Below are 57,671 nucleotides of genomic sequence, written 5' to 3'. Positions count from 1 at the left end.
ATGAATAGGCGCAGTGCCTTGTACAATTCCGGTAAACATATTTTCTCCTTTTCTAAAAATTTTTCTTAGTATATCAAATTTATGAATTTTCGTCTTTTGTCCCAATATCACGCTGATATTAAAAAATTAATTAAAATCTCTTTACCCATTTTGTTAGCGCAAATCGCACAAAACTCAATGGGATTAGCGGATACCATTATGGCTGGTCGAGTGAGTTCCACTGATATGGCTGCAATTTCTGTTGGCGCGTCTATTTGGATGCCATTAGTGCTTTTTGGTCAAGGCTTATTATTGGCGCTGCCTCCGACCATTTCTTATTTAAACGGTTCAGGTCAACGTCATCGCATTGCCCATCAAGTTCGCCAAGGCATTTGGCTTGTGTTAGGCATGAGTATTCCTTTAGGTTTGCTGATTTATTTCTGTGAAATTCCGCTGCAATATATGCAAATGGAAAGCAAAATGTCAGATTTAGCACGCGATTATTTACATGCGATGTTGTGGGGATTGCCTGCTTATTTGATGCTAATTAATTTTCGTTGTTTAAATGATGGGATTGCCAAAACCAAGCCAGCAATGGTCATTACCTTTTTAGGTTTACTGCTGAATATTCCGCTTAATTACATTTTTATTTATGGAAAATTTGGCATGCCTGCTTTTGGTGCGGTGGGCTGTGGTATTGCGACAGCGATTGTGAACTGGGCAATGTGCTTAATGATGATGTTCTATTCCTACACCAATGCTCAAGAACGCTCACTAAAAGTATTTAGCCAATTAATTGAAATGCCGAATCCCAAAACCCTTAAAAAACTACTGCGCTTAGGGTTGCCCATTGCTATTGCACTTTGTTGTGAAGTGGCGTTATTTGCCCTCACTTCGTTAATGCTTTCTCCGCTAGGCTCAACCATTGTTGCGAGCCATCAAATTACATTGAATACCAGCTCTTTCATTTTCATGTTTCCCCTGTCAATTGGTATGGCAACAACGATTTTAGTCGGACAAGCATTGGGGGCAGGTTCTCCACAAAATGCGAAAAAAATGAGCTATGCCGCATTATTATTAGGGCTAACGGTGACAATCATTACCGCATTAATTACGATTTTCTTCCGTTATGAAATCGCCACTATTTTCGTAACAGACGAAATTGTCATCGCTATGGCGGCAAATTTATTATTATTTGCCGCACTTTATCAATTTTCAGATACTATCCAAATGGTGGTTGGCGGCATTTTACGGGGCTATAAAGATACCAAAGTCATTTTATATATTACCCTTTTCTCTTATTGGGTAATTGGTGTGCCACTTGGTTATACGCTCGGTCGTACAGATTGGCTTGTGCCACACATTGATGCGAAAGGTTTCTGGATTGCCTTTGTGGTCTCACTCACTTTTGCGGCGCTCTTACTTTCTTTAAGAATGAAAAAAATGCAAGCCATGAGTGATAACGCCATTTTACAACGTTTAGAAAAACTCAAATAAGGAACTTTATGCAACTTCCAGCTTTACAATCGGCGACATTAATTCGTCGTTACAAACGCTTTCTTGCGGATATTGAACTTCCAACTGGTGATGTCATGACAATTCATTGCGCCAATACCGGCGCGATGACTGGCTGCGGTGAAAAAGGTGACACAATTTGGTATTCACATTCCGATAGTCAAACTCGTAAATATCCCCATTCTTGGGAACTAACTCAACTTGCGAATGGACAACTTTGCTGTATCAATACGCATCGTTCTAATCAGCTTGTCTTTGAAGCACTGCAAAATAAGCAAATCAAAGAATTAGCAATGTATAACAAAATTTATCCTGAAGTGAAATACGGCGAAGAAAACAGCCGAATTGATTTCTTACTGAAGGGTGAAGGCTTACCCGATTGCTATGTGGAAGTAAAATCCATCACCTTAGTGAAAGGAAATTTAGGTATGTTTCCTGATGCGGTTACTACGCGTGGACAAAAACATGTCCGTGAATTACTCGCAATGAAAAAACAAGGTCATCGTGCAGTAGTACTATTTGCTGGGTTACATAATGGTTTTGATCGTTTCAAAATCGCAGAATATATCGATCCCGAATATGATCGCTTATTGAAAGAAGCAATGGAACAAGGCGTTGAAGCCTATGCTTATGCGGGACAATTTGAAATTTCTAATGGAATTCCTACCGCACTTTCCTTAACAGAATCGGTGCCTTATATAAAATAACATTTTTTGAGAATTATTTTCATTTATCTATTGACAAGCTTATTGATAACAATTATCATCTAATCATTCCAACAACAATATTAGATAATCACTCCAACATTCCCGCCTATTTCCCCACAAATAGGCGTTTTTTTTATTCACAAATCGCCAAGAATCCCTATAATAAAACCTTTCAAAAAACATAATTAGGAAATAATAATGACTGACATTAATACCGTTCTCGCGGAACTAAAGCGCGGTACTGATGAAATCCTTTCAGAAGCGGATTTAATCGAAAAACTGAAAGAAAATCGCCCATTAAAAGTAAAATTAGGCGCCGATCCAACCGCACCAGATATTCATTTAGGACATACCGTTGTATTAAATAAATTACGTCAATTTCAACAACTAGGTCATGAAGTCTATTTCTTAATTGGTGATTTCACTGGAATGGTGGGGGATCCATCAGGTAAAAATGCCACGCGTCCTCCACTCAGCCGTGAAGATGTGTTACGCAATGCAGAAACCTATAAAGAGCAAATTTATAAAATTCTCGATCCACAAAAAACCAAAATCGTCTTCAACTCTGAATGGTTAAGCAAACTTGGTACAGAAGGTATGATTCGTCTTGCAAGCAACTACACCGTTGCGCGTATGCTTGAACGCGACGACTTCAAAAAACGCTTTGGCAGCAACCAACCCATTGCCATCCATGAATTTATTTATCCATTGCTACAAGGCTACGATTCTGTTGCATTAGATGCAGATGTGGAACTAGGCGGTACAGACCAAAAATTCAACTTACTTGTTGGTCGTGAATTACAAAAATCAGCAGGCAAAAAACCACAGGTCGCGATTACACTTCCATTGCTCGTTGGCTTAGATGGCGAGAAAAAAATGTCCAAATCACTTGGCAACTATATCGGCGTAACGGAAGCACCAAGCGATATGTTCGGTAAAGTGATGTCAATTTCTGATGAACTTATGTGGGATTGGTATAACCTTCTTTCATTCCGTCCATTAAGTGAAATTGCACAATTAAAATCGGAAGTAGAAAACGGCAAAAATCCACGTGATGTAAAAATCTTATTAGCAAAAGAATTAATTGCACGTTTCCACAATGAAGAGGCAGCAAACGCTGCAGAACAGGAATTTATTAATCGTTTCCAAAAAGGCGCAATGCCTGATGAAATGCCTGAATTTACGTTCTCTGGCGAAATAGGTTTAGCCACCTTATTAAAAGAAGCTGGTCTTGTGCCTTCGACTTCAGAAGCAATTCGCTCTGCTCAACAAGGCGGTGTAAAAATCAATGGTGAAAAAGTCGATAATGTAAAAGACAATGCACCGAAAGGTACAAATATTTACCAAGTGGGTAAACGAAAATTTGCGCGTGTAACGGTTGAATAAAATAGGTAAAAAAATACCGCACTTTAAAGTGCGGTATTTTTTATTGAAGTTTTTTTAATTATTCTTCGATAGAACGTAATAATTCGTTGATACCCACTTTGCCTAAAGTTTTTGCATCCACTTTTTTCACGATCACAGCGCAGTATAAGCTGTATTTTCCACATTTTGATGGAAGGCTACCAGATACCACCACAGAACCAGCTGGTACACGTCCGTAGTGAATTTCGCCCGTTTCACGATCATAAATTTTGGTTGATTGACCGATGAATACGCCCATTGAGATAACACAGCCGTCTTCTACAATCACGCCTTCCACCACTTCTGAACGTGCGCCAATAAAGCAGTTATCACCGATAATGGTTGGGTTAGCTTGTAATGGCTCTAATACGCCACCGATGCCTACGCCACCAGATAAGTGAACGTTTTTACCGATCTGTGCACATGAACCTACCGTAGCCCAAGTATCGACCATGGTGCCTTCGCCAACATAAGCACCAATATTTACATAAGATGGCATTAATACGCAGTTTTTAGAAATGTATGCACCTTTACGCACCGTTGCAGAAGGCACAACGCGGAAACCTTCTTGAGCAAAACGTTCTTCAGTGTAATCCGCAAATTTTAATGCTACTTTGTCGTAATATTTTGTTTCTGCGCCGTCAATGATTTGATTGTCATTAATACGGAATGAAAGTAAAACCGCTTTTTTTAACCATTGATGTGTTACCCATTCGCCATCAATTTTTTCTGCAACACGGTATTTACCCGAATCTAATCCTTCGATCACTTCTTCAATCGCTGCACGCGTTTCTGCATCAACGGTTTTTGGTGTAATTTCTGCACGTTTTTCAAATGCAGCTTCAATAATTGCTTGTAAGTTTGACATTGTATTTCCTATGTTTTTTGTGAATAAGATGGAATCTGTTTTACCATATTTTCGCTTGCGGCGCAAAAACACCTAAAAAAATCACCGCACTTTGTATTAAAACAAACTGCGGTGATCCTAAAACATAATTGATTAAAAAATTGAAAGCGCTAAACCACAAACGACTGATATACTCAATACAACTGCAATCATTGCATAACCAAAATCACTCATGTTTTTCTCCTCACTAAAAATGATGGTGCATTGTAACAAGATTGTTTTAAGAAAATCATCCCTTTTACAAAAAAATCTCGATAAAAGTAACGAAATTTTTTACAAACCTTTATAATAGGAAAAATTTTTTGGGGATCGAAATATGGCAACAATTAAAGATGTCGCAAAAATGGCTGGCGTGTCCACCACAACCGTATCTCATGTTATTAATAAAACCCGCTTCGTTGCAAAAGATACGGAAGAAGCGGTGTTATCGGCAATTAAGCAACTTAATTATTCACCCAGTGCCGTGGCGCGCAGTTTAAAAGTCAATACCACAAAATCCATTGGGATGATTGTGACGACCAGTGAAGCACCGTATTTTGCGGAGATTATTCATTCTGTTGAAGAACATTGCTATCGACAAGGTTATTCGTTGTTCTTATGTAATACACAAAATGAACCTGAAAAAGTCAAAAACCATTTGGAAATGTTGGCGAAAAAACGGGTAGATGGTTTGCTGGTGATGTGTTCTGAATATACGCAAGATTCATTGGATTTGCTTTCGTCATTTTCTAGTATTCCAATGGTTGTAATGGATTGGGGTCCAAATACGAATACCGATGTAATTGATGATCATAGTTTTGATGGTGGATATTTAGCAACCAAACACCTCATTGAATGTGGTCATAAAAAAATCGGGATTATCTGCGGTGAACTCAATAAAACCACTGCAAAAACTCGTTATGAAGGCTTTTTAAAAGCGATGGCAGATGCAAATCTTAAAGTGCATGAACCTTGGATTTTCGAAGGTGCATTTGAGCCTGAAGATGGTTATGAATGTATGAATCGTTTACTGGCTCAAGAGGAATTACCAACTGCCCTATTCTGTTGTAACGATGTGATGGCACTTGGTGCAATTTCTGCACTGACAGAAAAAGGGTTACGCGTGCCCGATGATATGTCTATTATCGGCTATGATGATATTCATGCTTCGCGTTTCTATGCGCCACCATTAACCACCATTCACCAATCGAAGCTACGATTAGGCAGACAGGCGGTGAATATTTTATTAGAACGAATCAGTCAAAAAGATCAAGGCGTTCAGCAATATAGCCGTATTGACATTGGCCCTGAGCTTATTATTCGAAAATCTGTTAAATCAATTTTATAAAATTTATTAAAAACAAACCGCACTTTTTAAATAATCTATAAAAAGTGCGGTTCTTTTTTATCTATTTTTTAGCTTTTCTTGATTATCTTCAAGGTTTCCTTGAATAGCATTTGCCCTATCTTCCGTTTTTAGCTATATCTATCGCCAACTTGCGAATTTTATTTTTTACTTTTAGGAGTTCCTATGACACAAGAGTACCGCACGCTGCGCAATAACATTAGTATGTTAGGGCGTTTTCTCGGAGAAACAATCAACGATGCCCAAGGTGCCGATATTCTCGAATTAATCGAAAATATTCGTAAACTTTCTCGTAATTCTCGGGCTGGTGATGATAAAGCAAGACAAGAATTGCTCGACACGCTCGGTAGTATTTCTAATGAAAATATTATTCCTGTCGCACGTGCTTTCAGCCAATTTTTAAACCTCACTAACATAGCAGAACAATATCAAACAATTTCGCGTGAACATTCTCTTGCACAAAGTTCTTCTCAATCCTTAAGCGAACTTTTCAAGCGCTTAAAAGAACAAAATGCTTCAGTGGAAGACGTGCATAAAACTGTCGAAAAATTATTAATTGAACTGGTTCTTACCGCACATCCAACAGAAACAACACGTCGTTCACTCATTCATAAACACATTGAAATCAATAAATGTTTAAGCAAGCTAGAACATCATGATTTAACTGAAAAAGAACGCAATATTATTGAGCGTCTATTACTTCGTTTAATCGCTGAAGCATGGCATACCAACGAAATTCGTACAGTTCGTCCAACGCCATTTGATGAAGCGAAATGGGGCTTTGCGATGCTAGAAAACAGTTTGTGGCAAGCTGTGCCAGAGTTTTTACGCCAACTAAACGAAACTGCCCGTGAATTTTTAGGTTACGATTTGCCAGTAGGATTAAAACCTGTGCGTATTTCCTCTTGGATGGGCGGTGACCGTGATGGAAACCCATTTGTCACCGCACAAATCACCAAAAAAGTGCTTTATTTTGCCCGTTGGAAAGCGGCAGATTTATTCTTACAAGATATCAGTAAATTAGCCGATGAACTTTCAATGGTGAAATGTAGTGATGAATTTCGTGCTAAATACGGCGAGCATTTAGAACCCTATCGTTTCGTAGTAAAAAATTTACGCGATCAGCTTACAGCAACCTTAGCTTATTTTGATGATCACTTATCAAATCGCACACCGCGCGCATCCGAAAGCGAGATTATTTTAGAAGATAATCAACTGTGGGAGCCGCTTTACGATTGTTATCAATCTTTAATTCAATGCGGTATGCGTATTATTGCAAATGGTTCATTGTTGGATATTTTGCACCGTATTAGCTGTTTTGGCGTGACACTTTCCCAAATGGATATTCGCCAAGAAAGCACACGTCACACCGATGCCATTGCTGAAATCACGCGCTATATTGGTTTAGGTGATTACTCTCAATGGACAGAAGACGATAAACAGGCTTTCTTAATTCGGGAATTAAGCTCGCGTCGTCCATTAATTCCGCAAAACTGGACGCCATCTCCTGAAACAAAAGAAATTTTAGACACTTGCAAAGTCATTGCTCAACAAAAACAAGGTGTCATTGCGTGTTATGTTATTTCGATGGCACGCAGTGCATCTGATGTTTTAGGCGTTCATTTACTCTTAAAAGAAGCAGGCGTGCCGTATCATATTCCTGTTGTGCCATTATTCGAAACCTTAGACGATTTAGATGCAGCCGAAAAAGTGATGACTCAACTTTTCAATGTGGGCTGGTATCGTGGCGTGATCAATAATCGTCAAATGGTGATGATTGGCTATTCAGATTCGGCAAAAGATGCGGGCATGATGGCTGCCTCTTGGGCGCAATATCGTGCACAAGAAGCCTTAGTAAATTTAACAGAAAAACTTGGCATTGAACTCACCTTATTCCACGGACGTGGTGGCACGATTGGTCGTGGTGGTGCGCCAGCACATGCAGCATTACTTTCTCAACCACCTCGTTCACTAAAAAATGGTTTACGTGTAACAGAACAAGGCGAAATGATTCGCTTCAAACTGGGTTTGCCCGCTGTAGCAGTCGAAACATTTGATCTCTACGCCAGCGCCATTTTAGAAGCAAATCTGTTACCACCGCCAGAACCGAAACCAGAATGGAGCACTATAATGGACGAGCTTTCCACTATTTCTTGCGACATTTATCGTGGCGTAGTTCGTGGTGATAAAGATTTTGTTCCTTATTTCCGTAGTGCGACACCAGAACAGGAACTCTCCAAATTGCCACTTGGCTCTCGCCCTGCAAAACGCAACCCAAATGGCGGCGTGGAAAGTTTACGCGCGATTCCGTGGATTTTTGCGTGGATGCAAAATCGCTTAATGCTACCTGCTTGGTTAGGTGCAGGTGCCTCTATCCGTCAGATTATTGAACAAGGCAAAGGCGATATTATTCATGAAATGTGCGAAAACTGGCCGTTCTTTTCAACGCGGATCGGTATGTTGGAAATGGTCTTTAGTAAATCGGATACTTGGCTTTCCCAACAATATGATCAACGATTAGTGAAAAAAGAGCTTTGGTATTTAGGCGAAAATTTACGTAAGCAACTTGAAGATGATATTCAAACTGTACTTTCACTTTCTCACCAAAGTGAATTGATGTCTGATTTACCTTGGATTGCAGATTCAATCGCATTACGTAATATCTACACGGATCCACTCAATCTACTGCAAGTGGAATTGCTTCACCGTTTCCGTGAAAATCCTGAGCAAGTAAACCCAGATGTAGAACAAGCATTGATGATTACTATCACAGGTATCGCGGCTGGAATGCGCAATACGGGCTAGAAAGATGAAAAAAGTGCGGAAAATTTTCCGCACTTTTTTATTCAAATCGATCACTTAATAAAAATTGTAAAACTGCGTCCATTCTCAAATGAGGAATACTCTCCCCTTGTTCTAAAGGCTGAGATTCAAAACTATCGAAATCAAAATGCGGTTGTTTTTGCCAAAATTCTGTTCTTGGTAATTTACTTGGCACCGTTCCTGGATAAAGCGTAATAAGTTGTTTATCAATAGAACGAATCCCTTGAATTGCTTTAATTTCTTTTCCTTGCTGATTCACAATCACTTGTTTTGTGGTACGAATAGCCGCAATGGCAGTGTATTCCGTATCGATTCCTTCAAATTCCACATGTCGCCCCCCCTCTTGCACAATTTGGCGCATTAAACTCACTAAATTAGGAATTTGATCCCGAGTAATATGATCCGCCTTGGTCGCAACAAACATTAATCGATCAATTCGTGGAGAAAACAAACGATGAAGAAAATTTCTGCTGCCATAATGGAAATTATTAAATAACTGGTTTAACCCCATTTGCATATCTAAAAAGGCTTGCTGACTGTGATTTAAAGGCGTTAAACAATCCGCCAAAATAACTTGACGATCAAAGGTAGAAAAATAATTTTCGTAAAAACCTTTCACAATTTTATTTCGATAATAATCATAACGTTTTGTCAGTACGACAAAATAGCTATTCGATTTGGCTGTTTTTTTCAAGGTTTTCCACTGTTCTTCTGAAAGATGAATTAATGGAAAAAATTGTAACGCAGGCGCCCCCTCTAAATCACTCGGCAATACAAATCGTCCTGGCTGAATAAATTGCATGCCTTGAGACTTACATTTGTGTAAATAATCCGTATAACTTTTCGCTATCTTAGCTAAAACATCTTCATTTGCGACCGCACTTAAATCCAAATCCTGTAACATGGAAAGCCAATTCTGTGCCAACTCTTCACGAACGCCAGTGGTGACCTTGATTTGCTCTTGTGACCATTGTTGAAAATCTAGATTTAATAACGGCAAATCGAGCAACCATTCCCCCGGATAATCAAAAATATCCAGATAAAGCGTACCTCGTTCTTTCAAATGGCGTAGCAAGCCAGATTGACGTTGAAAACGAATTGCTAAACGAGTTTCACTCACCCCCCGAGTAGATTGAAACCATTGCGGCGGATTTTGTGACAAATCATTTAAATTACTTTCATAATCAAAACGTGGCACGCTGAGATCTTGTTGAGATACTCGTTTCACCGCCAAGATCGCACCATTTCTAGCCGCTTCAAATAATGGCAAATGCTGTGATGAATTTTGATTAATGGAGAGAAGTTGATTGATTAAACTTGTAATAAACGCCGTTTTTCCACTCCGACTTAACCCCGTCACCGCCAAGCGCAAAGTGCGGTCAAAACCACGATTAATGATTTGATTGATTTCGTTTTGAACCCTATTAAACATTCAATATCCTAGCCATTTTTACTAATATGCCTTACAATTTGGCACATAATTTATCACAATGCATTTGTTATGTTACGCAAAAATTTTACGTTTTTCTGTTTTCTATTTGGTATTGGCTTGAACACCCAACTTCAAGCGGCTCCACGCGTACCAGAACACCTAACAGAAAACGGACTAACTTATTGTACTAATGCCTCTGGATTTTCTTTTAATCCTCAAACTGCGGATGCAGGTACAAGTATGAATGTCGTCACAGAGCAAATTTATAACAAACTTTTTGAAATAAAAAACCATAGTGCGAACGTTACCCCCGTACTCGCACAATCCTATTCAATATCACCAGATAACAAAGAAATTTTGATTAATTTACGCCGTGGGGTGAAATTTCATCATACGCCTTGGTTTACCCCCACTCGTGATTTTAATGCGGAAGATGTGGTATTTTCAATTAATCGTGTGTTGGGTCATGATACTTACTTGCCAACCTTAGCAGAAACCGCAATTACCTATAAAAATCCACAATATAAAGTGTTTCACGAGCAAGCAAGAAAAGTTCGCTTTCCTTATTTTGATAGCATTAAGCTTAATGAAAAAATTAAATCAGTAACCGCACTTTCACCTTATCAAGTGAAAATTGAATTGTTTGAGCCTGATTCATCGATCTTGTCGCATCTTGCCAGCCAATATGCCATTATTTTTTCACAAGAATATGCCTATCAATTAAGTGCTGATGATAATCTCACTCAATTAGATACTCACCCCGTGGGCACAGGGCCTTATCAAGTAAAGGATTATGTGTATAACCAATATGTTCGCCTAGTACGTAACGAAAATTATTGGAAAAAAGAAGCAAAAATTGAAAATATTATCGTGGATTTATCTACCGATAGAAACGGGCGACTCGTCAAATTTTTCAATAATGAATGTCAAATAGCCTCTTATCCTGAAGTGAGCCAAATTGGCTTATTAAAGAGCGATGATAAGCACTACTATATGCAATCCACTGACGGAATGAATTTGGCATATCTTGCCTTCAATTTTGAAAAACCATTGATGCAGGATCGCACCATTCGAGAAGCTATCTCACAAAGTTTGAACCGCGCACGTATTATTCACAACATCTATCACAATACTGCAACAGTGGCGAATAATATTATTCCTGAAGTATCTTGGGCTTCTAGCGTAAACACGCCAGAATTTGACTTTGATTACAGTCCAAAAGTCGCGAAGAAAAAATTAGAAAATAAACATCTTTCGCTCAATTTATGGGTGATTAATGAAGAACAAATGTATAACCCTGCCCCTTTTAAAATGGCGGAAATGATTAAATCCGATTTAGATCAAGTCGGTGTGAAAGTGAAAGTGCGGACAGTGACACGCACATTTTTGAGTGAGCAACTTCGCAATAAATCAGAAAATTACGATTTAATTTTAGCGGGATGGTTAGCAGGAAATCTTGATCCTGACGGGTTTATGCGCCCTATTTTGAGCTGTAATACGCAAAATGAAATCACAAATTTATCTAACTGGTGTAACGAAGAATTTAATCATTTAATGGATCGCGCGATTGCCACATCTAATTTATCTGAACGGGCACGTGCTTATAATGATGCTCAAGAGCTGATTCTACATGAATTGCCAATTATCCCTATCGCAAATGTAAAACGTATTTTGGTGGCAAACAGCCGAGTAAAAGGGGTGGAAATGACACCTTTTGGTAGTCTTAACTTTTCTGACTTACGCTTACACAAGGAGAAACCCTAATGTTGTGGTCTGTTATTCGCCATACCCTTTGGGTAACTTTGCTCTTGCTTGTGTTATCTTTGCTAAGTTTCGTGATTTTATTGCGAGATCCGCTTAATGCTGATCTCGTCACGCACAATATTTACACCAGTTATTTTAATTATTTAAGCACCTTATTACATGGCGATTTTGGGATTACTTATAACGGTGGAAAATCTCTGATAGATTTAATTTTAACGGTACTTCCACCCACGTTAGAGCTTTGTTTTACCGCACTTTTATTGGCTTTCATTTTCGGCGTGCCGCTTGGCATTATAAGTGCGGTTAATTCTCAGCATATTTTTGCAAAAAGTTTAAAAAGCTTATCTTATCTTGGTTTATCAATTCCGATATTTTGGCTCGCGCCGATTTTACTTTATGTCGCAGCGGTAAATCATTGGGAAATCGCCTCTATTGGGCAATACAATTTACTCTATGAAATAAAACCGATTACCGGTTTCCCAGTCATTGATGTTTGGTTTATAGATGTGCCTTATCGTACCAAAATTGTACAAAATGTTTTGCAACATTTAGCCTTACCAACACTGGTGCTTTGCATTTTGCCAACAATGGAAATTATCCGAATTATTCAACAACGAGCAGAATATGTTTTGAACCAAAATTTTGCCAAAGTTGCCACAACACGGGGGTGGTCAAAATGGAAAATTCTCCATCAATATGTATTCCGTAATACATTTCCTTTGCTTATTCCACAAGTACCGCGCGTGTTTACCCTAGTATTAACTCAATGTATGTTGGTAGAAACGGCTTTAGGTTGGCCTGGAATTGGTCGCTGGCTGATCGATGCCGTAACGCAACAAGATTACAATAGTATTTCTGCGGGGGTGGTTGTCATTGGCGTTTGCATTATTTTGATCGACACATTCATTAAAGCGCTTACTTTCGTGCTCGATCCATTCAAAAAGAAAGGTTGGTATGCAAGATAAAGAACCTGAAGAATTTCGAGAAAATACCTCAATATTCCAAATTTGGCTACTATTTCGCAAAAATACCATTGCGTTGTTCAGCTTTTATTTATTAACGTTGTTAATTCTAACCGCACTTTTCAGCGGTTGGATCGCGCCTTATGCTCATAATATGCAGTTTGTCGGACAAGAATTAATGCCGCCATCTTGGGTAGAAAAAGGGCAAATCGCCTTTTTCTTTGGTACTGATGATTTAGGCCGTGATGTACTAAGCCGACTAATTATGGGCACAAGTTACACTATTGGATCATCGTTGCTAGTCGTACTTGCAGTTGCCTTAATTGGTGGAACTCTTGGCATTGTTGCTGGTATGTTGAAGGGCTTAAAAGCGCGTTTTGTCGGCCATATTTTCGATGCCTTTTTATCGCTCCCTATTTTGCTCATTGCCATCGTGATTTCCACTCTGATGGAACCGAGTTTATTGAATGCAATGTTCGCAACACTTTTAGCGATATTGCCGTATTTCATCCATGCAATTTATCGAGCGATTCAACAAGAATTGAAAAAAGATTACGTGCTGATGTTAAAACTTGAGGGCATTTCTAACTGGGAATTATTAAAAAGTACGATTTTGCCTAATATCACCGTAATCTATGTTCAAGAAATTGCGCGCGCATTTGTTGTCGCTATATTGGATATTAGCGCCTTGAGTTTTATTTCCCTTGGCGCACAACGACCAACCCCAGAATGGGGCGCAATGATTCGAGATTCTTTAGAACTCCTCTATCTTGCACCTTGGACAGTATTACTTCCCGGCTTTGCAATTATTTTTACTATTTTATTAAGCATTATTTTTAGCAATGGCTTAACTAAAGCTATCAACCAATATTACGAATAATTTATGGCACTACTAGACATCCGTAACCTAAATATCGAAATACAAACCTCAAACGGCCTTGTTAAAATTGTGGACGGCGTGAACTTATCGGTCAATGAAGGGGAAATTTGTGGGCTTGTTGGCGAATCGGGTTCTGGTAAAAGTTTAATCGCTAAAGTAATTTGTAATGCCATCAAAGAAAACTGGATTATTACCGCAGATCGCTTTCGCTTTCATGATGTAGAGTTACTAAAACTCAGTCCCAATAAACGCCGAAAGTTAGTGGGTAAAGAAATATCCATGATTTTCCAAGATCCTCTTTCTTGTCTTGATCCAAGTCGGAAAATTGGTAAACAATTAATCCAAAATATCCCGAATTGGACATTTAAAGGAAAATGGTGGCAATGGTTTGGTTGGAAAAAACGCCGTGCTGTTGAATTATTGCATCGTGTAGGGATAAAAGAACACAAAGACATTATGGCAAGCTATCCTAATGAATTAACGGAAGGCGAAGGACAAAAAGTCATGATTGCTATCGCAGTGGCAAATCAGCCTCGCTTGCTTATTGCCGATGAACCGACTAATGCATTAGAAGCGACAACAGCATTACAGGTATTTCGATTACTTTCTAGTATGAACCAAAACCAAGGCACAACCGTTTTATTGGCTAGCAATGACATCAGAAGTATTAGTGAATGGTGCGATCAGATTTCTGTACTCTATTGTGGGCAAAATACCGAATCAGGTCCAACACAAATGTTGCTTGAAAGCCCTCATCATCCTTACACACAAGCGTTAATTAATGCCGTGCCTGATTTTACCCAGCCCTTAGGATTTAAAACCAAGCTAAGCACCTTAGAAGGTACCGTACCAATTTTAGAACAAATGCCTATTGGTTGTCGTCTTGGTCCTCGTTGTCCTTTTGCACAGAAAAAATGTATTGAAAAACCAGCTCGATTCAAAATAAAACAACATGAATTTTCTTGCCATTATCCAATTAATTTACGCGAGAAAACATTCAAAGAAAAAGCAACGAGTGCACCATTAACACTCGCAAGCAAAGGAAATGAATAATGCCGTTATTACAAGTAGAAGATTTGACTAAAACCTTCAAAGGCCGCAAGCGTTTATTTGGTACGAGTGACTTTAATGCGGTAGAAAACGTAAGTTTTGCTCTTGAACGCCAACAAACTTTAGCAATTATCGGCAAAAATGGTTCTGGGAAATCAACATTAGTAAAAATGATCGCGGGCATTACACAGCCCACCTCTGGCAGAATTTTATTTAACGACCATGAATTGCAATTTGAGGATTTTCAATACCGCGCGCAACATATTCGAATGGTGTTCCAAGATGCGAATTCGGCGTTTAATCCTCGCTTAAACATCGGTGAGGCATTAGATGCGCCTTTACGTTTAGCAACAGATTGGGATGAAGAACGTCGCAATCAGAAAATCTTTGAAACACTGTTACTTGTAGGGCTTTACCCTGATTACACAAATCTAAAAATTAAAAATCTTTCGATCAGCCAAAAACAACGTGTCGCTCTGGCTCGTGCCCTAATTTTAGAACCTGAAATAATTATTATAGATGATGCGCTTGGCAATCTAGATGCCTCGGTGCGCATTCAATTACTAAATTTAACCCTTGATCTTCAGCAACGTTTAGGTATCTCTTACATTTATGTAGGCCAAGATCTCGGCGTGATTAAACATATTGCAGACACAGTCATCGTGATGGATAAAGGGAAAATGATAAAGAGCGGTACACCCAAAACGCTATTTACCGATCCACAAACAGATGTAACTAGCCGTTTAGTGGAAAGTTATTTTGGAAAAATTTTGGATGAAAGTGCCTGGGTAAAGGAAACTCATACTAACTAAGGAAAGAAAAAATGAACACTCGTCCCTTTTATTTCGGACTTATATTTATTGCGATTATCGCTGTACTTGCTAACTACTTAGGGAGTACCGACTTTTCTCATCAGTATCATATCAGTGCCTTAATTATTGCCATCTTGCTGGGAATGGCAATCGGCAATACTATTTACCCTCAATTTTCTGCACAAGTGGAAAAAGGCGTATTATTTGCAAAAGGTCCTCTTCTTCGCACCGGTATTGTGCTGTATGGTTTTCGCCTAACTTTTGGCGATATCGCCGATGTAGGCTTAAATGCTGTCGTCACTGATGCAATCATGCTGATTTCAACCTTTTTTCTTACCGCACTTTTGGGCATTCGTTATCTAAAAATGGATAAACAATTGGTTTATCTCACTGGGGCAGGATGTAGTATTTGTGGTGCGGCAGCTGTCATGGCGGCAGAGCCTGTTACCAAAGCAGAATCTCATAAGGTTTCAGTGGCGATTGCCGTAGTGGTCATTTTCGGGACGCTTTCTATTTTTACTTATCCATTTTTCTACACTTGGTCACAAGATTTAATTAACGCTCATCAATTCGGTATTTATGTTGGTTCTAGTGTGCATGAAGTGGCTCAAGTTTATGCGATAGGGGGAAATATTGATCCTATCGTGGCGAATACAGCCGTCATTACCAAAATGATCCGTGTAATGATGCTCGCACCATTTTTATTAATGCTTTCTTGGTTATTAACGCGTAGTAATGGGGTATCAGAAAATACGTCACACAAAATTACAATTCCTTGGTTTGCTGTACTTTTTATTGGCGTTGCGATTTTTAATTCTTTTGATTTATTACCAAAAGAACTCGTGAAATTATTAGTTGACATCGATTCTTTCTTATTAATTTCAGCGATGGCTGCGCTTGGCTTAACTACGCAAGCAAGCGCAATCAAGAAAGCAGGACTAAAACCTCTGATTTTAGGGATACTGATTTATTTATGGCTAGTAGTTGGTGGATTTTTAGTTAACTATGGAATATCAAAATTAATATAAAATTCACTTAACATTGACCGCACTTTTAAAGTGCGGTCTTTTTTTATGAAGAATATTTTCAGATTTGGTGATTTAAAATATGAAATTACGCTTTATTTCAAAGTGCGATTTAATAAACCATCCTCTAAAAATAAAGGACCAATTGGGCGTTTAGGAATATCAAACTTTTGTGGATAAATCACATCCACCAAATACAATCCATCGGGTTTTGCTGTGGGTGCAGCAAGCTGACGATTTTTCTGCTCAAGTAGCCATTGCATCCATTCAATCGGCTGATTTCCCGCACCGACCTCAATCAAACTACCCACAATATTGCGTACCATATGATGCACAAAAGCATTCGCCTGAATATCAACAATAATATATTTTCCGATACGAGACACATTCAAATGATGCACATTACGCCAAGGCGTATGAGACTGACATTGTGCAGCGCGGAAAGAGGAAAAATCATGTTCCCCTAATAAACATTGCCCTGCTTGATGCATTTTTTCGACATCTAAATCTAAATGGCAATGAGTCATTCCTCCCGCTAAAATCGCAGAGCGTAATTTATTACAATAAAGAATATAGCGGTAACGGCGTGCTGTTGCGGAAAATCTGGCATGAAATTCATCATCGACTTGTTTTGCCCAACTCACTGCAATGTCATCAGGTAAATGAGCATTAGTACCAAAAGCCCAAGCCTTCTCTGGGCGAACCGAATTCGTTTCAAAATGAACAACCTGCCCCGTTCCACTCACACCAGAATCCGTTCTGCCAGCACAAAATATTTCAATTTTTTCATTCGCAATACAAGAAAGCGCCTTTTCTAATTCTTCTTGTACACTGCGGACTTTTTCTTGTCTCTGCCAACCATAATAATTTTGCCCGTTATACTCAATGCCTAATGCGATTTTCATTTTTTACCTTTTGGCTTAATAAAGTGCGGTTATGGTAGCTCAAGTTTATTTGGAGCGCAAATTCACAAAATTGCTCCAAAATTAATTAACAAATAAATGATAGCTTCTAAAAATTACAGCAATAAATGTGAAATTTTTGTGATAAAGATCTCATTCTGATAATCTATCATTAGAGTTTACACTCCAAATTCCCTATAATTAATCAACGTATTATGAAAAACTAAAAGGAAAATTATGAAAACATTGAGTGAATTTATCGTTGAACGCCAAGCAGAGTATCCAAACGCAAAAGGGGAATTGAGTGGTATTTTGTCGTCAATTCGTCTTTTAGCGAAAATTATTCACCGAGATATAAATAAAGCAGGCTTAACAAATATTCTCGGCCAATCAGGTGTTGAAAACGTACAAGGCGAAAGTCAGATGAAACTTGATTTATTCGCCCATAACACGATGAAAGCGGCATTAATGGCACGTGAAGAAGTGGCTGGTTTTGCATCTGAAGAAGAAGAAAGTTTTATCGCGTTTGATACAGAACGTGGACGCAATGCAAAATACATTATTTTAACCGATCCCCTTGATGGTTCTTCAAATATTGATGTAAACGTATCCGTCGGTACAATTTTCTCCATTTACCGTCGCGTATCTCCAATTGGCACACCTGTCACCTTAGAAGATTTCTTACAACCAGGGAATAAACAAGTTGCCGCGGGTTATATTGTTTATGGTTCATCAACTATGTTGGTATATACCACCGGTAATGGGGTTAATGGTTTTACTTATGATCCATCAATCGGGACATTCTGTCTATCACACGAAAATATGCAAATGCCAAAAACGGGTCGTATTTATTCCATCAATGAAGGGCAATACCTCAAATTCCCACAAGGTGTGAAAAAATATATTAAATATTGCCAAGAAGAAGATAAAGCGACTCATCGTCCTTACGCCTCTCGCTATATTGGTTCACTTGTAGCAGACTTCCACCGCAACTTATTAAAAGGTGGCATTTATATTTACCCAAGTGCAACCAACTATCCAAATGGAAAACTCCGTTTATTATATGAAGGCAATCCAATTGCGTTTTTAGCGGAGCAAGCGGGCGGTGTCGCAACGGATGGTTATCGTCGAATTTTAGATATCGAACCAACCGCACTTCATGAACGTGTTCCATTATTTGTTGGTTCAGAGGATATGGTGAAAAAAGCGCAAGAAATGATGGAAGAATTTAAAGAATAATAAAAATCCCCTCGACTAAAGAGGGGATTTTTATCAATAAACCGATCAAAAAAACCGAACTTAATGTTCGGTTTTCTTTTTCATTACATGATACGGCGCGATTGAGTGTAAGTTCTAGCCCAGTATTCTTCATCAAGGGAACTTATCGTCACACCTTGCCCTGTACTTGCGTGCATAAATTGGTTGTTACCAATATAAACACCGACATGGTTATTTTTACGGAAGAAAACTAAATCGCCTTTTTTCAACTCTGATTTACTAATTTGTTTACCCAAATAACGTTGTTCAGCCGTAGAACGAGGCAACTCAATGCCAAATGCTTCAGAAAAAGTCGTTTGCATAAATGCAGAACAATCAATACCACGCTTGGTTGTACCGCCCATACGATAAGCGGTTCCCACCCATTCATTATACACACCAGCTAAAGCCTTATCACCCATTAAAGCTGATGAACGGTTTGTTCTCACTTTATGGAAAATCCCTGAACGATTACCTTTTTCTAAACTACTAATCAAACCCGTTAATTGAGCATCATCACTTTCATAAATAGCCTGATGATTTGCCGTTCGTGGGCCATTAGAACAAGCAGTTGCGAGTGTCGCTAAACCAATAATAACTAAAATTCTTTTTAACATAATTTAAAATAATTAAAAGATATAAAATAAAATTCTGCCCGAGACTATCAAAATTTGAATAAGATTGCCAGTAAAAATCCAATTTTAATGGGATTTTTGTGATCTTTTGCACAATTTTGGTTTAATTTGTACCACCAACAGTAATTTCATCAATTTTTAGTGCAGGCTGTCCAACGCCGACTGGCACACTTTGCCCCTCTTTGCCACAAACCCCGATACCTAAATCAAGTTCTGATTTATCTGCAACCATAGAAATCTTTTGCATCACCTCAATACCACTACCAATTAAGGTTGCGCCCTTCACAGGTTTCGTGATTTTTCCTTTTTCAATTAAATAAGCTTCTGAAGTGGAAAATACAAATTTACCAGACGTAATATCCACTTGACCACCACCAAAGTGCGGTGCATAAATCCCCTGTTCTACAGAAGCAATTAAATCATCAAACTGACTTTGCCCAGCAAGCATATAGGTGTTGGTCATTCTAGGCATTGGTAAATGGGCATAAGACTCGCGACGTCCATTCCCCGTAGGTGCTACGCCCATCAAACGGGCATTCATTTTATCTTGCATATAACCTTGCAAGATCCCATCTTTGATGAGTACATTGCACTGGCTTGGCACACCCTCATCATCAATAGTTAATGAACCTCGACGATTTTCAATCGTACCATCATCCACGATCGTACATAACGGTGAAGTTACTTGCTCGCCAATCTTGCCTGTAAAAAGTGAACTTTCTTTACGGTTAAAATCACCTTCTAAACCATGCCCAACAGCCTCATGTAACAGCACACCAGGCCAACCAGCACCTAACACAACAGGCATTAATCCTGCTGGTGCTGCAACTGCACTAAGGTTTACTAAGGCTTGACGAACCGCTTCTTTAGCAAATCGTACTGCTCTAATATCGCCATCAATCACTTCAAAGAACCAATCTAAACCGAAACGCCCACCAGAACCACAGCTGCCTCGTTCACGTTTTCCATTTTCTTCTACTAACACAGAAATAGATAAGCGAACTAAAGGACGAATATCTGCAGCTAGCGTACCATCCGTCGCCATGACTAATACTTCTTCATAAACGGAACTAAGGCTTGCTGATACGCGGGTTACGCGATGGTCTTCTGCACGTGCTGTACGATCAACCAAATGTAATAGCTCAATTTTTTTCTCTTTAGTCAAACTTTCCAAAGGATTAATCGCTGCATAACGAGCTATAGGATTTACAACATTAAAAGCAGATGGCGAAATCAAATTCCCCTGTTTGGCTTGCGCGATCCCCTTTACCGCCTCCGCACACTGCTGCAAAGAGGCAAGATTAATTTGATCGGCATAAGCAAAGCCTGTTTTCTCACCAGAAACTGCCCGCACGCCAACACCACGATCAATATGAAAACCGCCTTCTTTTATAATGCCATCTTCCAATACCCAACTTTCATCTTGGCTAAGTTGAAAATACAAATCAGCGTAATCAATATTGCGATGCGACATCATGTCGAAAATATTGAGCAATGCTTTAGTTGAAAGATTACTTGGTGTCAGTAATGTATTTGAAACTTGGTTTAACATATTTTTTCCAGTCTAAAAGTAAATATTTTGTAATAGCTCATATCCATTTAGTGCAACAGCACAGATTAAAATCGGATTAATAAAGTGCGGCTGATTTTGAGGTTATTTTTCCAAATGCGCTAATCCAAATTGGTACAAAGCATTCTTCTTATAACCATACAACTCAGCAACAATAGCAGATGCTTTTTTTAGCGGTAATTCTTCTGTAATTAATTCAAGCGCCTTCACCGCTTGTGGAGAAATTTCATCGTTATTGTCAGACTTTGGTTTGCCTTCAACAATCAAAACCATCTCGCCTTTTGTACGATTAGGATCTTCTAAAAGCCATTCGCGTAAATTTTTAATCGTATTACCCGTAATCGTTTCCCAAGTTTTAGTAATTTCACGGGCTAACACAATATATCGTTCTTCCCCTAACACCGATTGCATATCTTCTAGCGTATCTAAAATACGGTGAGTAGATTCATAAAAAATCAAAGTGCGGTCTTCTTCTGCGATATTTTCTAATTTATCTTTGCGGGCTTTACTTTTCGCAGGTAAAAAACCTTCAAAACAAAATCTATCAGAAGCAATCCCCGATGCGCAAAGTGCGGTAATTGCCGCACATGCCCCGGGTAAAGGAACAACGCGAATGCCAGCCTCACGACATTGTCGTACTAAATGAAAACCGGGATCACTAATTAATGGCGTCCCCGCATCAGAAATTAAAGCAATATTGCTACCTTGCTTGAGTTTTTCCACCAAAATATGGGCTTTTTCTTGTTCATTGTGATCATGCAAAGCAAAAAATGGCTTCTTAATGCCGTAATGACTTAATAAAAGGCCACTATGGCGGGTATCTTCTGCTGCAATTAAATCCACTTGAGCAAAAGTATCTAAAGCACGCTGGGTAATATCCTGTAAATTGCCAATCGGTGTAGCAACAATGTATAAAATTCCGGTTAAATCAGTCATTTTTGTTTGCTTTTAAGTTATGAGATAAGTAAGATCTGCCACAACTATTGTCTGTTTATGATGGAGCAAGAATGTCTATTCTATTACAAGGCGGACGTTTTAAAAAACGTTTAATGCCAATTTTATTGTCAATGGCCTTAGCTGGCTGTTCAAATCTACTTGGCAGCAGTTTTACGCAAACTTTACAACAAGATGCGAATGCAAGTTCTGAATTTTATATGAATAAATTAGGACAAGCACAAGAACTTGAAGATCAACAAACCTATAAATTGCTCGCAGCTCGCGTGTTAATCAGTGAAAATAAAGTTGAACAATCAGAAGCTTTATTAAGTGAGTTAGGTGAATTAAATGAGGCGCAAAAATTAGATCGTGCATTAATTGAAGCGAGAATTTCTGCTGCAAAAAATGCCAATGAAGTCGCGCAAAATCAATTACGTACATTGGATTTAAATAAATTAAGCCCGTCACAAAAATCTCGTTATTACGAAACCTTAGCTATTGTTGCAGAAAACCGTAAAGATATCATTGAGGCCGTAAAAGCGCGGGTAAAAATTGACGAAAATTTAACGGATGTACAACGTCGTCAAGATAATGTTGATAAAACTTGGGCATTGTTACGTTCAGCAAATACTGGCGTAATCAATAATACTTCAGATGAAGGCAACGCGGCTTTAGGCGGTTGGTTAGCGTTAATCAAAACCTACAATGATTATATTCGTCAACCCGTTCAATTAAGCCAAGCATTACAAAGTTGGAAAAACGCTTATCCAAATCATGCAGCCGCAACATTGTTCCCAAAAGAATTGCTTACATTGCTTAATTTCCAACAAACGAATGTGTCACAAATTGGCTTACTATTGCCATTAAGTGGTGATGGACAAATTCTTGGTACAACCATTCAATCAGGTTTCAACGACGCGAAAGGTAACTCAACAATTCCTGTGCAAGTATTTGATACCTCAATGAATTCTGTACAAGATATCATTGCGCAAGCAAAACAAGCGGGGATTAAAACCTTAGTGGGTCCATTACTAAAACAAAATCTTGATGTGATTTTAGCGGATCCAGCACAAATTCAAGGTATGGATGTACTTGCATTAAATGCAACACCAAATTCTCGTGCAATTGGTCAACTTTGCTATTATGGACTTTCACCAGAAGATGAAGCAGAGTCAGCAGCCAATAAAATGTGGAATGATGGAATTCGTAGTCCACTGGTTGCTATGCCGCAAAATGATTTAGGGCAACGCGTAGGTAATGCCTTTAATGTACGTTGGCAACAATTAGCAGGTACAGATGCGAATATTCGTTACTATAATCTACCAGCAGATGTTACTTATTTCCTTCAAGAAAATGGTTCAAATTCAACCGCACTTTATGTGGTCGCCAATCCAGATGAGTTAGTTGAAATGAAAGGCTATTTAACTAATAGCGCACCAAATTTACGTATTTATGCGAGCTCACGTTCAAGCTCCAATGCAGCAAGCAGCAATCCTGAGTTTGTTGCTCAAATGAATGGTGTTCAATTTAGTGATATTCCATTTTTTAAAGAAACCAATTCACCACAATATCAAAAACTCGCTAAAACAACTGGCGGTGAATATCAATTAATGCGTTTATACGCAATGGGTGCAGATGCTTGGTTACTCATCAACCAATTTAATGAATTGCGCCAAGTACCAGGATATCGCTTAAGTGGTTTAACTGGTGTTTTAAGTTCAGGTACAAATTGTAATGTTGAACGTGATATGACTTGGTATCAATATCAAGATGGTGCAATTGTACCAGTCGCAAACTAATGTTTTCTTTAAAACGTCAACAAGGGGCGAGCTTTGAGCATCAAGCTCGCCTTTTTTTAGAATCAAAAGGCTTAAAATTTATTGCGGCTAATCAAAATTTCAAATGTGGTGAACTTGATCTTATTATGAGTGACAAAGAAACCATCGTTTTTGTTGAAGTTCGCCAACGTTCTAATAATGCCTTTGGCTCGGCAATAGAAAGTGTAGATTGGCAAAAACAACAAAAATGGTTAGATGCTGCAAATTTATGGCTAATGAAACAAAATATGAGTTTAGAAGATGCCGATTGTCGTTTTGATTTAATCGCCTTTGGCAAAACGCCCCAAGATATTCAATGGATTCCTAATTTTCTCGATTAATGGCTTTTTATGATATTACAAAAAGTAAAAGATATTTATAGCGAAAGTATTCAAATTCAAATTGCTGCGTCTAGCATGCTTTCGGAAAATATTGCTAACGCCACCCAAATGGTGATGCAATGTTTGCTAGGCGGCAATAAAGTGATCGCTTGTGGCGTCTCCCGTTCTTATGCCAATGCACAGTTTCTCGTATCTAACTTACTTAATCGATATGATTTAGCAAGACCGAGTTTTCCCTCTGTGCTCTTAAGTTTAGAAAGTGCGGTGGGTTCTTCTCTTGTTTTTGAACACTCGCCTGAAGAATTGTATTGTCACCAATTTAATGCCGTTGCCAAACCGGGCGACTTACTTATCGCTTTTGCGCCTTTAGGAACAGAGAAAATCGTACTAAACACTATTTCTCATGCAGTAAATAAAGAAGTTAATGTCATTGCACTCACTGGCTCTAATAACGATGCAATTCAAGGAATTTTAGCCGATAATGATTTAGAAATATCGATTCCAGCAACCAAAGAAAGTCGAGTCTTAGAAAACCATCTTTTTGTTATCAATGCCCTTTGTGAATTAGTTGACCATACCTTGTTCCCAAGTGCTTGACAGCAAAATAAATCAATTTCAAACTAGCAGTAATTTAATCTCAAAAGGAGTTAATTATGACATTATCCCCGTTAAAAAAACTGACTATCGTGCTTAGCACAACATTCTTTTTACAAGGCTGTATCGTTGCCGCTCTTGGTGGTGGCGCTGCAGCGGCTAAAGTCGGTACCGATCCTCGAACAGCTGGCACACAAGTTGATGACGAAACACTAGAATTCAAAGTAGAAAATGCCGTTGAAAAAGATGCTCAAATCAAAACTGAAGGTCGTGTAAATGCAGTGTCTTACAATGGTCGAGTACTTTTAATCGGTCAAGTTCCCAATAGTGGTGTAAAAAAAACAGCCGCAGATCTTGCAAAAGGCGTTGAAGGTGTCAATGACATTTATAACGAGCTGACTGTTGGCCCAAAAATCTCTTTTGCACAAATCAGCAAAGACAGTTGGATTACCACTCAGGTCAAATCAAAAATGTTAGTCGATGGTCGAGTTAAAGCGACAGATGTAAAAGTTATTAGTGAAAATGGAGAAGTTTTCCTACTCGGTACGGTGACTCATGCCCAAGCTGATGCAGCTGCAGATATTGCAAGTAAAATCAGTGGCGTGCAAAAAGTAATTAAAGTTTTCAAATATCTAAACTAATCTTCAAAGTGCGGTAAAAATTCAACGAATCTCAACCGCACTTTTCTCATTCTTACAAGTAAAAAATTTGATTTTTTTGCTCTTTTGAAAAAAACATTTATTTTTAAATAAGTTACCTATTGTCAATAATTCAAGCAAAAAATTTATTGCTTGATCTCAAGCAAAAAACACATTACCTTGTGCGTGATTTTATTACAAACACTATATCTTGTGTTTAACATCGCCATAATAACAAGGGTCGTACAATGAATAAAAGCTTAATGGTAACCAAGCGTGATGGCACGCAGGAACAAATCAATCTTGATAAAATCCACCGTGTTATTACATGGGCAGCAGAAGGTCTAGACAATGTATCTGTTTCCCAAGTTGAGCTTCGCTCACACATTCAATTTTATGAAGGCATTCGTACTTCAGACATTCACGAAACCATTATTAAAGCAGCCGCAGATTTAATCAGCAAAGATACGCCTGATTATCAATTTTTAGCTGCTCGCTTAGCGATTTTCCATTTACGTAAAAAAGCCTACGGTCATTTTGATCCCCCTCGTTTATACGATCACGTCAAAAAATTAGTACGCATGGGTAAATACGATCATGCCTTATTGGATGATTACACCCGTGAAGAATGGGACACAATGGACGGATTCATCGATCATTGGCGTGATATGACGTTCTCTTATGCTGCCGTAAAACAATTAGAAGGTAAGTATTTAGTTCAAAACCGTGTGACGGGAGAAATCTACGAATCTGCACAATTCCTCTATTTACTGGTTGCCGCAAGTTTATTCTCTAAATATCCAAAAGAAACGCGTTTGGATTATGTAAAACGTTTCTACGATGCAACATCCACCTTCAAAATATCCTTACCAACGCCAATTATGGCAGGTGTGCGCACACCTACTCGTCAGTTCAGCTCTTGCGTATTAATTGAATGTGATGATAGCTTAGATTCAATCAATGCAACGGCATCAGCTATTGTGAAATATGTTTCACAACGCGCGGGGATTGGTATTAATGCAGGTGCAATTCGTGCATTAGGTAGTGAGATTCGTGGCGGTGAAGCATTCCATACGGGTTGCATTCCATTCTATAAATATTTCCAAACTGCGGTGAAATCTTGCTCACAGGGTGGCGTTCGTGGCGGTGCTGCGACACTTTATTACCCAATTTGGCACTTAGAAGCAGAAAGCTTACTTGTATTAAAAAATAACCGTGGTGTAGAAGACAACCGTGTTCGTCATATGGATTATGGCGTCCAATTAAACAAATTAATGTATCAACGCTTAATTAAAGGCGGCGAGATTACTTTATTTAGTCCATCAGATGTACCTGGACTTTATGAAGCATTCTTTGCGGATCAAGACAAATTTGAAGAACTGTACGTAAAATACGAACAAGATCCAACTATCCGCAAACGCACTGTCAAAGCCGTTGAGATTTTCTCTTTATTAATGCAAGAACGTGCATCAACAGGTCGTATCTACATTCAAAACGTAGACCACTGTAATACTCACTCTCCGTTTGATCCACAAGTGGCACCAGTTCGCCAATCTAACCTATGTTTAGAAATCGCGTTACCAACGAAGCCGCTTGAGCACATTAATGATGAAAATGGAGAAATCGCACTTTGTACCCTTTCCGCATTTAACTTAGGTAAGATTGAAAACTTAGATGAATTAGAAGAACTTGCCGATCTTGCAGTGCGTTCACTTGATGCATTATTAGATTATCAAGATTACCCTGTGGTGGCGGCAAAACGTAGTTCACTTGCTCGTCGTTCATTAGGTATCGGTGTAATTAACTATGCTTATTATCTTGCGAAAAATGGTGTTCGTTATTCTGATGGTTCAGCTAATGATTTAACTCACCGCACTTTTGAAGCCATTCAATACTATTTATTGAAAGCCTCTATGAACTTAGCAAAAGAGCAAGGTGCTTGCGAATACTTCAATGAAACCACTTATGCAAAAGGCATTTTACCTATTGATACCTATAAGAAAGATTTAGATGCCTTAACTCAAGAGCCGTTACATTATGATTGGGAAAGCTTACGTAAAGATATCCAAGAATTTGGTTTACGTAACTCAACCTTAACTGCCTTAATGCCATCAGAAACATCATCACAAATTTCCAATGCGACTAATGGTATTGAGCCACCGCGTGGTCATGTAAGTATTAAAGCGTCAAAAGATGGCATCCTAAAACAAGTTGTACCTGAATACGAAAACTTAAGCGACAACTACGAATTACTTTGGGATATTCCAAGTAATGACGGCTACTTACATTTAGTCGGTATTATGCAAAAATTCGTAGACCAAGCGATCTCCGCCAACACCAACTACGATCCAAAACGTTTTGAAGACGGTAAAGTACCAATGAAAGTGTTGTTAAAAGATCTTTTAACCGCTTATAAATATGGTCTAAAAACTCTTTACTATCAAAACACTCGCGATGGCGCTGAAGATGCTCAAGAAGATCTTGATGATGGCTGTGCTGGTGGAGCGTGTAAGATTTAAATTAAACATTGCTTTCTATTCTTGTAGGGTGGGCTTTAGCCCACCAAAACTTTCTTATTAAAATGGTGGGCTAAAGCCCACCCTACGATATGGAGACAAAAAATGGCATACACCACTTTCTCACAAAACAAAAACGACCAGTTAAAAGAACCGATGTTCTTTGGTCAAAACGTTAACGTTGCGCGTTACGATCAACAAAAATATGAGACGTTTGAAAAACTCATTGAAAAACAACTTTCTTTCTTCTGGCGTCCGGAAGAAGTGGATGTGTCACAAGACCGTATCGACTATGCCGCGTTACCTGAGCATGAAAAGCACATTTTCATCAGTAACTTAAAATATCAAACCTTATTAGATTCTATTCAAGGTCGTAGTCCAAACGTGGCATTATTGCCTTTAGTGTCTATTCCTGAATTAGAAACTTGGATTGAGACTTGGACATTCTCTGAAACCATCCACTCTCGTTCTTACACGCACATTATTCGTAACATTGTAAACGATCCATCTATCGTATTTGATGATATCGTGACTAACGAAGAAATCATTAAACGTGCACGTGATATTTCTTCTTATTACGATGATTTAATTCGTGATAGCCAACTTTACAGTCTGTACGGCGAAGGTACTTACACAGTAGACGGTAAAGAATGTGTCGTGACATTACGTAATTTGAAAAAACAACTTTATCTTTGCTTAATGAGTGTGAATGCACTTGAAGCTATTCGTTTCTACGTATCCTTCGCTTGCTCCTTTGCCTTTGCAGAACGTCAATTAATGGAAGGTAATGCGAAAATTATTAAATTTATCGCACGTGATGAAGCCCTACACTTAACTGGTACACAGCACATTTTAAACATCATGGCTGCAGGTCAAGATGATCCAGAAATGGCTGAAATTGCGGAAGAATGTAAACAAGAAGCCTATGATTTATTCTTAGCGGCTGCAGAACAAGAAAAAGACTGGGCAGATTATTTGTTTAAAGACGGTTCGATGATTGGTTTGAACAAAGACATTTTGGTGCAATATGTGGAATATATCACTAATATCCGTATGCAAGCTGTTGGTCTTCCATTGCCATTTGGTGCACGTTCTAATCCAATTCCATGGATTAACGCATGGCTTGTTTCTGACAACGTACAAGTGGCGCCACAAGAAGTGGAAGTGAGTTCTTATCTTGTAGGTCAAATTGACTCAAAAGTTGATACGAATGATTTTGGGGATTTCGATCTCTAATTAAAAACACATAAGAAAATAACCGAACTTTGGAATATTCTTCCTAAATATTTAAAGTGCGGTCAATTTTTTGTTCATTTTAAAAGGCCTTCTAACACAGAAAGCCTTTTCTTTCTTAGATTTCCAATAATAATCTTGTTGGATCTTCCAATAATTCTTTAATTGTCACTAAGAAACCAACAGATTCACGGCCATCAATTAAACGATGATCGTAAGATAAAGCAAGATACATCATCGGACGAATCACAACTTGACCATTAAGCGCAATCGGACGTTCTTTAATTGCATGCATTCCTAAAATCGCACTTTGTGGTGGATTGATAATTGGGGTGGACATAAGAGAACCAAACACGCCGCCATTTGTAATGGTAAAATTGCCGCCAGTGAGATCTTCTACAGTCAATTTGCCATCACGACCTTTTTCAGCTAATGCTTTAATTTGTTTTTCGATCTCTGCCATACTGAGCTTATCGCAATCGCGAAGCACTGGTGTGACTAATCCACGCGGGGTAGAAACCGCAATACTGATATCAAAATAGTTATGGTAAACAACATCATCACCATCAATGGAAGCATTAACTTCAGGATAACGTTTTAATGCTTCCACAACCGCTTTGATATAGAAAGACATAAATCCTAAACGCACACCATGTTGTTTTTCAAATTTTTCGCCGTAGGTTTTACGCAAAGTCATTATCGGTTGCATATCCACTTCATTGAAAGTAGTAAGCATTGCTGTACTATTTTTGGCTTCCAGTAAACGTTCAGCAATACGTTTACGCAAACGGGTCATTGGCACACGTTTTTCAGAACGTGCACTATAAGCTACCGTACTAATTGTATTTTGCTCAGTGGCAGCTTCTTGTTTCGCTTGTAGTGCTTGTCGTTTTGCGATTTCACGTTCAATATCTTCACGCGTTAAACGGCCACCCACGCCCGAACCTTGGATTTGATCTGCTTGTAAATCATGTTCTGCTAATAAACGACGAATCGCAGGTCCCTGATCCGCATTATGATTATGACTATTTTCAATTGCTGCATGTTGACGATCAGATGGTGTAGGTTCATTCGTTGCTTTTAACGTCTCTGAACTAACATCCCCTTCTTGAGCCGTAGAAATTTTGCCTAGCAACTGTTTACTCACCACAGTTTCGCCCTCAGCTTGAACAACTTCTGCCAGTACGCCATCAGAAAGTGCGGGTACTTCTAGCACGACTTTATCCGTTTCAATTTCTACAATAACTTCATCACGTTTAACGGTATCACCTACTTTTTTATGCCAAGTAGCAACGGTTGCATCTGCAACTGATTCAGGTAGGTCTGGAACAAGAATTTCAATGGTCATTTTATTTTTCCTTATCTCTTAACTTAAAGTGCAACTTATTGCACTAAATTACTCTTTTACTTTTTATCCAGGATGCAACAAGTACACCTGTAAATTTATAAAAATATCTTAATTTTTAACCGCACTTTATAGGGTTAACGCATCTTCCACTAACTGTTTTTGCTGTTTAGTGTGAAGCGACATATAACCCACAGCAGGCGAAGCTGAAGCTGGACGCCCTGCATATTTAAGTTTAACGAATTCTGGAATTGCTGATTCAAAATTATGTTTACTGCAATACCAAGCCCCTTGGTTAAGTGGTTCTTCTTGACACCATACATAATCCGTGACATGTGCATAAGGCTCAAGCACTTTCTTCACATCCTCATGTGGGAATGGATAAAGCTGCTCAATACGAATAATCGCCACATCTTTTTGATTATTGGCGCGACGTTGTTCAAGCAAATCGTAATAAACTTTACCTGAACACATTACCACACGTTTTACATCTTTAGGATCAAGTTCGTCAATTTCTCCAATTACAGTTTGAAAGGCTCCATGAATCAACTCATCTAAACTGGATACAGCTAATGGGTGACGTAGCAAAGATTTTGGAGAAATAGCAATTAATGGACGACGCATCTTACGCAACGATTGACGACGAAGCATGTGATACACCTGTGCTGGCGTTGATGGCACGCAGACTTGCATATTTTGTTCAGCACAAAGTTGCAAATAACGTTCAAGACGAGCAGAAGAATGTTCTGGACCTTGTCCCTCATAGCCATGAGGCAATAACATAACTAAACCACACATTCTGCCCCATTTTTGTTCGCCAGAGCTAATAAATTGGTCGATAACAATTTGTGCACCATTAGCAAAATCGCCAAATTGCGCTTCCCAAATAGTTAAAGTTTTTGGATCCGTTGTTGCATAGCCATATTCAAAAGCAAGAACAGATTCTTCAGATAGTACCGAATCCCATACTTCAAAACGACCTTGATTAGCATGCAAATGTGTTAATGGTACATACCCCGTACCATCATTTTGATTATGCACAACGGCATGACGATGGAAAAAGGTTCCGCGCCCCGCATCTTCACCTGATAAACGGACATTAACACCTTCATCAAGTAAAGTTGCATAAGCCATGGTTTCAGCCATCCCCCAGTCGAGCAATTTCTCGCCTTGATACATTGCTTTACGATCATTATAGATTTTTTCTACACGAGGATGCGCACGTAAACTTTCTGGATATTCACATACACGTTTAGCAAGGGTTAAAAAACGTTCCTGTGAAAATTTGCTTTCATACGGTGCAGTCCAATCATAGTTGAGATATTGCAACCAATCCATTTTTGCCGTATCCATTTCTCGCCATTCTGATACGACTCGATCACCATTATCTAGCGCATCGCGATAATCATTTGCCATCTCGGTGACTTGTTCTTCAGTCATCACGCCTTCTGAAATCAAGCGATCGGCATAAACTTTACGAGGTGTAGGATGCTTTTTGATGATGCTATACATCATTGGCTGAGTGGCTAATGGCTCATCGGCTTCATTATGACCATGACGGCGATAAGAAATCAAATCAATAAAAATATCTCGTTTGAATAAATTACGATATTCCACTGCCATACGTGCAGCAAAAGCCACCGCTTCAGGATCATCACCATTAACGTGAATAATCGGCGCTTGAATCATTTTTGCAATATCGGTGCAATACTCTGTGGAACGCGTGTCATTCGGGTTAGATGTCGTAAAGCCAATTTGGTTATTAATCACGATACGAATGGTACCACCCACACTGTAACCACGAGCATTTGACATATTCAATGTTTCTTGAACAACGCCTTGCCCTGCTACAGCGGAATCACCATGTACTGTAATCGCTAAAACTTGACTACGCGTTGTATCATTAATACGAGTCTGTCTTGAACGCACAGAGCCCACCACTACTGGGCTTACAATTTCCAAATGAGATGGATTAAATGCCAAAGTTAAGTGAACTCGCTTATCATCCACTGCGAAATCAGAAGAAAAACCTTGATGATATTTCACATCCCCCGTACGTTCACTCGAATGTTTACCCGCAAATTCATCAAATAAATCCTCAGGCTTTTTACCTAATACATTCACGAGCATATTCAAACGCCCACGGTGTGCCATTCCCATTACCACATCATTTACCCCTTGGCGACTAGCATGACGGATAATTTCTTTCATTAATGGAATAAATGCATCACTTCCTTCTAAAGAAAAGCGTTTCGCCCCCGGGAATTTTGCACCCAGATAACGTTCTAAACCGTCTGCAGCGGTAAGTTCACGAAGAAAATTAACACGTTCCTCAGATGTAAAAAGCGGTTTATCTAACACACTTTCCATTTTGCTCTGAAGCCAAGTTTTCTGTGCCATATCTTGTACATGCATAAACTCTAAGCCAATTGAGCCACAATAGGTCTCTTTCAACATTTGAGCTAACTCACCAAGCTTAATGGTATCGCGTTTATAAACGTAATGATTAATATTGAAGGTTTCGTTGAGATCTTGTTCAGTAAAACCGTGATGATGATAATCTAATTCAGGGACGGAAGAGACTTTCCAACGATAATAATTTAGGGGATCGAGATTAGCCTCTAAATGGCCACGAAAACGATAGGCATTGATAAATTGTAGAACTTTCACCAATTTTGCACCAGCAGCCGGATCTATCACTGTCACCGCTTCATTATGATTTTCTCGTGCTAAGCGACGAAAATAATCTCGCACTGGTGTATGAGGCTGTTCAAGTGCGGTCATTTTTGGTAAAGAATCAAAAGTGGTTCGCCAACTTTCCTCCACCGACTGCGGATCACTCAAATAGCTTTCATAAAGCTCTTCTATATAAGATTGATTTGCACCGCCTAATGCTGTGCTAGCTAACCAATCATCAAATGCCTTGTTTTGCTGCATAATTACCTCTTTATTATGATTATTTGGAACGATATTTTTCGCTCCATTTTTTCTCCATTATACATAGGATTGAAAAGGAAATAAGCCTCTTATCAGAAATTGTTACAGATTTGTGATCTGGCTCAAATGTTTAATTAATGACTTGGTTTAGTTAAATGAATATAACAAAATTTTCTTATTCTATATTCTTAAAAAAAAACAATAATTTGAATAAGTCTATAATCAAAAAAATACTTGGGGATAAAGAAGAATATACTTATGATAGAGAGAAAAAAGGCGGGATAACTCCCGCCTCATAACGTAAAAGGTTGCTAGCTAACTAGCCAAAACTTTAACTAAATACTTAGAAAGTTAATAATGGTGCTATTTTTTCAATAGTGGTTGAACCTAAACCTTCAATTTTTGATAACTCTGCGATGTCTTTAATTTTGCCAACTTTATTACGATAGTCGATGATTGCTTGCGCTTTTTTCTCACCGATACCAGAAAGTTTTTGTAATGTGTTAGCATCCGCTTTATTAATATTAATCTTAGCAGAATCTACAACAGATTTAACGTTATCTTTCGCACTATTCATTTTTTCTGCTGCTTTTTCTTTCGTTTCTTTCACTTTCTCCGCAGCTTTGTGTTTTAAAGCTTTGTGACTATCTTCTGATGAAGAATCTTTTAATGATTTTGCTTTATCTTTGACTGAATCAACTTTTTCTTTCTCTACAGCCATTTTTTCTTTCATAGAAGAAACGCCTTCGGTCGCTTTTTCTTTTGTTGAAGAAACTTTTTCTAAAACATTTCCTTTCGCAGCTGACGCAGAATCTTTTACTGATTTCACATTTTCTGACACGGTTGTTTTAACATTATCTTTCGCCACATCTTTTAATGTAGCCAATGGATTTTCATTTGATAATGCAAAACCTGAAATAGCAAGGGTAAGTGCGGTAACACTTAAAAGAGATTTTAAAGATTTCATATAAACTCCTATTATAAAATTTGCCAGAGGCACGCTTAAGACTCCCTCTCTGGCAATTAGTTCAAAATACCATAAAAAATTCACCGCACTTTTAACGATTTAAAAATGGGTTTATCTGTTTTTCTCGGCCAATGGTTGTATAAGGCCCATGCCCAGCAATAATAATCAGATCATCATTCAACGGTAATAGTTTTGTTCGAATTGAAGAAATCAATGTTTCATAATCACCACGAGGGAAATCAGTACGACCAATTCCGCCTTGAAATAATACATCGCCTGTAAATGCCACTTTTTTCTCATGTTCAATAAAACCAATATGCCCTGGTGTATGCCCTGGTAAATGTAAAATCTCGAAACTAAAGCCATCTAATTTTAAGATTTCTCCTTCTTGATTAAACCAACGATCAGGTAAAAAGGCTTCAATATTTGGTAAACCAAAACGTTGCGCTTGTTCTGGCAAACTCTCAAATAAAAATTTATCTTCTTCATGAGAACCCCAAATTTCAACGCCAAAATGTTGTTTTAACTGCATCGCTGCGCCAACATGATCTAAATGACCATGGGTAAGTAAAATCACTTTAAGATTTAAATTCAGTTCTTCAATACGTTGAATTAGGCGTTCGGCTTCGCCACCTGGGTCAATGATTGCTGCATTTTTGTCTTCATCCCAAATCAAAGAACAGTTTTGTTGAAATGCGGTGACTGGGATAATTTCGATATTCATGTTTGCTCCTTATAATCGATAAAATTGTTGAGTATTCAAAAGCATTTGCTCTTGAACATAATGTAATGGCAAAGATTTTAATTCAGCTACTTTCTTCACTACTGCGAATAATTGCTCAGAAATTACCCTACTTTCAAATCCTTCGTGTGGCCAGGGACTATCCGTTTCAATCATCAAACGGTTTAACGACAAATTTTGAGCAACATATTGCGTTTTAGGATTCCATAAAATATCTGGCGTTAGGCTAGCAAAATATGGTGTAGATAAAAATTTCTGAAAAGATTTTTCATCTGTCTTAAACCAATGAAAATGGGCACGTTGAATATTATGTTTCTCCAATAATTCAAGGGCAATATCCACATCATTATGCACAATATGTAAATTTAACGGTAAATCCCATTTTTTCGCTATCAGAATAAATCGTTCCAGTAATTCAATGTAAGGTACGTAATCCAAATTTGAATTTTCACGTTTAGAATAATGTGGCAACCCCACCTCGCCAATCGCAGAAATCGATGAATGATTTTCATCAATCCATTGAAATAATTCTTCTTGCTCTTCTAACTTCAGCAAAGGCTGTTCAGGATGAAAACCAGCTGCAATATAAAGTTTCTCGGGATAAGTCTGTTTTAAATTCAATAGTTTTTTAGCACTTTTTAGATTCGTACTTACCGCAAGCATACCTGTAATCTTTGAATCCCCGAGTGTTTTCTGGATATTCTCATCAGAGAGTTGATCCAAATGAAGATGACTATCAAATAGCATAGTATTTTCCAATGAAAAACCGCACAAAAGTGCGGTCAATTTTAAATTTATTTTATACCCCTTTCCAGGTTCTAACAGGGCCAGTATCCACATGAATAAAATTACTTGTCGGATAATATCCTACCCCACCATTACTTAGGTTTTCTGCAGCAGCTTTTACTTTAGCCAAAGGCACGCCTGCAATACGAAAATCAATGGCTTTTCCTTTAATATGATAACTATTACTTGCTACTCCGCTACTTTGACGATGACGCATTGCATTAGTTGCAGCAGAACGATACCCACAAATGACTTCAATTTCAGCATTGCGTAACCCTAAATTGCTTTGAATGTTATAAAACTTGTGGAATAAATTTGGATCCATTCTATGAACTTGGTTTGTTCGTTTATCGCGCATAAAATGGTCCAATTTTTTTAATGTGGCACTTGCGAAACCTTTTTGAGCAGAAAACTCACCACTTAATCGCTCTCCCGTATTAATGTTACGGAACGTCAAAATACGAGGTTTAGGTGTTGAAACCATTGCAAATACAGAATTTGGTAAAACTGATGCGCCTAAAACAATGCCACCGAGCGACAGCCATTTACGTTTCTGTTTATCAACTTTGTGCATCATCTCTCCTTTCTATTTTTTGATGGATTATTAGAGATATTTTTTGACGACATTCCAGTTAATTCCACTGAAATTCATCAATCCATCATATTTATAAATATCTGGCAATGCCTGAATTTTTCCATTCTCAACCCAAGATGTCACATAGTATATAAATACTGGGTTTTCCGAACGAATTGGGGTAGAAACCGTTTTTTTACTCTCTAAAACATTCTTTTTACGTTCATCAGACCACCCTGCTTCTTTCAATAAAATACTAGCAAGTTGATCGGACTTTTCCACACGCACACAACCAGAACTTAATGCGCGATCTTTACGGCTAAACAGCCCATGATTTGGCGTGTCATGCAAATAAATAGCATCTGAGCTTGGCATATTAAATTTATAATTACCCAGTGCACTATCACCCGCAGCTTGTCGAACTCGATAAGGGAATTTATTACCAATAGATGCCCAATTTATCGAGTAAGGATCAATCACATTGCCAGCACTATCCAAAATAGAATAATTATGAGCTGCAATATAACTTGGATCTGCTTTCATTTTTGGCAATAAATCTTCATTAATTAAGCGAGTAGGCGCATTCCAAGGTGGATTCACAACAACACTACTTAATTTACTATACATCACGGGCGTACGGCGTTCATCCTTACCAACAATAACACGAGATTCCAAAGTTAAATTACCATCACGATAATACTGCAATTTATAACTTGGAATATTCACGAAAATACCATTATGAAAATCAGGAATCACCCGTAAACGTTGCGCATTAATAGCAAGCTTTTTACCTACTTCTGACAGTCCTGATGCAGATACCATTGATGATAAGGCTTTAACAGTTTGATGATATAAGTGATTATCGCCCGATAAACTTTGTACAAAACCTAAAAGTTGACCATTTTCTACCGCACTTAACCAACGTTGAATATGCTCATCTGCAGGTTGTTGAACTTGATAAGCGCTAGATGAATACAACCAACGTTGAGCTTGAGCGCCTACATTTTGAGTATAATACAAATAATCTAGCAATATATCGCTCAATAAAACATCATAAGCTAATCCGCCTTGTTGTTCGATCAATTCAAATGATTCTAAGGATTTTGCTGAACGTTTAGAAATACCACTAGCCACCATCGCGGCATAACCCTGTAATAATTGGCGAGCCGCAGCATTATCTTTCCATAATGGTGTATATTTACGTTCTGCATATAAACGAGCTAACAACGGCTTAAACTGTAAAGCATTCTCCCCTATTTCATGGGTTAGCGACATTTCTAAAATCGCTTGCTTTTCCTGTGCTAAGCGGGCTTGATCTAATTTAATTTCCTCTTCAAGCTTTTGTTTTTCTTCTGGAGATAAATGCGAAACATCAATGCCATGAAGTTTCACAGATTGCTCATTTTTTGCAAAATCTGCTAAAGCGCATCCTGATGTCATCATTGATAATGACAACGCAAATACTGAGAGCTTTGCAGTGCTTTTAAACATAGCCATTCCTTAAACATTCCCTAAAACAACCGCACTTTATTTAAGTTCTAAAACAAAGTGCGGTTAAAATAATTTTATTTTTTCTCTTCTACTGTTTCTGTTTGTTTCTGAGTTTCTTTGCCAACAGCTTGCCCAGTTGAATTCAACATAACAAAATCCGCAGCCATTTTTTCTGCTTCTTTTAAGAAGAAATCTGGCGCTTCATAATCTTTCGGTAAATCATCAATATCATTTAATGCTTTTTTACCTTCACGTTTAAAACGCTCATTAATATCTTTTAAACGTCTTGCATCATCCTTATCATTTTCAGCTTTACGTGTTTGATAATTCAATGATAAGAATTTGCGATCACGGCGCTCATTACGAATTTTTAAATCTTCATTCAATGCAATAAATTCAGGATCTTTAGCAATACGCTCAAGATGTTTTTGATTTAATACATCAACATCTTTGCGCGCATTACCAACTTCTTTATAAGTTGCGGATGGAATTTTATCCCACGGCAATGCATTATCTTCTTTATCTTCGCCATATTCTTTCGCATCGATAATTTCAGGGAAATTAATATCTGCCGCCACACCTTTTAACTGAGTTGATCCACCATTAATTCGATAGAACTTTTGGATGGTATATTGCAATAAACCTAACGGCGTCTGATCTAAATCATACACAAAATTCAAAGGGCGACTTTGCTGAACGGTACCTTTACCGTAAGTATTTTGTCCAATAACAATACCGCGATTATAATCCTGCATTGCTGCTGCAAAAATCTCTGATGCCGAAGCACTATAACGGTTAATCATGACAAACAAAGGACCTTTATATTGTTGCTCTGCATCATCATCTTCATGTACACGAATTCGTTGATAAGCATCACGTACTTGTACAACAGGGCCATTAGTAATAAACAAACCACTTAAAGCAACCGCTTCTGTTAATGCGCCACCACCGTTCTCACGCAAATCAATAATTAACGCATCGGCTTTTTGTTTCTCTGCTTTAACCAATAATTTTTTAACATCATCAGTTAAACCAATATAGAAACTTGGCACTTTGATTACCGCAATATTTTTACCATCTGCTTTATCCATAGTTAATTTTGCGGCTTGATCTTCAATACGCACTTTATCGCGAACTAAAGTAATAATACGGGATTTTCCACCTTTAGACGGCTCAATTTCTAACCGCACTTTTGTGCCTTTTTTACCCTTGATTTTCTCAACGATATCTTCTAAACGCCAGCCAACAATGTCTTCAATCTCGCCTGTAGCTTGTCCCACACCGATAATTTTATCTCCGGGATGTAATTTTTTACTTTTCTCCGCAGGTGCGCCAGGAACAAGCGACTTGATGCTTGTTTCATCATCTTCTGATTGTAAAGTTGCCCCAATCCCCTCAAGCGAAAGATTCATGCTTTCATTAAAACTTTTAGCTGTTCTTGGTGCAAGATAGCTTGTATGTGGATCAATTTCACGAGCAAATGCATTCAAATAGGTTTGCAAAATGTCATCTGCCTTCGTTTGAGTTAAACGGCGAATTGCCAAATTATAACGTTTGGTGAGTTTTGTTTTAATTTCTGACCATTTTTTATCTTTTAATTTAAGATTGATAATGTCATTTTTGACTCGTTCTTCCCAAAGCTTGTTAGCATCCTCTTCGTTTTTCGGAAATGCCGCTTTTTCACGATCAATTTCAATTTGATCCTGGCCATTCAAATTAGGCTCTTTATCTAATAAAGACAAGGCATAAGCATAACGTTCATAACGACGCTTCATCATTACATCATAAATATCAAAAGCAGCAGAAAGATCACCTTGATTCAACTGATCATCTAACTTAGCACCATATTTTTGACGAAGTTCATCTACATCAGATTGCAAAAAGGTGTTATGGCTAAAATCAATATTTTTAATATAACGATCAAAAATCTTCTCAGAAAAAGCATCATCCAATGAGATCTTTCGATAATGCGATTGGGTCAATCGAGTCGTTGCACGCTTAGTCGCCAACTGATTCTCTTCGCTTGCTGTTGGAATAGTAATATCGCTCAGTTTTAATTTAGGCTGCACAGCAAAAGCAGGTACAGAGCCGATTAACAATGCCGATAACAATGCGCTAGTAATCACATTTTTTGAAATATTAGATCTCATAACCTTTCCCGAGTAGAATTAAATCATTATGCAAATAAACGATCTGCAGCTACGCTCATAACCAAACCGTTTTCAAGCTCAACACGTGCTGAATCTTTTAGCACTTCCACTACTGTTGCTTTTTTGGCATGATCACCAGCTTTCACTTTCACCACAGAACCAACAGAAATTTGTGAAAAATCAACCGCACTTAATGACGGCTTATTGAAATGTTTAGCATTTTTATTTGCTGGTTTACGTGGGCGTTGTTTTTGTTGAGCTTTTTTCGCTGCAGCCTCTGCTTTACGTTTTTCAGCAACACGCGCTTTTGCATCTGCAAGCTGTTGAGCTGCATGAGTTACATGTTCCGCTTCTAATACTCCGGCTGGATTACCTTGTAAATCTACGCGCACCGCACCTTCTCGACAACCATGTAAATAACGCCAATTTGATGTGTATTGACGAAGAGCCTGACGCAACTGAGTTTTGCTTACACGCTCATCATCTTGTAATGCTTCCGCTAAATCTTGGAACAGACCAATTTTTAATGGTTTTGCTTCTCCTTCTAAAATAAAGCAAAGTGGGAATTTTTCAGCCAAATACGCAATAATATCTTTTGTATTGGTTAGTTTTTGTGAATTTACTTGCGCATCAGTGGTCTGAACGCCAGATTGAGAATCAGTCATGTTAGTTATCCTAGGGTAAATATAAACCGACCTAGTTTATCGCACTTTTTACAAAATTTACAATGAATCAAAACATTGTGAATAAATTTTGCACAAAAATAGTCAAGAACACTTCCCATATATACTTAAACAAGGCTAAAATGCCCCGTTTTTAACAACCGAATAAAAGATAATCTTTCGTGCAAGAATCAAACCTCACACAAAAATCATTTCAAATTATAAAATGCGAAGAATGTGATGTTAGCGTAGAAACACCTTTAATATTAAATAAAGATGAACAAGCTGAATGTCCACGTTGTCATCACCATTTAGCGACAGGTGGGCGTTGGTCTGTTCATCGTTGTGCTATGGTTGCTTTATCGATCCTTATTTTGATGCCATTTGCCTTAGGTTATCCCCTATTAAGTCTTCATTTGTTAGGTGTCAAAATTGACGCATCTATTTGGGAAGGTATTTGGAAAATGTCAGTGGCAGGCTATGAATACACTGCCTTTATGGTGTTTATCTGTGCCGTTGTGATGCCAATTACCTTTGCAATTTTAGTCATCATGCTCTGGATTGCAAAAATTTTGCATATTAAACCACGTAGTATTTTGCTTTTTTTAGGTTATATAAAACCTTGGGTTATGTTTGATGTTTATTTAGTTGCGCTAGGCGTGACGATGTTCAAGGTGCGTGAATATGCAACACTGGAAATTAATGTTTATTTAATTCCCTTTATTTTCACCGCACTTTTGACAACCTTACTTTTTATCAAATTAAACCTTAAAGCATTATGGAAAGAGTTTTATCCCGAAAATGAACCCGCTTATGATGCAAACAACATTGAATTATGTGATGCTTGTAACTATACATTTTCAAAAAACGGTATTCATTACGATAAAAAGAACAACCCACGATGTCCGCGCTGTTTATCGCCTGTTCATATTTCAGATAATATTAAGTTACAACGCACTTGGGCAAGTTTAATTGCAGGGATTATTATGCTTTTCCCAGCAAATTTATTACCCATATCAGGCATTTATTTAACAGGAGCACTCTCTGAAGATACATTAATATCTGGTGTAATTTCTTTTGTTAACATGGGCAGTTATTTTGTTGCTTTCGTGGTATTCTTTGCGAGTATTTTTGTCCCAATCAGTAAAGCGGCAATTTTACTTTATTTACTAAGTTGTGTTCATTTTAAATGGCGACATTCTATAAAATGGCAAATACGTTTATTGCATATTGTGCATTTCGTTGGGCGCTGGTCGATGCTTGATTTATTTGTATTAGCCTTAATGATGTCACTAGTAACACGCGGTGAAATTATTAATTTTACCGTTGGTCCTGGCGCATTTTACTTCGGCGCTGCCGTATTTTGCAGCATGATTTCAACCTCACAATTTGATAGTCGATTAATTTGGAAAATTTATGACAGAGAAAAATAGTTCTTCAATGAAAGATCAACATACAGAAATGACAGCGGCAGTACGAAAAACTCGTCGTATTTCTCCATTTTGGTTACTTCCCTTTATTGCATTATGTATTGGGGCAATTTTATTCTTCCAAATTGTTAAGGAACGAGGCACAAGCATCACGATTACCTTTACCAATGGTTCCGGTATCGTTGCGGATAAAACACAAGTTCGCTACCAAGGTTTGCAAATTGGTGTGGTGAAAAAAGTAAATTTCACAGATAACATGCAAAAAGTGGAAGTTGTTGCCAATATCAATCCTGAAGCATCAAGTATTTTGCGTGAAAATACAAAATTCTGGCTTGTTCAACCAAATGTTTCACTTGCAGGAATTTCAGGTTTAGATTCTCTCGTATCAGGCAATTACATCACTCTTCAACCGGGTGATGGCGATCACGAAGACGAATTTATTGCGGAAGAACAAGGCCCCATTGCCCAAGTTTCGCCTGGAGATTTATTGATTCACTTAATTTCTGATGATTTAGGCTCAATTTCTATCGGAGCATCCGTCTATTTTAAAAAATTACCTGTGGGAAAAATTTACGATTACCGCATTAATAAAGACAATAAAGTGCAAATAGATGTGGTGATTGATAAAGCCTATGCACAGTTTGTGAAAAAAGATTCACGTTTTTGGAACATCAGTGGCATTAACGCTAACATTAGCCCATCTGGTCTAAATCTAAATGTAGAAAGTTTAAATGCAGTTGTACAAGGTGCTGTTTCTTTTGACTCTCCAACTGGCAGCCCAAAAGCAGATGAAAATAGTCATTTCACGCTCTATACCAATTTAAAAGCGGCAAAACGTGGAATTGAAGTCAACGTAAATATTCCAGCATCCGCTGGTCTCGTTGCAGGACAGACCGAAGTTTATTCTCAAGATAATCCTATCGGGATTCTTTCTAAAATAAGTGCGGTTGAAAATAACGATGAAATTTTAGAGGGCAGTTTATTGATAGATCCAAACCAAGCCTCTTTATTTAAAGCGAACAGCAAAATCGTACTTCGCAATAAAAAAACGGATCTTGGTAATTTATCTGATCCCAAAAAATTCTTTCGTGGCGAATATTTTGATGTCATTGCTGGAGATGGTGAAACTAAGCATCAATTTGATGTCATTAAAGAAAATGAGTTATTACTCAATGCACCTAATACATTAGTTTTAACACTTACCGCACCAGAAAATTATGGTGTAAGTGAAGGGCAAAATGTGTTTTATAACAACATGCCAATCGGACAAATTGTTTCACAAAAAGTGGATGTAAATGGTGTGCAATTTAAGGCAGCAATTGCATCCGAATATCGTAATTTAATTCACGAAAACACACAATTTGTCGCAGCAACCAACTTTGATATCAGCGTTGGACTAGACGGATTGCGTTTTGAGTCCGCTACACCAGAAAAATGGTTACAAGGTGGCGTACGAGTATTAACGAAACAAGGTCAGGGAAAAGCTAAAGATAGCTATCCGCTTTATCAAAATATCAGCAATGCTGAACATGGCATCATAGGAAATATTCTTACGCCAACGATAACCTTACACACCCAAACGTTACCAAGCATTGATAAAGGTTCTCTCGTACTATATCGTCAATTTGAGGTGGGAAAAATTTTAAATATTAAACCTCAAACGAATAGCTTTGATGTTGAAGTTTATATTTACCCTGCCTATCAACATTTGTTGACAGATAAAAGCCGTTTTTGGGTAGAAAGTGCGGCGAAAATTGATATCACACCTAAAGGAATTAGCATTCAAGCGACGCCACTTGCTCGTTCATTAAAAGGTGCAATTAGCTTTGATAATAGTGGTTCGGGCAATAATCGAACACTTTACGCCAATGAAAGTTATGCAAAATCCATCGGACTTGCAATCACCTTAACGGCAGATGATGCAACCAATCTGAGCAAAGGGATGAGTCTGCGATATTTGGGTTTAGATGTGGGGCAAATTGACAGTATTCAGCTTGATGCCAAATCTAAACGCATCACTGCAAAAGCGTTAATAAACCCAAATTATATGAATATGATTGCAAAAGAAGGTTCTAACTTTACGATTATCTCACCACAAATTTCAGCCGGTGGAATAGATAACCTTGATAGCTTATTGCAACCTTATATCGATATTGAAATTGGGAATGGTAAACCAAAAACACAATTCAATTTAGCTCAAACAGGGCCACAACGTAATAAATTTAGTAATGGTACGCCGTTTATTTTAGAAACACGTGATGCAATGAATTTAAGTGAAGGTTCACCAATTCTTTATCGAGGCGTAGAAGTGGGTACAGTGAAAAAATTTGAGCTTAACAGTCTTGGTGATCGCGTCTTAGTTCATATCGCAATCATGCCGAAATATAGCCATCTTGTTCGACAAAATACAGAATTTTGGATTGCATCTGGTTATGACTTTACCTTAGGCTGGAAAGGTGCGGCATTTAATACAGGAAGTATTCAACAGTTGCTAAAAGGTGGTATTTCTTTCTCCACACCAGCAGAAAAAGAAATTCAACCACAGGCGCAGCCAAACAAACGTTTCTTACTTCAGATAAAGCGCCCTGAAGAAGTACAAACTTGGGGAAGCGGCGCGTTACCACAATAAATAAAAAATGGATTAAACGGTAAAAGGTTTAATCCATTTTTTATTATCGATTTAAATAGTCCAATAAATTTTTCCACTGTAATTGCATATCTTTCATACCAAGTTCATACATTGCCTGCAATTTATTCGGATCTTTTTCAATGCGCTTAATCTTCAAATCAACAGAAGGTCGAATAACGAAAATATCGCCTTTTTCTGCTAGCTTAATCACATTTTCAACTTGTCGATTATACATGGCATAACGCTGATTTACGGCATCTGCAAAATGTGGATAATGTCGATAAAACCATTTGGCAATCCAAGTCATTGGCTTAGATTTTCTATAATCTAAAGTGCGGGTAAGAATAACAATGATTTTATCATATCCTAACTTCTGCATTTGTTCGACAGGAATAGAATCTGCAATGGCGCCATCCAAATAAGGAATACCGTCTATCTCAACCGGACGAGAAACATAAGGCATCGCAGAAGTGGCACGCAACACCTCCATTTGAGCCAAAGGATCTATTAATTTGACATATTCTGCTTGCGCAGTTTGTAAGTTAGTTACAGCTACATAAAAATCTATATCTGATTCTTTAAACGTTTTATTATCAAATACATCATATTTGAAAGGTACTTCATAAAAAGCAAAATCTTTATTCACGATATTGCCTGTGCTCACCAAACTTTTAAAACTGATATAACGCTTATCTGATATAAATTTCTTGTTATAACGAATTGCACGCCCTTTTTGCCGAGAAGGATAATTAACACCAAACAATGCACCTGCGGAAACGGAAATGATACCATTAACCCAAAAATCTTTATCTAAGAAGGTATCTAGTACACCCGCGGTGTACATGCCTCGCATCGCCCCACCTTCTAATACTAAGCCAATTTTCATTTATTTTTTAACTTCTTCCATTTGAAAACAACACATAAAAATATTGCGTGCCATTACTGAACACGCAATTATTTTAACAATCTGAATTAATCCCGTTTCCGACTCAGCAACCACCAAATCATCACAATAAATAGCAAACTTGGCATTAGCGCACCGAAAACAGCAGGCATGTTATAAACAACGCTCATTTGCCCGAAAATTTCATTTACGACATAGAACAAAAAGCCAAAACAGATGCCCGTTACAATTCTAGCTCCCGCTGTCACACTACGTAACGATCCAAAAATAAAAGATAATGCCAATAACATCATCACACCAACAGACACAGGTTGAAAAATTTTCCGCCAGAATGTGAGTTCAAAGCGACTCACATCCTGACCTGTTTCACGTAAAAATGAAATGTAATTATACAAACCTGAAATAGATAGTGATGTAGGACGTAAAGAAACAGCGCCTAATTTATCTGGCGTTAAATTTGTTTCCCATTTTTCCGATAAGCGATTACTTGTCGTGATTTCATCTTTGCTAATCGTAGAATGGTTCACTTGACGTAAGGTCCATTTACTTTCATCTTCCGAATAACTTGCTTGGTTAGCATGTTTCAACTCCGTCAAATTACGATGCTGATCAAAAGTATAAATATAAATATCGTTTAATTTTGCGTCATCAGTAACACGTCGAACAAACACAAAATTATTACCATCTTTTGCCCAAACCCCATTTTTCATCGAAAGCATTGAACCATCAGAAAGCGCTCGAGCACGCATATCACGTGCGAACTGTTCTGTTTGCGGAATCCCCCACTCACCAATCACCATGGTTAACAACACTAGTGGTAATGCGGTTTTCATCACTGCCATACCAATTTTAAAACGAGAAAATCCAGCAGCTTGCATAACAACGAGTTCGCTTCGACTTGCAAGGTTGCCCAAAGCCATTAGCGCACCAAGCAATGCTGCCATAGGAAAGAAAGTTTCAATATCTTTTGGAATGGTTAACCCAGTAAAAGCCACCGCTTGCCAAATATCATAAGTGCCTTTACCTACGCTACGAAATTGTTCCACAAATTTGATAATGGCAGAGAGCCCAACTAATGTAAGCAAAGTAGCAAAAATTGAGCCAAGAATACTTTTTCCAATATAACGATCGAGGGTATTCATCATTTTGCTTATCCTTTTCTACTGAATAAATGGCGGAATTTATACATCGCAGCACTATCCCAACCATTTAATACGATACCAAGCAATAAAAAGCCAATATTAACGAGAGGCATAAAAATAGCAGCATCTAATTTTCCTGCTGCCCCCGCAGATTTAAAGGAACTTTGCAATAAGAAATAAATTAAATAGAGTAAAAGTGCGGGTAAAATTTTGGCAAATCTACCTTGTCGAGGATTGACACGACTTAATGGCACAGCAATTAACGCCATGAGTGGAACAGCTAGGATTAATGTTATACGCCAATGCAATTCAGATTTCGCCGAAGGAGAATCTAAACCGATAAGTTGAGACAATGTTAATTCGGCTACTTCATCATTCGTATTTTCTGTTTCCTGATGACCTAAATAGGCTTGATATTCATCAAAATGCGTAATGCGGAAATCAGGCAAAACAGACGTGCCTTCAACTCGTTGCGTATTTTGTAAATTCAGAATTTGATCGCCATTTGGCAGCGCTTTTAATTCGCCTTTTTCAGCAGTCACAACTGACGGTTTCGTTTGTCCTTTTGGTGCAGTTTGGAACAAATACACGTCATTGATTTGATTTCCCTTGATACTATCAATAAATAAAACAAAATTGTTGTTATTCGTTGCTATAAACTGACCAGAAGCAAGCGCCCCCATTGTTGGATTCGCTTTGGCATCTTCCACAATTGCAGCTTGTTTTTGAATTGACCAAGGCGAAAGCCACAAGACGTTATAAGCAGCAAGTCCCGCAGTAATCAATGAAAGCATTAACGCCACACGCACTAAAACACGTTGCCCGACACCACAAGCACGCATCACCGTTATTTCACTTTCGGCGTAAAGACGCCCAAAAGTGAGTAAAATCGCAATAAACAAACATAATGGCAACATCAATTGTGCCATAGCAGGCATGCCTAGCCCAAGCAAGGAAAATACCAAATCAGCTGGCACTTTACCATTAGCCGCAGATCCCAGTACGCGCACTAACTGCTGAGAGAAAAAAATCAGCAATAAAATGAACAAAATGGCGACTTGGCTCTTAAATACTTCTTTCGTTAAATATCGAATTAAAATCATCTTATTTCGTTTATTTTTATAAATCTAAAACGGGGGAAAACTGGATAAAAGCGGTCGCGTATGATACCTTATTTTCGCTGAATTAAACAGAAATTTAAGGACATCAAATGAAATATCAAGCAAAAAATACCGCACTTTCTCAATCCACTGATTGCATTGTTTTAGGCGTATATGAGAACAATGAATTTTCAAAAAGTTTTAATGAAATCGATCAATTAACCCAAGGCTATTTAAACGATTTAGTGAAATCAGGTGAGCTAACTGGCAAATTAGCCCAAACTATTTTACTTCGAGATCTTCAAGGTCTGGCTGCCAAACGCGTGTTAATCGTTGGCTGTGGCAAAAAAGGAGAACTCACGGAGCGTCAATATAAACAAATCATCCAAGCTGTCTTAAAAACGCTAAAAGAAACCAACACACGTGAAGTAGTTTCTTATTTAACTGAAATTGAATTAAAAGATCGCGATCTTTATTGGAATATCCGCTTTGCCATTGAAACAATTGAACACACCAATTATCAATTTGATCATTTTAAATCTCAAAAAGCAGAAGCCTCTGTTTTAGAATCTTTCATCTTCAATACGGATTGTGAGCAAGCACAACAAGCTATTTCTCACGCCAATGCGATTAGCTCTGGCATAAAAGCAGCACGCGATATCGCAAATATGCCACCAAATATCTGCAACCCTGCTTATCTTGCTGAGCAAGCAAAAAATTTAGCAGAAAATTCTACCGCACTTTCTTTGAAAGTTGTGGATGAAGAAGAAATGGCAAAACTTGGAATGAACGCTTATCTTGCCGTCTCAAAAGGCTCTGAAAACCGTGCTTACATGTCTATTTTGACATTCAATAATGCACCAGATAAAAATGCCAAACCAATTGTACTTGTCGGCAAAGGATTAACCTTTGATGCGGGCGGTATTTCACTTAAACCTGCTGCTGACATGGATGAAATGAAATATGACATGTGTGGTGCTGCTTCTGTCTTCGGCACAATGAAAGCCATTGCAGAGTTGAACTTGCCATTAAACGTTATTGGTATTTTAGCTGGTTGTGAAAATCTGCCAGATGGTAATGCTTATCGCCCTGGCGATATTCTCACCACCATGAACGGTTTAACCGTAGAAGTGCTCAATACCGATGCGGAAGGTCGCTTAGTCCTTTGTGATGCCCTTACTTATGCTGAACGTTTTGAACCTGAGCTTGTTATTGATGTTGCAACCTTAACTGGTGCTTGTGTGGTTGCGCTTGGACAACACAATAGCGGCTTAGTTTCTACAGATAACGATCTTGCCAATGCACTACTCTACGCAGCAACAGAAACCACAGACAAAGCGTGGCGTTTACCATTAAGCGAAGAATATCAAGAGCAACTTAAATCACCTTTCGCCGATCTTGCCAACATTGGCGGACGCTGGGGTGGCGCAATTACTGCCGGTGCATTTTTGTCTAATTTCACGAAAAAATATCGCTGGGCACATTTAGACATTGCTGGTACGGCTTGGTTACAAGGCGCCAATAAAGGCGCAACCGGTCGCCCTGTTTCTCTATTAACACAATTTTTGATTAATCAAGTTAAATAAAATAGGCATGAAAATAACCGCACTTTTGAAAAGTGCGGTTATTATTCATATTATTTCCCCGAACGATAAGCCTTATCCATCGCCATAATCACCTCACGTACCACTTTTTTCTGCTCTTGTGGCAAATTCAAGAACATCTGAAAAAGCGTCTGATCCTGATAACTTGCCGCGCTTTCCCAAATATGCTTATTCGGCTCTTTTTTCTTTTCTAATTTTGCAACTTGATAGGCCTTTTCATCTGATACTAATTCTTGAATATCAATTTCTAACCATTTCGCTAAGGTTTGTAAGCGAGCAAGCGAAGGCAATCCCTCCCCTCTTAACCAGCGAGCGACAGCGTGCAAACCAATCGGCTTACCATAATGACGTAAGTTAAATTCACGCTCAATTACCGAGGCTTTTGGTTCATAGCCCTTCTCAATCAAGATCCGACGTAAATTTGTTGCAAATTTTTCTTTTTCATTCATATCTGCAACTTTAAACAGATCTTTTTGATTTACGAAAATCTTGATCAAAAATTACGTAACAATTATTATAATTACGCATTAAGTTACGCTTAAAGTTACGTTAATTACGTTATGACCAAACAAATTAAATCAAAACAGCGTGTTGCGGATCACGGGGAGGTGTTTACTCGTGAGCAAGAGGTGAATGCGATGTTAGATCTTGTTAAAGATGAAACCTTACGGATTGAATCCCGTTTTCTTGAGCCTGCTTGTGGCGATGGCAATTTTTTAATTCAAATTTTGAAAAGAAAATTAGAAATCGTTGAAAAAAACTACCGCACTTCACAACGAGAATACGAGTTTTATGCTGTGCTAGCGATTTGCTCTATTTATGGCATTGAGCTTTTAAAAGATAACGTAGAAGCCTGTCGCAAGCGGTTACTTTCTTATTTTATTTTGCAATATGAACAAACATTTCCCAACCAGACTAATCCTGATTGCATTGCGGTGGTGACTTTTATTCTGAGCCTGAACATTGTGCAAGGAAATGCCTTAACGATGTGCTACACCGAGAGTCAAAAATTTTTGCATTTTTCTCAATGGTCGCCCGTGTCGTTTCCTCGCAAATTTTCACTCAAACGACATGATTTCCAATATCAATATTTGGTGGATAACGCGGGTTCGCCTTATCAATCCTTACAAGAATTTCGAAGCTGTTATTTTCTGGACATCCAAAATGCAAAACCCATCGATAAACTATAACCCTGACGTGCTTTCTTGCTTGGCGAATTTATCAAATGATGAAGTGTTTACCTCGCCTGCACTTGCCAATCAAATGTTGGATTTATTGCCGCAAGAATTATTCCGTTCATCAAAAACAACATTTCTCGATCTTGCCACTAAATCAGGCGTATTTTTACGAGAAATTGCCAAACGGTTATTGGAAGGGCTGAAAGACGAAATTCCCGATTTACAAACACGAATTAACCATATTTTAACCAAACAAATTTTTGGCTTAGGCATCACCGAACTCACTGCCTTACTTGCCCGTCGCACACTTTATTGCAGCCGTGAAGCCAATGGGAAATATTCTGTTTGTGAGGGATTTAACAATCCGCAAGGCAATATTTTTTATTCCCCTCTAAAACACCAATGGGAAAATGGACGTTGCGTGAAGTGCGGTGCAAGCGAAAAAGTTTATGACCGTAGTGATGAATTAGAAAACCACGCCTATTCCTTTATTCATCAAGATTTAGCCAATATCAATGAGAAATTACCCGTGAAATTTGATGTCATTATCGGCAATCCGCCGTATCAGTTGAGTGATGGTGGTGCACAAGCTAGTGCCAAACCGATTTATGATCAATTTGTTCAACAAGCCATTAAATTACAGCCGAAATACCTTTCGATGATTATTCCGGCAAGATGGTTTACCGGTGGGAAAGGTTTAGATGATTTTCGTGATCAAATGCTCAATGACCGACGAATTTCAGAAATTCATGATTTTCCAAATTCAAGTGATTGTTTTACTGGTGTAGAAATTAAAGGTGGGGTTTGTTATTTCCTTTGGGAAGAACAACACAACGATGATTGCTTAATTGTGACACATGAAAAAAATTCGCAAATTTCTGAAATGAAACGACCGCTTAAAGAAGAGGGATTAGATTTTTTAATTCGTTATAACAGTGCTGTTCACATTTTAAGGAAAGTAAAAGAAAAAGAAGAAAAAAGTTTTAGTGATGTAATTAGTGGAAGAAAGCCATTTGGATTGGCAACAAATTTTAAAGGAAATTCTGTACCGTATAAATCATCAGTTCATAACGTAAAACTTTATCAAAATAAAGGTACTGGTTATGTAAAACAAGAAGATATACCTGTTAATAAGCAATGGATTCATACTCATAAAATTATTGCACCTTATGCTGTGGGTTCCGGAGATAGTAAAACCGACTGGGTAAAACCGATTTATGCCGAACCCAATACCGCTTGCACGGAAACTTATCTTGTTATGGGACCATTTGAAGATAAGCAAACTTGTGAAAATGTAATGAGTTACATTAATACGCGTTTTTTCCATTTTATGCTTACGCTCAAGAAAAATACCCAACATACCACTAAAAAAGTCTATGAACTCGTTCCAATGCAAGACTTCTCTAGACCATGGACAGACAAAGAACTCTATGAAAAATATCAATTAACCCAAGCGGAAATTGAATATATTGAATCAATGGTTCGCCCGATGACAAATGAATAACGCTCAAGATCCCCCTCTTTAGAAAAGAGGCGTTAAGGGAGATTTGATTGCGATCTTAATTTCTCATGGCTTCGTTTTCATTCCTGCCAAATCTCCCCCTGCCCCTCTTTGCTAAAGAGGGGAGTTTTTGAGCAAAATTTATATTTTATATGCCTGTAATATCACAAAGGAAAAACAATGAACTATCTTTCACCGCTACGCCGCCCGAGAATTTACGCCTACGCTGACACCCGTTATCCCAATTGCCTAAAAGTCGGTTACACCACAAGAACCGTAACGGAACGCTTAAAAGAACAATATCCTGTTGTATTACCTTCCCAAAGTTATCGTATTGAACTAGACCAAGAGGCAATCCGTGAAGATGGCTCATTTTTTACCGATCACGAAGTGCATCAAGTTTTGCTGAAACATGGCGTAGAACGTCTTGATGGAGAATGGTTTAAATGTGATTTAAAAGCAGTACAAGCAGCATTATTGGAAGTAAAAACGGGCGTAGTGCAGAAACGCCAAGCGGTTTTTAACTTCGGCATGCGGCCTGAACAGCAAAGTGCGGTGGAAAAAGCGGTTGATTATTTCCAAAATTTTGCAAATGACCCACTTAATCAAGATAAAATTCCCCATTTTCTTTGGAATGCCAAAATGCGTTTTGGGAAAACCTTTGCAGCGTACCAATTAGCAAAAAGAATGGGGTGGAAGAAGGTATTAGTACTAACGTTTAAACCTGCAGTACAAAACGCGTGGCAAGAAGATTTAGAAAATCACCTTGATTTCCAAGATTGGTCGTTCGTGACGGAAGAAAAAGATTGGCAAGTGAATGCCAATTTTCCGCAGGTTTGTTTTGGTTCGTTCCAAGATTATTTGGGCAAAAGCAAAGCGGGCGGGATTAAGCTCAAAAATGAATGGGTACACGCTATCAATTGGGATTGTGTGGTTTTTGATGAATATCACTACGGGGCGTGGCGCGACAAGGCGAAAGATCTCTTTGCCGATAACGATTGGGAGAAAGAGCAATCCAAGCAACAGCAAGCCGAAGAGCACGAAATGGAGCTTGATTCGCCCAACTACTTTGATGAGGAATTGTTGCCAATTACCACAGATCACTACCTTTATTTATCAGGTACGCCATTCCGTGCCATCAATTCGGGTGAGTTTATTGAAGAGCAAATTTTCAACTGGACGTATTCCGATGAACAAAAAGCCAAAAATGCGTGGGAGGGTGAAAATAACCCTTATTTAGCCTTGCCGAAAATGGTGATGCTCACTTATCAGTTGCCTGATGAAATCCGAGAAGTTGCCTTAAAAGGAGAGTTTGCTGAGTTTGATTTAAATGTATTTTTCTCTGCTACAGGTGAAGGAGAAAAAGCGAAATTTAAATACCAAAATGAAGTGCAAAAATGGTTAGATCTTATTCGTGGGCAACTACTTTCTACTACGGTAGATAATCTCAAAATGGGAGCAGATCGCCCACCAATGCCATTTAGTGATGTCAATTTATTAGGCAGTTTGTTACACACCCTTTGGTTCTTACCAAATGTGGCAAGCTGTTATGCAATGCGGAATTTATTAACTCAACCGCAAAATACGTTTTACCACGATTATCAAATTATTGTGGCGGCAGGCAATGAAGCAGGCATGGGGGCTGATGCATTAATTCCTGTGAAAAAGGCGATGCAAGATCCGCTTAAAACCAAAAGCATTACGCTTAGCTGTGGCAAATTAACGACAGGTGTATCCGTTGCACCTTGGGCAGGGATTTTTATGTTGCGAAACCTTGCCAGCCCGGAAACTTATTTCCAAGCAGCTTTCCGTGTGCAAACCCCTTGGGTATTACGTGGACAAGATCCGAATAATCCCAATGCACAATGTATTCTAAAAGAGAATTGCTATGTGTTTGATTTCGCACCAGACCGAGCATTGCGACAACTTGCCGATTACAGCTGCCAACTGAATACGGAGAGCATTAACCCTGAGCGTAAAGTGGCAGAGTTTATTCAGTTCTTGCCTGTGCTAGCCTATGACGGCAGTTCAATGCGACCAATTGATGCATCGGGTATTTTAGATATGGCGATGAGTGGCACAACGGCAACACTTTTGGCACGCCGTTGGGAAAGTGCGTTGTTGGTGAACGTGGATAATGACACACTTAGAAAACTGAAAAATAACGAGCAGGCAATGAAAGCATTGATGAATATTGAAGGCTTCCGTCAGTTAAATTTAGATTTAGAAACCATCATCAATAAATCAGAAGCAGTCAAAAAAGCGAAAAAAGAGGCTGGGGATAACCCAACATCACAACAGAAAAAAGATATTTCGGAGGAAGAAAAAGCGGAAAAAAATTTGCGTAAACAGATTCAAGAAAAATTGATGAAATTTGCTACGCGTATTCCGATTTTTATGTATTTGACCGATTACCGCGAATATATGTTAGAAGATGTGATCCGCCAACTAGATAGTGAATTATTTAAAAAGGTGACAGGCTTAACGCAAGCCGATTTTGATTTGTTAGTCAGCCTTAATTTGTTTAATAAAGGTTTAATGAACGATGCTGTATTTAAATTCAAACGCTATGAAGATAGCAGTCTTGAATATACCGGTATTGTGAAACATCATCCAGAACAAATCGGTCTTTATGATACCACTGTGGATATTCGGGAATATAAAGGAGAATATTAGTTTTCGTTTTTTAAAAATTGTGGATTGTTAGTAATCCACAATCTTTAAATATTAACTAAGAATTAAATAACCAAAAACCGAGGAATACGTTGCACCTTTAAATCGATTACTCTGCTAGTTCGGTTTGCTCATGTGCCATTAACTCTTGCCCCACATCATCAAGCAAACTTAGATAACGTTCATATTGTTTCAACATATCTGCAATCAATTCATCTTGATCCATATATTGAACATCGTAACCTACTCGTCCATCAAAGAAATAAGTGTAAGGCTCGTAAGTAACACTATGCTGAATGTGCGGTAGATTTTCATCGTTAATTAATTGCTCTGACACTTCGCGCCCAACAGATTTAATACCATACATAAAATCTCGCATTGATTCTTTATGAATTACCAATTCCAAAGCTGGCTCTTCTTGTTCAAATAATGTGTTGATTTCTACACTTAAATTATATTTTCCTGCTAATTCTTGACGTAATTCTCGCATAGCAGGTAACGCCGTATTTTTAAGAAAACGTAAAATATCTTTCTCTTGTGTTTGGTTCATCATTTGCTCTAAATGTGATTTCCATTTATCGCCGCTCCAGAAAATGCTAGTTGGATTGACTTTAGTAGAAAAATATTTTTTATCCGCAATTAAGCCTTTCCATAAACTAAAACACATTACCAACATCAATAAAGCAAAAGGCAAGGCAACAATTAATGTCATTGTTTGTAAATTAGCTAGTCCACCAGATTGCATAAGAACAATCGCGACAACTGACATCAAAGTTCCCCACATTATCGCTTGCCATGCAGGCGAAACTAAACTTTTATCACGAGATGCAATGTTATTTAACACATAAATGCCTGAATCTGCTGAAGTGATAAAAAACAATGAAATCACTAATAAACTCACAAAACCAGTTATTGTTGGCAAAGGCAGATAATTTAAAAATTTAAATAATAAAATTTCTGGAGAAGAAATAAATTCGCCAAGCCCACCCGCAGCAATGCCATCATTTAGCCATACCGCTGTATTACCAAAAACAGTAAACCATAAAATACCAAATAAACTTGGAATAACTAATACACCAAAAATAAATTCACGGATAGTTCGTCCTTTAGAAATACGGGCAATAAATAAACCCACAAACGGAGCCCAGGAACACCACCAAGCCCAATAAAGCACAGTCCATCCACTAAACCAGCCAGTATGTTCTTGTTCATAAGCATAAGTTTTAAAACTGAGTTGCACTAAATTGCTGAAATAATTACCAATGTTGTCGCTAAAGGCAGATAAAAGGTATAACGTAGGCCCTGCAATTAAAACAAAAAGAAGTAAACCAAATGCTAAAGTTAAGTTAATTTCACTTAATATTTTCACTCCTTTTCCAACACCAGAAATGGCAGAAAACACCGCTAAACACATTACCACAACAATAACGCCAACTTGTAAAGCAAAGCTGTTCTGACTTATCCAACCTATTTGTTCAAGCCCGGCACCAAGCTGTGATGAACCGAAACCTAATGTGGTAATAATCCCAAATAATGTAGCAAGTAACGCCATAACATCAATTGCATCGCCGATTTTGCCATTAATACGATCTTTTAATAAAGGATAAAAACAAGAGCGCAACGCTAAAGGTAATTTATAACGAAACCCAAAATAAGCTAATGCTAAAGCAATGGTGCCATATACTGCCCAAGCGTGAATGCCCCAGTGGAACAGGGTGTGAAGTAAAGCTTCTTGTTGTTTATGTTCGGATGAACCCGTTGTAATGTCTGAAAGATAATGGGTTAATGGTTCTGCTACGCCAAAAAACATCAGCCCAACCCCCATTCCAGCGGCAAATAACATCGCAAGCCAAGATAAGAAACTAAATTCAGGTTCTTCTTCATCCTGCCCTAGTTTTATATTGCCAAGATTACTTACTGATAAAATTAATAAAAATCCTAAAAACACTGAAAAAGTGAGAACATAAAACCAACTAAAATTGGCAAAAATGCTAGTTTTAGCTTGATTCAATAATGCTTGCGTTTGTGCTGGGACAATCAAAATCATCGCCACAAGTAACAACACAAAAAATAATGTAACGCCAATTACAAAAGGATTAAATGACGTTCGCTTTTTCATAAATTGAAATAAAAACAAACTTTTCTCCTTAAAAATTAAGTGAGTAAATTAAAAATTAGATTTTATAAAGTTGCCTAAAGGCAAAAGTGTGTAATGGAACCACTACAAATGACAGCACATAGAAGTGCGATTTTGAAGGAAACGTTCAGTAGAAATTGAAGGTTTGTTTCCTAAAAGCTAATACATGATAACAAAATGTAGTTATTATTTCAAATTAGTGAATATTTGTTTAAAAGTGCGGTGAACAATCAAATATTTTTTCTTTATATAATTTTCTAAAATAAATCTTGATAAAGAAAAGGTTAGGATGAACTTTATTATTAATAAAAAACCGCACTTGGAGAAAAACAAAGTGCGGTCATTTTTACTACATTACCGACACCGCTTTAATCTGAACATAAACATCCTGCCCAATAGAAAAACGCAGTTCATTTTGCGCCCATTTACTGATACTTGCCCAAATCTTATGCCCTTCCACCAATACGGCAAGATCCACTCGAGAATCTTGTATCTCAATTTGTGCAACTTGGCCACGTAAAATATTACGAATGCTTGTTTGTTCTGGCTTTTGCAGTGTAATAGAAACATCTGAACTATAAATACAAACTCGCACTCGCTCGCCTACATTCTCGGGCACTTGATGAATCCAAAGTGCTTGCTCGCCTAACGAAAGTGCGGTCATTTTATAAGGTG

At 38.1% G+C, this 57,671-nt stretch carries 46 protein-coding genes (1 of these 46 running past the window's edge); 24 read left to right on the top strand and 22 right to left on the bottom strand.

From position 1 onward, the window contains the following. A protein-coding gene (ribE, locus tag HMPREF9096_RS00295; RefSeq protein WP_032803632.1) for a riboflavin synthase crosses the window boundary here: on the bottom strand, nucleotides 1-39 show its start. Its footprint begins 576 nt before the window's first position; only the first 39 of its 615 coding nucleotides appear in the window; the start codon lies at nucleotides 37-39; the stop codon falls past the left edge of the window. A gap of 42 nt (nucleotides 40-81) precedes the next feature. Between ribE and hmrM the strand changes: the two genes are divergently transcribed. The 3 genes from hmrM to tyrS all read left to right on the top strand — a co-directional run bounded on the left by hmrM (nucleotide 82) and on the right by tyrS (nucleotide 3,587). Further along, nucleotides 82-1,476, top strand: a complete 1,395-nt coding sequence (hmrM, locus tag HMPREF9096_RS00300) for a sodium-coupled multidrug efflux MATE transporter HmrM (protein WP_032803628.1) — start codon at nucleotides 82-84, stop codon at nucleotides 1,474-1,476. A gap of 8 nt (nucleotides 1,477-1,484) precedes the next feature. Further along, nucleotides 1,485-2,201, top strand: coding sequence for a DNA/RNA nuclease SfsA (gene sfsA / locus HMPREF9096_RS00305; RefSeq protein ID WP_009501028.1), 717 nt, complete (start codon nucleotides 1,485-1,487; stop codon nucleotides 2,199-2,201). Between the two features lie 198 nt (nucleotides 2,202-2,399). Further along, a complete protein-coding gene (gene tyrS / locus HMPREF9096_RS00310; RefSeq protein WP_009501027.1) occupies nucleotides 2,400-3,587 on the top strand; it encodes a tyrosine--tRNA ligase in 1,188 nt (395 codons plus the stop codon). A gap of 58 nt (nucleotides 3,588-3,645) precedes the next feature. Here the strand turns inward: tyrS and dapD are convergent, their stop codons facing one another. After that, on the bottom strand, nucleotides 3,646-4,473 hold the full coding sequence (gene dapD, locus HMPREF9096_RS00315; RefSeq protein WP_005635801.1) for a 2,3,4,5-tetrahydropyridine-2,6-dicarboxylate N-succinyltransferase: 828 nt from the start codon (nucleotides 4,471-4,473) through the stop codon (nucleotides 3,646-3,648). A 355-nt stretch (nucleotides 4,474-4,828) separates the two neighbouring features. Between dapD and purR the strand changes: the two genes are divergently transcribed. Next, on the top strand, nucleotides 4,829-5,839 hold the full coding sequence (purR, locus tag HMPREF9096_RS00320) for an HTH-type transcriptional repressor PurR (protein ID WP_009501025.1): 1,011 nt from the start codon (nucleotides 4,829-4,831) through the stop codon (nucleotides 5,837-5,839). 183 nt (nucleotides 5,840-6,022) lie between these two features. Next, the gene (ppc, locus tag HMPREF9096_RS00325; protein WP_032803627.1) at nucleotides 6,023-8,662 is read left to right on the top strand and encodes a phosphoenolpyruvate carboxylase; all 2,640 of its coding nucleotides are present in this window, start codon (nucleotides 6,023-6,025) and stop codon (nucleotides 8,660-8,662) included. Nucleotides 8,663-8,699: 37 nt separating this feature from the next. Here ppc and HMPREF9096_RS00330 read toward each other — a convergent pair whose 3' ends face one another. Then, nucleotides 8,700-10,112, bottom strand: a complete 1,413-nt coding sequence (locus HMPREF9096_RS00330; RefSeq protein ID WP_009501023.1) for a YcjX family protein — start codon at nucleotides 10,110-10,112, stop codon at nucleotides 8,700-8,702. Nucleotides 10,113-10,181: 69 nt separating this feature from the next. Between HMPREF9096_RS00330 and HMPREF9096_RS00335 the strand changes: the two genes are divergently transcribed. Genes HMPREF9096_RS00335 through HMPREF9096_RS00360 form a run of 6 tightly spaced genes read left to right on the top strand, consistent with a single transcriptional unit; the run spans nucleotide 10,182 to nucleotide 16,608 of the window. Next, the gene (locus HMPREF9096_RS00335; RefSeq protein WP_009501022.1) at nucleotides 10,182-11,876 is read left to right on the top strand and encodes an ABC transporter substrate-binding protein; all 1,695 of its coding nucleotides are present in this window, start codon (nucleotides 10,182-10,184) and stop codon (nucleotides 11,874-11,876) included. Beyond that, entirely contained in the window at nucleotides 11,876-12,841 is a 966-nt protein-coding gene (locus tag HMPREF9096_RS00340) for an ABC transporter permease subunit (protein ID WP_009501021.1), read from the top strand. Before HMPREF9096_RS00335 ends, HMPREF9096_RS00340 begins: the two co-directional genes overlap by 1 nt. Further along, nucleotides 12,831-13,718, top strand: a complete 888-nt coding sequence (locus HMPREF9096_RS00345; RefSeq protein WP_005632516.1) for an ABC transporter permease subunit — start codon at nucleotides 12,831-12,833, stop codon at nucleotides 13,716-13,718. Before HMPREF9096_RS00340 ends, HMPREF9096_RS00345 begins: the two co-directional genes overlap by 11 nt. Nucleotides 13,719-13,721: 3 nt before the next feature. Beyond that, complete coding sequence (locus HMPREF9096_RS00350; protein WP_009501020.1) at nucleotides 13,722-14,771, top strand: oligopeptide/dipeptide ABC transporter ATP-binding protein; 1,050 nt, start codon at nucleotides 13,722-13,724, stop codon at nucleotides 14,769-14,771. After that, nucleotides 14,771-15,580, top strand: a complete 810-nt coding sequence (locus tag HMPREF9096_RS00355) for an ABC transporter ATP-binding protein (RefSeq protein WP_009501019.1) — start codon at nucleotides 14,771-14,773, stop codon at nucleotides 15,578-15,580. The genes HMPREF9096_RS00350 and HMPREF9096_RS00355 overlap by 1 nt, the downstream gene beginning before the upstream one ends. A gap of 11 nt (nucleotides 15,581-15,591) precedes the next feature. Then, nucleotides 15,592-16,608 carry a YeiH family protein gene (locus HMPREF9096_RS00360; protein WP_009501018.1) on the top strand — a complete coding sequence of 339 codons (1,017 nt, stop codon included), beginning with the start codon at nucleotides 15,592-15,594 and terminating at the stop codon, nucleotides 16,606-16,608. Between the two features lie 92 nt (nucleotides 16,609-16,700). On the opposite strand, the gene truA is transcribed toward HMPREF9096_RS00360, so the two are convergent. Next, nucleotides 16,701-17,510, bottom strand: coding sequence for a tRNA pseudouridine(38-40) synthase TruA (gene truA, locus HMPREF9096_RS00365; RefSeq protein ID WP_009501017.1), 810 nt, complete (start codon nucleotides 17,508-17,510; stop codon nucleotides 16,701-16,703). A gap of 234 nt (nucleotides 17,511-17,744) precedes the next feature. On the opposite strand from truA, the gene fbp reads away from it, so the two are divergent. Next, complete coding sequence (fbp, locus tag HMPREF9096_RS00370) at nucleotides 17,745-18,746, top strand: class 1 fructose-bisphosphatase (RefSeq protein ID WP_009501016.1); 1,002 nt, start codon at nucleotides 17,745-17,747, stop codon at nucleotides 18,744-18,746. Nucleotides 18,747-18,829: 83 nt separating this feature from the next. On the opposite strand, the gene HMPREF9096_RS00375 is transcribed toward fbp, so the two are convergent. The 3 genes from HMPREF9096_RS00375 to rsmI all read right to left on the bottom strand — a co-directional run bounded on the left by HMPREF9096_RS00375 (nucleotide 18,830) and on the right by rsmI (nucleotide 21,905). Next, nucleotides 18,830-19,381: an NlpC/P60 family protein gene (locus HMPREF9096_RS00375; RefSeq protein WP_009501015.1), complete on the bottom strand. Its 552-nt coding sequence runs from the start codon at nucleotides 19,379-19,381 to the stop codon at nucleotides 18,830-18,832. A gap of 121 nt (nucleotides 19,382-19,502) precedes the next feature. Continuing rightward, the gene (tldD, locus tag HMPREF9096_RS00380; protein WP_009501014.1) at nucleotides 19,503-20,951 is read right to left on the bottom strand and encodes a metalloprotease TldD; all 1,449 of its coding nucleotides are present in this window, start codon (nucleotides 20,949-20,951) and stop codon (nucleotides 19,503-19,505) included. A gap of 102 nt (nucleotides 20,952-21,053) precedes the next feature. Next, nucleotides 21,054-21,905 carry a 16S rRNA (cytidine(1402)-2'-O)-methyltransferase gene (gene rsmI / locus HMPREF9096_RS00385; RefSeq protein ID WP_009501013.1) on the bottom strand — a complete coding sequence of 284 codons (852 nt, stop codon included), beginning with the start codon at nucleotides 21,903-21,905 and terminating at the stop codon, nucleotides 21,054-21,056. Nucleotides 21,906-21,976: 71 nt separating this feature from the next. Between rsmI and HMPREF9096_RS00390 the strand changes: the two genes are divergently transcribed. The 6 genes from HMPREF9096_RS00390 (at nucleotide 21,977) to nrdB (ending at nucleotide 29,047) form a co-directional block, all read left to right on the top strand. Then, nucleotides 21,977-23,704, top strand: coding sequence for a penicillin-binding protein activator (locus tag HMPREF9096_RS00390; protein ID WP_009501012.1), 1,728 nt, complete (start codon nucleotides 21,977-21,979; stop codon nucleotides 23,702-23,704). Next, on the top strand, nucleotides 23,704-24,063 hold the full coding sequence (locus tag HMPREF9096_RS00395; RefSeq protein ID WP_005628469.1) for a YraN family protein: 360 nt from the start codon (nucleotides 23,704-23,706) through the stop codon (nucleotides 24,061-24,063). The genes HMPREF9096_RS00390 and HMPREF9096_RS00395 overlap by 1 nt, the downstream gene beginning before the upstream one ends. 12 nt (nucleotides 24,064-24,075) lie before the next feature. Next, nucleotides 24,076-24,660, top strand: a complete 585-nt coding sequence (locus HMPREF9096_RS00400; protein WP_032803634.1) for an SIS domain-containing protein — start codon at nucleotides 24,076-24,078, stop codon at nucleotides 24,658-24,660. A 56-nt stretch (nucleotides 24,661-24,716) separates the two neighbouring features. Next, nucleotides 24,717-25,298 (top strand): division/outer membrane stress-associated lipid-binding lipoprotein, encoded by a 582-nt coding sequence (dolP, locus tag HMPREF9096_RS00405; RefSeq protein WP_009501010.1) that lies wholly within the window; start codon nucleotides 24,717-24,719, stop codon nucleotides 25,296-25,298. 245 nt (nucleotides 25,299-25,543) lie between these two features. Continuing rightward, nucleotides 25,544-27,814: a class 1a ribonucleoside-diphosphate reductase subunit alpha gene (nrdA, locus tag HMPREF9096_RS00410; RefSeq protein ID WP_009501009.1), complete on the top strand. Its 2,271-nt coding sequence runs from the start codon at nucleotides 25,544-25,546 to the stop codon at nucleotides 27,812-27,814. A gap of 102 nt (nucleotides 27,815-27,916) precedes the next feature. Continuing rightward, entirely contained in the window at nucleotides 27,917-29,047 is a 1,131-nt protein-coding gene (nrdB, locus tag HMPREF9096_RS00415; RefSeq protein ID WP_005628461.1) for a class Ia ribonucleoside-diphosphate reductase subunit beta, read from the top strand. Nucleotides 29,048-29,162: 115 nt separating this feature from the next. Here nrdB and odhB read toward each other — a convergent pair whose 3' ends face one another. The 9 genes from odhB to proQ form a co-directional block, all read right to left on the bottom strand. After that, on the bottom strand, nucleotides 29,163-30,392 hold the full coding sequence (gene odhB, locus HMPREF9096_RS00420) for a 2-oxoglutarate dehydrogenase complex dihydrolipoyllysine-residue succinyltransferase (RefSeq protein ID WP_009501008.1): 1,230 nt from the start codon (nucleotides 30,390-30,392) through the stop codon (nucleotides 29,163-29,165). Between the two features lie 126 nt (nucleotides 30,393-30,518). Continuing rightward, nucleotides 30,519-33,326, bottom strand: a complete 2,808-nt coding sequence (gene sucA / locus HMPREF9096_RS00425) for a 2-oxoglutarate dehydrogenase E1 component (RefSeq protein WP_009501007.1) — start codon at nucleotides 33,324-33,326, stop codon at nucleotides 30,519-30,521. Between the two features lie 343 nt (nucleotides 33,327-33,669). Continuing rightward, nucleotides 33,670-34,293, bottom strand: coding sequence for a ComEA family DNA-binding protein (locus tag HMPREF9096_RS00430; RefSeq protein ID WP_032803624.1), 624 nt, complete (start codon nucleotides 34,291-34,293; stop codon nucleotides 33,670-33,672). A gap of 91 nt (nucleotides 34,294-34,384) precedes the next feature. After that, the gene (locus HMPREF9096_RS00435) at nucleotides 34,385-35,017 is read right to left on the bottom strand and encodes an MBL fold metallo-hydrolase (RefSeq protein ID WP_009501004.1); all 633 of its coding nucleotides are present in this window, start codon (nucleotides 35,015-35,017) and stop codon (nucleotides 34,385-34,387) included. Between the two features lie 9 nt (nucleotides 35,018-35,026). Continuing rightward, complete coding sequence (locus HMPREF9096_RS00440) at nucleotides 35,027-35,782, bottom strand: TatD family hydrolase (RefSeq protein WP_032803622.1); 756 nt, start codon at nucleotides 35,780-35,782, stop codon at nucleotides 35,027-35,029. Between the two features lie 52 nt (nucleotides 35,783-35,834). Beyond that, entirely contained in the window at nucleotides 35,835-36,395 is a 561-nt protein-coding gene (locus HMPREF9096_RS00445) for a YcbK family protein (protein WP_009501002.1), read from the bottom strand. Between the two features lie 30 nt (nucleotides 36,396-36,425). Continuing rightward, on the bottom strand, nucleotides 36,426-37,892 hold the full coding sequence (locus HMPREF9096_RS00450) for a L,D-transpeptidase family protein (protein WP_009501001.1): 1,467 nt from the start codon (nucleotides 37,890-37,892) through the stop codon (nucleotides 36,426-36,428). Nucleotides 37,893-37,960: 68 nt separating this feature from the next. Then, the gene (gene prc, locus HMPREF9096_RS00455; protein ID WP_009501000.1) at nucleotides 37,961-40,036 is read right to left on the bottom strand and encodes a carboxy terminal-processing peptidase; all 2,076 of its coding nucleotides are present in this window, start codon (nucleotides 40,034-40,036) and stop codon (nucleotides 37,961-37,963) included. Between the two features lie 26 nt (nucleotides 40,037-40,062). Then, on the bottom strand, nucleotides 40,063-40,701 hold the full coding sequence (gene proQ / locus HMPREF9096_RS00460; RefSeq protein WP_009500999.1) for an RNA chaperone ProQ: 639 nt from the start codon (nucleotides 40,699-40,701) through the stop codon (nucleotides 40,063-40,065). 179 nt (nucleotides 40,702-40,880) lie between these two features. Here proQ and HMPREF9096_RS00465 point away from each other — a divergent pair, with 179 nt between their 5' ends. Then, complete coding sequence (locus HMPREF9096_RS00465; protein WP_009500998.1) at nucleotides 40,881-42,131, top strand: PqiA/YebS family transporter subunit; 1,251 nt, start codon at nucleotides 40,881-40,883, stop codon at nucleotides 42,129-42,131. Continuing rightward, nucleotides 42,115-44,757, top strand: a complete 2,643-nt coding sequence (locus HMPREF9096_RS00470) for a PqiB family protein (RefSeq protein WP_009500997.1) — start codon at nucleotides 42,115-42,117, stop codon at nucleotides 44,755-44,757. The genes HMPREF9096_RS00465 and HMPREF9096_RS00470 overlap by 17 nt, the downstream gene beginning before the upstream one ends. A gap of 43 nt (nucleotides 44,758-44,800) precedes the next feature. Here the strand turns inward: HMPREF9096_RS00470 and HMPREF9096_RS00475 are convergent, their stop codons facing one another. The 3 genes from HMPREF9096_RS00475 to lptF form a co-directional block, all read right to left on the bottom strand. Continuing rightward, nucleotides 44,801-45,643, bottom strand: a complete 843-nt coding sequence (locus HMPREF9096_RS00475) for a patatin family protein (RefSeq protein WP_009500996.1) — start codon at nucleotides 45,641-45,643, stop codon at nucleotides 44,801-44,803. An 86-nt stretch (nucleotides 45,644-45,729) separates the two neighbouring features. Then, on the bottom strand, nucleotides 45,730-46,806 hold the full coding sequence (gene lptG, locus HMPREF9096_RS00480; protein WP_009500995.1) for an LPS export ABC transporter permease LptG: 1,077 nt from the start codon (nucleotides 46,804-46,806) through the stop codon (nucleotides 45,730-45,732). A 5-nt stretch (nucleotides 46,807-46,811) separates the two neighbouring features. Next, nucleotides 46,812-47,906: an LPS export ABC transporter permease LptF gene (gene lptF / locus HMPREF9096_RS00485; protein WP_009500994.1), complete on the bottom strand. Its 1,095-nt coding sequence runs from the start codon at nucleotides 47,904-47,906 to the stop codon at nucleotides 46,812-46,814. A gap of 107 nt (nucleotides 47,907-48,013) precedes the next feature. Here lptF and HMPREF9096_RS00490 point away from each other — a divergent pair, with 107 nt between their 5' ends. Continuing rightward, nucleotides 48,014-49,489, top strand: coding sequence for a leucyl aminopeptidase (locus tag HMPREF9096_RS00490; protein WP_009500993.1), 1,476 nt, complete (start codon nucleotides 48,014-48,016; stop codon nucleotides 49,487-49,489). A 50-nt stretch (nucleotides 49,490-49,539) separates the two neighbouring features. On the opposite strand, the gene HMPREF9096_RS00495 is transcribed toward HMPREF9096_RS00490, so the two are convergent. Continuing rightward, nucleotides 49,540-50,004 carry a hypothetical protein gene (locus tag HMPREF9096_RS00495; RefSeq protein WP_009500992.1) on the bottom strand — a complete coding sequence of 155 codons (465 nt, stop codon included), beginning with the start codon at nucleotides 50,002-50,004 and terminating at the stop codon, nucleotides 49,540-49,542. Nucleotides 50,005-50,067: 63 nt separating this feature from the next. Here HMPREF9096_RS00495 and HMPREF9096_RS00500 point away from each other — a divergent pair, with 63 nt between their 5' ends. The 3 genes from HMPREF9096_RS00500 to HMPREF9096_RS00510 all read left to right on the top strand — a co-directional run bounded on the left by HMPREF9096_RS00500 (nucleotide 50,068) and on the right by HMPREF9096_RS00510 (nucleotide 54,862). Next, the gene (locus tag HMPREF9096_RS00500) at nucleotides 50,068-50,697 is read left to right on the top strand and encodes a DNA methyltransferase (RefSeq protein ID WP_009500991.1); all 630 of its coding nucleotides are present in this window, start codon (nucleotides 50,068-50,070) and stop codon (nucleotides 50,695-50,697) included. Beyond that, a complete protein-coding gene (locus HMPREF9096_RS00505; protein ID WP_009500990.1) occupies nucleotides 50,672-52,189 on the top strand; it encodes an Eco57I restriction-modification methylase domain-containing protein in 1,518 nt (505 codons plus the stop codon). The genes HMPREF9096_RS00500 and HMPREF9096_RS00505 overlap by 26 nt, the downstream gene beginning before the upstream one ends. Before the next feature lie 177 nt (nucleotides 52,190-52,366). Next, nucleotides 52,367-54,862 carry a DEAD/DEAH box helicase gene (locus tag HMPREF9096_RS00510; RefSeq protein ID WP_009500989.1) on the top strand — a complete coding sequence of 832 codons (2,496 nt, stop codon included), beginning with the start codon at nucleotides 52,367-52,369 and terminating at the stop codon, nucleotides 54,860-54,862. 106 nt (nucleotides 54,863-54,968) lie between these two features. Here the strand turns inward: HMPREF9096_RS00510 and HMPREF9096_RS00515 are convergent, their stop codons facing one another. Together HMPREF9096_RS00515 and HMPREF9096_RS09440 are read right to left on the bottom strand one after the other, a co-directional pair. Continuing rightward, nucleotides 54,969-56,996, bottom strand: a complete 2,028-nt coding sequence (locus HMPREF9096_RS00515; RefSeq protein ID WP_032803619.1) for a BCCT family transporter — start codon at nucleotides 56,994-56,996, stop codon at nucleotides 54,969-54,971. A 349-nt stretch (nucleotides 56,997-57,345) separates the two neighbouring features. Beyond that, nucleotides 57,346-57,671: TOBE domain-containing protein (locus tag HMPREF9096_RS09440; RefSeq protein ID WP_009500986.1), on the bottom strand; the 326-nt coding region annotated here is incomplete at its 5' end.

Origin of the sequence: Haemophilus sp. oral taxon 851 str. F0397 (assembly GCF_000242295.1) — a bacterium.
In the GTDB taxonomy this organism is placed as follows: domain Bacteria; phylum Pseudomonadota; class Gammaproteobacteria; order Enterobacterales; family Pasteurellaceae; genus Haemophilus.
Note: the sequence above shows the minus strand (reverse complement) of the source record. Positions and strands in the feature narration are given on the sequence as shown.

Bases quoted from the DNA above. Each gene is read 5' to 3' on its own strand.
- hmrM (WP_032803628.1), top strand. From the start codon at position 82: ATGAATTTTCGTCTTTTGTCCCAATATCACGCTGATATTAAAAAATTA.
- sfsA (WP_009501028.1), top strand. From the start codon at position 1,485: ATGCAACTTCCAGCTTTACAATCGGCGACATTAATTCGTCGTTACAAA.
- tyrS (WP_009501027.1), top strand. From the start codon at position 2,400: ATGACTGACATTAATACCGTTCTCGCGGAACTAAAGCGCGGTACTGAT.
- dapD (WP_005635801.1), bottom strand. From the start codon at position 4,473: ATGTCAAACTTACAAGCAATTATTGAAGCTGCATTTGAAAAACGTGCA.
- purR (WP_009501025.1), top strand. From the start codon at position 4,829: ATGGCAACAATTAAAGATGTCGCAAAAATGGCTGGCGTGTCCACCACA.
- ppc (WP_032803627.1), top strand. From the start codon at position 6,023: ATGACACAAGAGTACCGCACGCTGCGCAATAACATTAGTATGTTAGGG.
- HMPREF9096_RS00330 (WP_009501023.1), bottom strand. From the start codon at position 10,112: ATGTTTAATAGGGTTCAAAACGAAATCAATCAAATCATTAATCGTGGT.
- HMPREF9096_RS00335 (WP_009501022.1), top strand. From the start codon at position 10,182: ATGTTACGCAAAAATTTTACGTTTTTCTGTTTTCTATTTGGTATTGGC.
- HMPREF9096_RS00340 (WP_009501021.1), top strand. From the start codon at position 11,876: ATGTTGTGGTCTGTTATTCGCCATACCCTTTGGGTAACTTTGCTCTTG.
- HMPREF9096_RS00345 (WP_005632516.1), top strand. From the start codon at position 12,831: ATGCAAGATAAAGAACCTGAAGAATTTCGAGAAAATACCTCAATATTC.
- HMPREF9096_RS00350 (WP_009501020.1), top strand. From the start codon at position 13,722: ATGGCACTACTAGACATCCGTAACCTAAATATCGAAATACAAACCTCA.
- HMPREF9096_RS00355 (WP_009501019.1), top strand. From the start codon at position 14,771: ATGCCGTTATTACAAGTAGAAGATTTGACTAAAACCTTCAAAGGCCGC.
- HMPREF9096_RS00360 (WP_009501018.1), top strand. From the start codon at position 15,592: ATGAACACTCGTCCCTTTTATTTCGGACTTATATTTATTGCGATTATC.
- truA (WP_009501017.1), bottom strand. From the start codon at position 17,510: ATGAAAATCGCATTAGGCATTGAGTATAACGGGCAAAATTATTATGGT.
- fbp (WP_009501016.1), top strand. From the start codon at position 17,745: ATGAAAACATTGAGTGAATTTATCGTTGAACGCCAAGCAGAGTATCCA.
- HMPREF9096_RS00375 (WP_009501015.1), bottom strand. From the start codon at position 19,381: ATGTTAAAAAGAATTTTAGTTATTATTGGTTTAGCGACACTCGCAACT.
- tldD (WP_009501014.1), bottom strand. From the start codon at position 20,951: ATGTTAAACCAAGTTTCAAATACATTACTGACACCAAGTAATCTTTCA.
- rsmI (WP_009501013.1), bottom strand. From the start codon at position 21,905: ATGACTGATTTAACCGGAATTTTATACATTGTTGCTACACCGATTGGC.
- HMPREF9096_RS00390 (WP_009501012.1), top strand. From the start codon at position 21,977: ATGTCTATTCTATTACAAGGCGGACGTTTTAAAAAACGTTTAATGCCA.
- HMPREF9096_RS00395 (WP_005628469.1), top strand. From the start codon at position 23,704: ATGTTTTCTTTAAAACGTCAACAAGGGGCGAGCTTTGAGCATCAAGCT.
- dolP (WP_009501010.1), top strand. From the start codon at position 24,717: ATGACATTATCCCCGTTAAAAAAACTGACTATCGTGCTTAGCACAACA.
- nrdA (WP_009501009.1), top strand. From the start codon at position 25,544: ATGAATAAAAGCTTAATGGTAACCAAGCGTGATGGCACGCAGGAACAA.
- nrdB (WP_005628461.1), top strand. From the start codon at position 27,917: ATGGCATACACCACTTTCTCACAAAACAAAAACGACCAGTTAAAAGAA.
- odhB (WP_009501008.1), bottom strand. From the start codon at position 30,392: ATGACCATTGAAATTCTTGTTCCAGACCTACCTGAATCAGTTGCAGAT.
- sucA (WP_009501007.1), bottom strand. From the start codon at position 33,326: ATGCAGCAAAACAAGGCATTTGATGATTGGTTAGCTAGCACAGCATTA.
- HMPREF9096_RS00430 (WP_032803624.1), bottom strand. From the start codon at position 34,293: ATGAAATCTTTAAAATCTCTTTTAAGTGTTACCGCACTTACCCTTGCT.
- HMPREF9096_RS00435 (WP_009501004.1), bottom strand. From the start codon at position 35,017: ATGAATATCGAAATTATCCCAGTCACCGCATTTCAACAAAACTGTTCT.
- HMPREF9096_RS00440 (WP_032803622.1), bottom strand. From the start codon at position 35,782: ATGCTATTTGATAGTCATCTTCATTTGGATCAACTCTCTGATGAGAAT.
- HMPREF9096_RS00445 (WP_009501002.1), bottom strand. From the start codon at position 36,395: ATGCACAAAGTTGATAAACAGAAACGTAAATGGCTGTCGCTCGGTGGC.
- HMPREF9096_RS00450 (WP_009501001.1), bottom strand. From the start codon at position 37,892: ATGGCTATGTTTAAAAGCACTGCAAAGCTCTCAGTATTTGCGTTGTCA.
- prc (WP_009501000.1), bottom strand. From the start codon at position 40,036: ATGAGATCTAATATTTCAAAAAATGTGATTACTAGCGCATTGTTATCG.
- proQ (WP_009500999.1), bottom strand. From the start codon at position 40,701: ATGACTGATTCTCAATCTGGCGTTCAGACCACTGATGCGCAAGTAAAT.
- HMPREF9096_RS00470 (WP_009500997.1), top strand. From the start codon at position 42,115: ATGACAGAGAAAAATAGTTCTTCAATGAAAGATCAACATACAGAAATG.
- HMPREF9096_RS00475 (WP_009500996.1), bottom strand. From the start codon at position 45,643: ATGAAAATTGGCTTAGTATTAGAAGGTGGGGCGATGCGAGGCATGTAC.
- lptG (WP_009500995.1), bottom strand. From the start codon at position 46,806: ATGATGAATACCCTCGATCGTTATATTGGAAAAAGTATTCTTGGCTCA.
- lptF (WP_009500994.1), bottom strand. From the start codon at position 47,906: ATGATTTTAATTCGATATTTAACGAAAGAAGTATTTAAGAGCCAAGTC.
- HMPREF9096_RS00490 (WP_009500993.1), top strand. From the start codon at position 48,014: ATGAAATATCAAGCAAAAAATACCGCACTTTCTCAATCCACTGATTGC.
- HMPREF9096_RS00500 (WP_009500991.1), top strand. From the start codon at position 50,068: ATGACCAAACAAATTAAATCAAAACAGCGTGTTGCGGATCACGGGGAG.
- HMPREF9096_RS00505 (WP_009500990.1), top strand. From the start codon at position 50,672: ATGCAAAACCCATCGATAAACTATAACCCTGACGTGCTTTCTTGCTTG.
- HMPREF9096_RS00510 (WP_009500989.1), top strand. From the start codon at position 52,367: ATGAACTATCTTTCACCGCTACGCCGCCCGAGAATTTACGCCTACGCT.